This is a genomic window from Neobacillus pocheonensis, assembly GCF_050477905.1.
Taxonomy (GTDB): domain Bacteria; phylum Bacillota; class Bacilli; order Bacillales; family Cytobacillaceae; genus Neobacillus; species Neobacillus pocheonensis_A.
On the sequence record NZ_JBCNAD010000025.1, the window covers coordinates 1 to 57,196 of the forward strand.

Here is a 57,196-nt window from a genome sequence, read left to right on the forward strand (position 1 = left end):
TGCCTGGCACACCAAAAAAAGCGATACCTCGAATCGAAGTATCGCAGCTCATCTATTCTATTATACTAAAAACGCTCCTAGCGCTACCATTGCTTTTTTTAACGCTTGCTCGTAGGCTTTATCCTTACCAATAACGGCACGAAAATCTTTTACATCACGAACCGTCGATCGTCCTTCTATCTCGTAGCCATTATTAAAAATTAGAAGGCAGATGGTAGATTTATCGCTCATCCGATAAAACTTTTTCTCCACAATCATTTCTTCCAATTTCGTACGTTTATCGTCCTTAATCGAATGGGTTCGGGAATACGGGATTACGATATGATCATAAATGTGGTGATTCTTACAGGTTACAAAAAGAATGTTTTCTCCCTTATGTTCTACGTGATTAATCTCGCCACATTTGGGACAAATACTATCAATGAACATCATTTTCGCTCTCCCTTGTAATAATTTTTTAACTGCTGTGTTCTTGTATATATTTCAATCTCATAAAAAAAATACCTTCCCATATGGGAAGGTACGTAAAATTTAATCTCTTTTTAATGTTTTCTCATTTAGATTTTAAAATAATAATAACGAAATTCCTCATCGAGCTTGAATCCTTGTTTTTCCCAAAATTCCCACGCCTTTTGATTGCTATGTTCGACAGAAAGCTCTATTGCTTTTGACATGGTTAACGATGTAAATTCCTTCACTTTTTCAAAAAGCTGCTTTCCAACTCCTTGGTTGCGATGGGCTTCAGATATGAAAAAATCATTTAGTAACCAGACCCGCTGTAGTGATAACGAAGAAAAAACGGGATAAAGCTGCGCAAACCCTATTACCTCTCCTTGATGCTCTGCAATAAAAATCATCGACTCTAAATGCTCAAATTTTCCAAAAAGGAATTTTTCGACCTCTATAGGATTGCGTTTCTGCTTAAAATATTCACGATAAGAATCAAAAATTGGAACGATTCTTTTTAAGTCCTGAATCGTGGCTTGTTTAATAATTAGGTTGTCATTCATTGATTTATCCTCATTTCACTACCAACCATTATTGTTTTCAACCCGGTTTCCCCCTGAATCTCTTTTTTATATTATTCTCTTATTAACAGGCGCTTCCCTTCAGAAAATAAAATCTAGCCAGGTGACTAGATTTTTTTGGATACGTCTTCTCTTATCGATTCAATGATTTGATTTGATAAATTTGCCGGCAGCGATGTTCCATCCTTGAAAACCCAGGCATTAACGACATCAAGATCTTCTTTTTTAAAAGTAATGCTATAAACCTGGTTTTCATATGTAAATTCAGCAGTTACAAATTCTTCATTATAAAAATCATCATCAATAATCATGCTGGTTATTTCATATGGCTTCACGGTTAATCTCCTTTTTTCTTTTTATGAATATAGAGTTAACGTAATAAATTTGTTTATTCACTCTTAGTTCATTCTGCGTTAACAAAATAAGCCATTAAGATTAAATCATGATAAGTCCGCTTATCTATTTTGATTGCTTTAGATTTGCGCCCCTCTTCCACAAATTTTCAATTGTAGGGTATTTGTTGCCCACTCGATTAGTACATTTACAAAATCTTTATTCTTACCTATATAGTATCATCTCCTTACATAAGCAAACCCTTTTAGATTAATAATAAAAGCAAAAAGAGGGTAATTATTGTGAAAAAAGTTGTCATTTGTTTATTGATATTCTTGAGTCTTTCCTCAGTAAATGGGTACCCGCTCACTTTTACCAATTCTGTATACGCCCAGCATAAACCGATTCCTCCATATGCCAAGTGGGGACTTATGGCAATGGAGAAAACCCATGAAAAGTATCCTAACGCTAATATCATCGATTATCTCCATATTGGCAGAGTAACTGGCCCAACAACCTCCACAGAAAAATTCAAATTATGGTTAAAAGATAACAAAAAAGAATTCGGCGTTTTCATAGATATTGAATTTAACAATCAAACACAGAAGGTCAATAAGATTACGTTTAGGGAAACAACGAGGTAAAAACCATGCTTAATAAATTCTCTTTAAAAACAAATCAACGAGACCAAATGATTGAGGTTACGCAGGTAATTCAGGATTATATTTCCAAGCTGAATATCCATGATGGGGCAGTCATTGTTTATTGTCCCCACACAACTGCCGGAATCACGATTAATGAAAATGCCGACCCTGACGTTAAGCAGGATATGATTCGCCGCTTCGATGAAGTGTATCCGTGGCATCATAAGCTGGATCGGCATATGGAAGGCAATACGGCTGCACATATGAAAGCTAGTACAGTCGGGGCGTCACAGTTTTGTCTAATCACTGAAGGCCGATTGCTCTTGGGAACATGGCAAGGGATTTACTTTTGCGAGTTTGATGGGCCGCGTACCAGGTCTTATGTGAAAGTTTTTTAAAAAACCTATTCCCCCAAAAAAATTTTAAAATAAGGTAGTTATTTCCTTATCTGTGTTATATAATAATATTAATTTAAATAGACTGTTATATAATAAAAAATCAAAAAAGGGGAATGGGATATGCACAAAACAGACTCAATTGCTCGTAGAATACTAGGTTGGAAATTAAATAGGTGGGATCGATGGTACGATTATGAAGAGGGTGTTTTCATTCATGAATCGGATTTCCAACCAGAGCATAATCTTGATCATGCCATGATCATCGTTAAAAGATTAGCGAAGTTTGGCTATAAATATACAACAAACGGTCCTTCAGAGGTCAGCTTTAATGACGTTCGGGCTACTGGCCATACTTTAGCACAAGCAATCACCAATGCTGCTTACTCCATCATTGAGAAACACTCAACAGTTGATAGCTCTAGATTATGGCCACAATTATGCTAAATAATATGAAATAAGGGGACTGCCGCGGCAGTCCCCTATTTAAATCCTCCAATTTATTCGTAATGCCCTTTAACCTCAGGAAGTGACTGATAGTGGGGATTATTTTTTAGAACCTCAAGAATGTTTAGAACCAGATTACTCATTTCGATTCCGTCCCTGCTCTTATCACATTCTGACCATTCAAAATGTCTTGTCGCATCATTGATCCATACATCCAACTCGTAGCTTACATATGGTCTCTTATTACATGTGTTTGAAAGCTTCTTCTTTTCTAGATAACTGGAAAGTATCATTGCTTTATAAATTTTGTTCATTTCCGGTTTTGAAAACTGAAAATCATTTACAGCAACCATTTCGCCATTTTGTAAATCCTTGACCAACTTTTGGACTTTTGTGTTGATTTCATTCTTCTTTCCAACTCCATACTTTAAATCAAAAGCAAAATAATCCTGTTGGTCGACATCATGTGAGATGGACAATAAGCTGCCGATTTCCGGACAAGCATCTAACAGATAATTTGTTTCTGTTTCCGATTCTTGCTTTTGAACACCTTTACACACATATGTCTTGATTTCACCAGCACCAAACTTATCCTTTGTTGTGTCATATTTGACTGTTATTTTGGAGCCATCATAGTCCAAATCCTGATATATCGGGTCCCCTTCAATGGTGTAACCCGTTACACGAATCTTATCCTTCTTGTTATTTTTAACATGATCAACAAATAGATCTATTCTTTCAATATTCTGCAGTTGTCCATGAATATTTACTACTTCATTGTTGGAAGGCTCTTCATTAATTCCAGGCTTTTCCTCAGAATCAGCCTTGTCTAATTGACAGCCTGAAATAAAAATAGCAATAAAAGCAAGCAAGATGGTATTCCTCAACAAAACGCATCACATCCATTTAATCTGTATTCTTAAAAAATAAATTCCTGGATGCTAGTGATCACTTCTCTGGCAGCGTTAATCGTGGCAGATGTATCGCCGGGTATTTCCAAACTATGGTCAGCCTTAGGAATAACCAACGTCCGCAAAATCTCATTATTTTTCAAAAGAGAAATCCGCTCCTCGATATAGTGATGATCGTGGTCCCCGATTACACAAAGAGACGGGAGCTTGGTTTCCAATATTGCATGATATACAGAATCCACTTTTAACAATGGAGTTAACCATATTCCAATCGCATTGGGAATAAAATTCTTCTGTGTCCATTCCATTGCCATCGGAATGGTCCCTATGGATTTACTCATCAAGATCCATTGGTCATAATGAGCATCCATTAGAACTTTCTCCACTACAGCCTTTACATCCTCATACATCCATTGTTCTTGGTCTGCTTCGCTTAGCTTCTTAAAGTGTTCATTTTTGGCAAAGTTATAATTGATATGAAGAACATCCACGTTAACATTTAAGCACATGCTGGTTGCGTAATAAAAGATCGGTCGCTCGGTTGAATACCCGAGGCCAGGGAGCATGATACAAATACTTTTACTTGGCTTTTCACTTCGGATCCACGTATAAGGGATTGTGGAGTTTTCGTTTCTAAATACTTGATCATTCAAAACGTGATACATATCAATCACCTCTTACTCATTCGGCCCAAAAACACGGCTTCGGATATCAGGTGCCTCTCCTTTTTCAACCCTTTTCTCCAGTGTGTCTCTCATACCTGGCGCTAGCAATTCACAATGAGCCAGTTCCCGCATTTCCGCAAAGTTTTGTTCCTTTCCATGAAGGATTTGGTTGCACTTTGAGATCGTCCATTGAGGATAAAGACGGTCCACTAAGGTAAAGGTTTGACCTTCCTCCACTACACCTTCTTGTAAAACGCGGAAATACCAGCCGGTTTTGCCTGTATTTTGCATGAGCAAGGCGAGGTTTTTTATTTTAAAACGGCGGGCCGGCTTCCAGCACGGCTGTCTTGGCTGCGATACTTGAACAACTGTCTCACCGATTTGAAAGGTGTCACCAATCGCAATACTTTCTTCATCTATATTTGCCATGGAAAAATTTTCACCCATGCCTCCGGGTATGATTTGCGTATAACCCAGCTCCCCTTGCCAATAGGTATAGTTATCCAATGAATAACCTAACACGGCCTTTTCTGGTCCGCCATGGTGCTCGAGGTCGCCTTGGCAATCGCCATTAATTTTAGTTTTTCCAACAAAGATAGGTCCTTGTACAGGTTCTTTAAAAATCGCACTTGTCCACTCCCGGTCCATTAGATCCGCTGCCTCTTTATTTCCGACTGTTTTCGGCAAACCCACAAAAATCGACTTTAATAGAATATCCATTTTTAGCTCCCCCTTAGATTTACTTTTTCAAAATGTTCAACCGTTGGAAAGGGATCGTAAAAATGGTGCAAAAGCTTTTTCCAATCCTGATATTCCTCTGATTGCCTGAATCCAACCGTATGATCGTCTAAAGTTTCCCACTTCACCAACAGCAAATATTTTCCGTCGACCTCGATACAGCGCTGTAATTCATGTGATAGATAGCCCTTCATAGATGAAATAATGCTAGAGGCTTTTCGAAAAGCATTCTCAAATTCTGGTTCCATTCCCTGTTTAACCTGCAGCATTGCCGCTTCTAAAATCATTGGCTCTCCCCCTGTATAAATGATAAATTTTGGTAATCACAGTCTATCATAATTTTAACCTTAACTGGAAACCAACAACTAGGTATATTCATGATTATTCTTGTTATAATGGTATATTCAAGGAGTGATTTTTTTGAAAATAATAAAATACCTTTTGATATTTGTATTGCTTATTGGTCTAGGCATCTCTGCATGGATCTATTACCCACAATATCAAATTCATAATATGAAAAAACACACCGTTGAAGCGAGCAAAAAAGATGCTGATATTTCGTATCTAAATTATTATCGGGACTTCAAGTCTTCACAAATCGATTTTCTTGCTCTCGGAGATTCTATCATTCGTGGTGTGGGTGCAGAGGAGAACCAAAATCTAGTCTATCAATTCTCAACTAAACTAGAAAATCAGACTCGAAAAAAAATTGTTTTTCAAAATGAAGGGATTAATGGCATCACAAGCGCTGAATTATTGACATATGTTCAAGAAGGCCGGTTTGATGAAGAAATCAAAAAGGCTAACATCGTAACGATTAATGTGGGCGGAAATGACGTTCTGCAAATGGCCAAAGGACAAAACTTCCAAAACGTATTCCAATCCTTTAATCAGCTGCAATCTTCTTTTTCGAAAAATTTGTCTGGCATTGCAGATAGGATTAAGCAATTAAATCCTAATGCAACCATCGTCTTTTTAGAGTTGTACAACCCTTTATCTCCAGAAAACGATATGTACTCATTGGCAGATAAATTACTGCCAAAATGGAATCTAAAAATTTATCAAGTCGCTGGTCATTATCAGTCATCCATTGTGATCGAAACGACGAAGGTCATCAATGGGAATCATCTGCAAAATTTATCAGCTGATGGTGTTCATCCAAACTCATCAGGCTATACAGCTATCTCAGAGCTTATGATTAATCAATTTAAGCATCAATATCGAAAAGAACCTGTTTAAATCGAGGGAGATTCCTTCGGTTTTTTATTTTCCTTACAAAAATACAACATTAATTCTTTATTTTGGTAGACCGTAAGTAGTAATCGAATAGTGCATAATGTTAATTTTACTCTCAAGTTATTTTGGGATGCGATATGTTCGTCTATTATGAAAATAACGGTTTTACTGGGAGTTGAGCGAATGGGGTAATTTCAAAATTAATCGAGTTGAGTGAAACACAAAGAGAAGTTCGGAATGAATATTGGAAGACAGAAGTGCTTTTTTCTTTTAATTGGTGGGTTCTTTTAATTCTTACTATTGTTCCTTGGTTGGTGTGGTGGAAAGTCGTTGATCGGAAACGAATCGTAGAAATCTTTTTTTATGGAAGTCTGGTTTCCATCCATTCTATTTTGTTAGATGACATTGGCTCCTATTTTCTGTTGTGGATATATAAATACCAATTAGTTCCCATCAATCCTCGTTTAAATCCAATTGATTTAACGATAATGCCCGTAACATACATGTTTGTCTATCAATATTTTAATAAATGGAAAACCTTTCTTGTCGCACAAATGATTTTAGCACTTGGAGCTACGTTTCTCGCAGAACCCCTTTTTATGTGGATGGATATCTATAAACCACTAAAGTGGAAATTATACTATTCAGTCCCAATTTATTTTGGCTTAGGTCTCTTAAATAAATGGTTTATGGGCAAGCTTTTGAAAAAACAATTTAATTACTAAATCTTCTTATACATCCGATTCTTACTTTATGAATTTGGGCATACATTGGTATTATATTGCATTCACCTGCTTTATTAAGGAAAAGATAAAAGGTGGGTTTCAACATGAAATGCAAAATACACCGGTGTAATTGTAGAAAGGTATGGTCGCTCCAAAATCGGAAGACAAAAACTACTGCTAATACCGTCCTTCTGAATGGGGAATGGTTTGCCGAATTAAAGCCCGAGAGAAAATGTAACCCTAAAGGATTTGTTGTTACAAACCAAAACCAAGATATTATTATTAATCCTAATCAGGAATTTATCGGACAATTTCAAAGGATTGCAAAACTAATTTATGACAAAGAAAAGGTAGATTTTAATATTTTAAAAGGGAAATATTTATATTTTGCAGAGGATGGCACTTGTTATATTCTGAAAAAATAAAAAACAAAAAACGGTTGCCGACTTAGCCTGCAACCGTAAACAGTCCTATCTTGGGCTGTTTTTTATTTACCTATAAATTCTTGGGTCCAGTAATTTCCTTGTGATACATACCCTACACCAATATAATTATAGTTCGGGTTGAGAATGTTTTTGCGGTGGCCTTCACTATTCATCCAAGCATTCACGACTTCTTCGGGAGTCCTCTGCCCCATCGCGATGTTTTCACCAGCATAATGGTAGGTTATCCCGTATTTTTTCATCATATCAAATGGCGAGCCATATGTCGGACTTGTATGGCTAAAGTAGCCGTTCGCTGACATGTCACGAGATTTTTCGTGGGCCATTTTGCTAAGATTTAAATCAACCTTAAGAGCAGATAAGCCATTTTTCGCACGCTCTTGATTAGTAAGATTGACTACCTTTTGTTCATAAGCACTTAAAGCACTAGTTGTTTGTGTTGTGGTTGGCTGTGTCGATGTTGACGGTTGTTGCTGCACAGGTCTTGTTGCCGCTGTCTGTGTTGGTTGCTGCGTTTGGACAGTTTGTGTTTGTGTTTGTGGAGCCTGGACCTGTTGTTGGCCTGCATTTGATGATAGATTAATTCCTAAGCTAGCAAGATATTTTTCGATGACGCTATTAATCTCATTCATAGTAGAGCCTTGGAAAACATAAACTGGCTCCTGTGCAGCAGGGGTATTGGATGCAGCATGCGCTTTATTGAGTACTGGATTGGCCAAAGCTAGTGCTGCCACTGCGGCCACTGTTAGAATTGCTTTTTTCTTAAACATGATAAAATCCTCCTGTTATGAAAAATTGCCGTTCACTTGCAGACTCATCATAACATGAGGTTTTTGTCATATTTGAGGGAGAATTTTACAGTTTATTTCTTAGTTCAATTTTAACTTTATTAGGTTCTCTTTTTCTATTAATTTTTTGAAATATTTCCATAAATTACAGCAAAAATAAGGGTTGACGACCTTTTAATTTAAGAGGATTTATGACAAACATTTCAGAAAAATGTCTATGCTTACAACGTGCCAATGTCGTTAAAACACTTAACGACCTTTTCTCCATTTGATGATATATTCTTTTTAAAAAAACGTTTACAAATCTATATATTGTGAATATTTTAAAGTGTATATACAAACTGTGGGATTTATATTATTATTTTCAATAATATTAATATTGAAAATATCTTAATATTAGTAACCCATTTTAAAGAATAGGCCTAAATTTAATGGCTAATTTTAAAAAACCATTCATTCATTTACTCTTCTAAAAAGGAGAATGAAAAAGCCTCTCTTTATTAATTAGGAGAGGTTTTTTATTTCAAGGAAATTATTCCAAATAATTAAAAGTATTACATTTTTAAAAAAATGGCTGTGTTAAACCTCAATGTTGATTTTTATAACTCGTTGATTGGAGCGTAAGGCGCGAAGACTCCTGCGGGAGTACGAGGCAGGGGAGACCCCTGAGGCGCCAAAGCGCCGAGGAGGCTCGCCGGCACGCCCGCGAACCGCTCGCGCCTGGAGCGGAAATCAACAGCCAAATTTAACATAGCCAAAAAAATATAGCAAAGGGGTTGAGGACGGTTGAAAACACTTGAAAAAAAGCGGTATTCTACAAAAGGTTTATGTACAGTAGAAGGATGCGATGAACCTATAAAAGCGCGACAGTTATGTAATAAGCATTATGTGAGAATGAGAAGAAGAGGGAAAACTGATACCATTAGGGTAGAAGCTTCCTCCATTGACCATTGTCTGGCCGTAAATTGTTCCAAACCTTACTTTGCCAATGGCTACTGTGAACATCATAACTACTTTTACAAAAAAATGGGCCACCCACATATGCCGAAAGAAATAAAATTATGTGGTGTTGAAAATTGTTTTAATTACCACTTTCTTAGAGGGCTTTGTGAAATTCACTACTACGAGTGGGTATCAAACTTAAAAAAATATTGCAAAACAGATCGATCCACACTTTTTAGTAAACACATTGGAATCAATACAAGTGTAAGTAGTCTTAAATGACTGACGTTAGATTAAAAGCGGATGTCCCAAAAGCTTAAGGACATCCAATTTTTAGTCCGTCCGGTTAATTAATTTATCCCGATCATGAGTTTGCGGTGGTTTCTCAAGCCATCTTTCTTTTATCATCATTTTTGCACCGTCTTCCGCATAACTGGCTAATTCAGCGATTAACCGAGCATAATTTATCCCAATGTCCTTTCTAACACTTCCACCAATGGCTGTCCCAAAATCAGCGATCGCAATGGCACTAAGTAAATTAGCATGAAAGAGCATCAATTTATCGGAAAATGGAGGTTCGATTGAACCCGTGATTAAGGCATCCCAAGTGGAAGGATAAGACGTATTACTGTCTTTTAAGATTTCGAAAAAGGTAGTAATCTGTTTTTTTCCTATATTAGAGCCCCGCTGAAAGAAATTCCTTATTTCTTGTGACTTTGCCACCTGGCTAAATCCTAATAAGATTGTTTGTCCAATATGACAAACCTCGATATTGGTTCCCAAATGGGCAATCTCAATGGCTAATAAGGGACGCTTCTTTCCAAAAATTTGACCTAGGAATTCATTGTCTTCAACGAATAAAACCTCATCAGGATAATCCATGTATGGAGATCTCACATAGATTCCATATTCTAGCGACAAATCGACCGCTAAATCATACATCATTTCCGTTTGGCTGTACCACAGCTTATATAATTCACGGATGTCCTTTCTTGAAGCAATTGCTTTTGCTAAGGAATAAGTACTTAAACCTGTTCTGCCCATATGCTCAAGATACCTGAGGTAAAATTCATCCGAAAATAATCTTGGAGCATTCTTATGTATATCGTTGGCTCCAAATCCTTGAGGAATCGCGATTTGTTCTTTTTGAAATAGGTCCGTAATTGTTTCAATATGATTCTCAGCAATTCCTAAAGAATAGTCGATAATTTCTTCCGTTTTTTTATCTTCTACGGTTTCTTTAAAATGAAGCAGCATACATTTGCCCATCGTATCTGCCACATAAGTATTCCATAAAGTCGCTAGTTCAGAAGATGTAAGACGTGTATGGCGACTAGTCTCCAATTATGACACCTCGCATTTTTATTTAATATTTCCTTAATCAGATATTTTAATTACCCCAACAAAAAAGAACACTCTCGCTTTTGAAAGTGTTCTTTTCTGCTGAAATTAAGCTACCTTTTCTTTTCGATATTCCTCAAGCTCATGGCCTTCCCATTTTGTAATGACAATGGCGGCCAAAGAGTTTCCAACAATATTGACACACGTACGTGCCATATCCAAGATCCTGTCAATTCCTGCAATAAACGCCAGACCTTCAACAGGTATTCCTACACTGCCCAAGGTAGCAAGAAGAACGACAAATGATACTCCCGGAACCCCGGCAATCCCTTTAGATGTCATCATCAGGACAAGAACTAACGTGATTTGGTGCCCAATACTAAGATGAATTCCATACATTTGAGCAATGAATAAAGCCGCAATCGCTTGGTAAAGGGTCGAACCATCTAGATTAAAGGAATACCCCGTTGGAATAACAAACGATGTAATCGACTTAGGGCAGCCGATTTTCTCCATTTTTTCCATTATCTTCGGAAGAACCGTTTCCGAACTTGCGGTCGTATATCCTAAAATTAATTCGTCTTTTAAATATCGGATTAAGTTGAAAATGTTATATCCTGCAATTTTCGCCGTTACTCCTAGTATGACTAAAATAAAGAAAATCATCGCTCCGTAAACAACAAGAACAAGTTTCCCCAGTGGTATTAATGAGGTAATTCCAAATTTCGATACCGTCACACCGATTAAGGCAAAGACACCCAACGGTGCTAATTTCATAATCTGGTTGGTGACAAAGAACATAGCATCGGCTGTTCCTCTAAAGAAATTAACAATCGGTATACCTTTCTCACCAATGGCTGCTACTCCTAATCCAAACATAACAGAAAAGAAAATGATGGCTAGCATATCCCCATTTGCTATTGCTTGAATGATATTGGTCGGTACAATATTGACAAATGTATCCGCCATCGAATGAGATTCTGTTTTTTCTGCCGTACTAACATAGGTGTTAATATCTGTTTTCGTTAAGTGCGAGCGGTCTACCCCAGCGCCAGGATGGAATACATTTGCGAAAAGCAAACCAACAATAATAGCGATTGTCGTGATGATTTCAAAGTAAAGCAAGGTTTTTCCACCAAGCTTCCCTAATGATTTCATATCACCAACACCCGCAACTCCAACAATCAAGCTGGAGATTACAATCGGAACAACGATCATTTTAATTAAGCGGATAAAAATATCGCCAATTGGCTGGAGGTAGCTTGCCACATGCGGATTTCCGTAAAAAACCGCCCCGACAATAATACCTAGGGCTAGGCCAATGAATATTTGCCAGGCTAAACTAATCTTCTTCAATAACATTTCCTCCCTTTTACAATGTAAAAAATATTGCTTTTTAACCAGCGAATTCTAATACACACTAGTTATTTTTTACTATTATTCAAATAACAATGTTGATATCAAATACTCATTCACCGAATATAAAAACCATATTTACCAATGATTACATTTAACTAATCACACGTTTGATTAGTTTTAGTTATTTTTTTAGAATAACAAGAAATCTAAAATTAGAAAAGAGAAATTATTCACAAGACTTTCGACAGCTCGTTACGATTCATAAAATTAGACAATCAAAAACAATCACATGATAATGGAGGAAAGTCAGGCACGAGATTTTTACGGAAGGTTTTAAATCGGACAACTGTCTGGTGAAACAGAAGAATTTGAAAGGAATTGAACCAATGAATTACAAAATTGTTGAGAGGGAAGGTTTTAAAGTCGTCGGAGTCAAGCGAGAGTTTTCCTGCGAAAATGGAGAGAATTTAATTGGTATCCCTAAAATGTGGGGAGATGTTCATGCTGATGGAACAAATGATTTATTAGTTAAGTTGAATAATGGGAAAATTAATGGAATGCTAGGTGTTTGTGTCGATAAACGTGGCGAGCAGCCAGAGTTAATGGATTACTGGATTGCTGCCGAGTATGTTGGCGATACACCTGAAGGATTATTGCAATTTGATATCCCAGCTTCAAAGTGGGGCGTATTTGAAGTGCACGGAGCGATGCAGAAAGCTTGGAAACAAATCTTCTCAGAATGGTTTCCATCCAGCCATTATAAACATGCAGGAACACCAGACTTGGAAGTCTATCCTGCCGGTGATCCTTGGAGTCCTGATTATTACTCTGAAATCTGGATACCGTTGAAATAATACTTGCGATGAGGCGGGGGGAGTCAATTCCCCCGCTTTTTGCATTATTTTTGACTTGATTTGATGTCTGCTATGCAAAATAGTTTAATTTCTTCGAAAAAAAGTGCTATTTTAGCCAATTTTCCAGCCGCTTCATCATTTATCTGCGATTGTTGCACATTTATCTGCGAATTTTACTCATTTATCTGCGAAAAATTTTATTTTATCTGCGAAAATGACCCTTTTATCTGCGAAACGAAAATATTGCCATGTTCCCAACTCTTTTCTCACCCAGCATCTGTGTTATAATATTCTCCGGCATAGGTTGAATATATAAATATCTACTTAATGCGGGTGGGAGAGGGCAACACGAAAGTGTGTGATTAAATTATGAAAGGGGTATTCAAACTTAAGCAAAACAAAACAAATTTGAAAAAGGAGGTTATAGCAGGGTTAACATCGTTTTTTTCCATCGTCTATATTATTGCCGTTAATGGAAACATTCTTAAGGATGCAGGAATTCCGCTTGAAGCTGGAATTATTGCAACCGTACTTTCATCGCTGATTGGTTGTTTATTAGTTGCGTTTATCGCCAATGCACCTTTAATTATCGTTCCTGGAATGGGCATTAATGCTTTATTCACCTACACAATTGTAGGTTCGATGGGGCTGAATTATATGGAAGCGTTAGGTGCAGTTATCGTATCTGGTATCCTCTTTGTGGTTGTGGCTTTTACTAAATTATCAGGTATTATCGCAAACGCGATTCCTTCTTCTTTAAAGGAATCGATTTCAGTGGGAATCGGCTTATTTATTGCCTTTATTGGCTTACAAAAAAGCGGTATTATTGTGGGCAACCCTACGAACTTTGTAGCTATGGGGAATTTATCTGCCCCTATTGTTCTGGCTTCGATCATTAATCTGATTATCACGTTATTTTTGTTTTTAAAGAAAGTACCGGGAAACTTTCTAATCAGTATTATTTTAGGGACAATTATTTCCTACTTTTTTGGAATCGTTCATTTTTCGGCAATGGATACCAGCTTTATTTCCTTTGACGACTATAAGAACGTCCTTTTAAGCGCAGACTTTGGAAAAATAGCCACGGTCCCGTTTTGGACAGCTGCCTTTTCATTGGTTTTGGTTCTCGTTTTTGAAAATATCGGCCTGCTTCATTCGCAAGTGAACGGAATGCTTGAAGCACCAGAAAAGAACGCGAGATCCTTAAAGGCTATTTCGTTGTCCACCATTGCTTGTGGATTATTAGGCACAAGTCCATCTGTTTCAACCGTTGAAACAGCAGCGGGTATCACGGCAGGCGGAAGAACAGGTTTAACCTCTGTTGTAACAGGATTACTCTTTTTATCATCACTTTTCTTTATGCCTTTTATCAAACTCGTACCAAGTTCGGCAATCGCACCGATCCTCATCATCATCGGGGGATTGATGCTGACCAATATCGTGAATATTGATTTTACAGACTTTACCGAAGCATTTCCGGCGTTTCTCGTGATCATCATGATACCGTTAACCTATAGTATTGTAGATGGAATTGCTTTCGGATTTATCGCTTACCCTTTGGTTAAGCTTTTTACAAACAAGCAAAAGCAGCTTTCTCTTTCGATTTATATTATTTCGATGCTGTTTTTAACGAATTTCCTGCTTCACACAGTTTGATAAGCACAAAAAGGAGCTATCGTTAGCTCCTTTTTGTTTTATTTATGTGATTGTATTGCAAAGTGCTGGCTTTCGGTTTCAAATGGATTCTCTTCAATTTTGAATCCAAGATCTTCAATCAGCTGATAATCCTCTTTTGCCGCTTGCCCATCCGTTGTGAGATAATCCCCTACAAAAATGGAGTTAGCGATGAATAATCCTAAGTTCTGCAAGGAGCGCAAATTGAATTCCCGTCCGCCGGAAATCCGTATCTCTTTTGTTGGATTCACAAACCGGAATAGTGCCAAGATTTTCAAACAGCGCATAGGCGTTAAATCATCCAGATTCTCAAGCTTCGTCCCTTTAATCGGGTGAAGGAAATTAACTGGAATAGAATCAGCATCAACCTCTTTTAGGGCAAACGCCATATCCACGATGTCATCATCCGTTTCACCCATGCCGCAAATCACGCCTGAACATGGTGAAATCCCTGCCTTTTTTAGGTTTTCAATCGTTTGAATCCGATCGTCATAATCGTGGGTAGTTGTAATATTGGCATGATGTTTTGCACTTGTATTAATGTTGTGGTTAAAGCGGTCGACACCTGCGGCTTTCAGCTTTACCGCCTGATCTTCAGTAACAAGCCCAAGGCAGGCGCAAATTTTTATTTGCTCCACCTCTTGCTTAATTTGCTCGACGGCTGTGATCACCGTATTGACTTCATTGTTGGTAGGCCTTCTTCCACTCATCACAATACAATATGTACCAATTTTATTCTTTTTCGCTTCTTTTGCCCCTGCTACAATCGTTTGTTTGCTAATTAGCGAATAGCGGTCTATCTCTGTCTCCGCCTTAATCGATTGGGAACAGTAGCCGCAGTCTTCTGGACAAAGCCCGCTTTTGGCATTAACAATCAAATTTAATTTCACTTTTTTTCCGTAAAAATGTCTGCGAATCTCATAGGCTGCCTGAACTAGTGTTAATACTTCATCATCGCTTGTCATTATTATTTCCTTCGCTTCCTCTTTGGTTACCGAATATCCCTCAATGGCTTTTCGTGCCAGTTTACCAAAGTCCACAATACTCACCTCTTTTTTATTTGTTAACCAATTTTTAATTTAAGTTTACATATAAAATTATAAAACATCCAATCTGCTATTCAAGTGTTTTTTTCATTAATTTGGTAAAATCATCATAAGGTTGTACTTCAGATATGTTAACTAAATAAAAAAGTAGTTGACATAAATTATTCCCCGCTCTTAAAATTATTTATATAAAAATAAAAAGTGGGGATGGATCATCATGAAGATTTTAGAAATAACAAACGTTGCATTGCTAGCTGCATTTATGGGCGTTTTAGGTTTTATTCCGCCAATTATGTTATCGTTTACACCGGTTCCGATTACGATTCAAACTTTGGGTGTACTTCTTGCCGGAGGTGTTTTAGGACCAAGGCTAGGCGCCTTGAGCATGACCGTTTTCTTATTGGTTGTTGCTGCTGGTGCACCATTACTGTCTGGTGGACGCGGAGGAATTGGCGTATTTGTCGGGCCAAGTGCAGGTTACCTTTTCTCATATCCTATAGCTGCTTTTTGTGTCGGCTACCTAATCCATAAGTTTAGCAAAGCAAAATTGCGAAATATATTGATTATCAATTTAACAGTTGGTATCTTCTTGCTTTACCTATTTGGAATCCCTGTATTGGCTTTTGTTCAAAATATTTCTTTAAAAGATGCGACCTTATCAAACTTAGCCTACATCCCAGGAGATATCTTAAAAGCAACCCTTGCTTCCTATATCGTTTTTAGGCTATTAAAATCTCCTGTCATAAAACGAAATCTGCATAAAAACGTTGAGACACTATAATGTGTCTTCTTTTTTTATACAAGTGGTTTTTGCAAAGTAGAGTGGCGAGCGCTATTCGCTGATTGGTGTGCGTTTTCCACTGATCGGCGCGCTTTATCCGCCGATTGGCGTACGCTATCCGCAGATGGTGCTCCTATCCGACATTAAGAAACGTTTATCCGACAGTAAAACATCCCACCCATTTACAAAACATGTTAGTATGAAAAAAAGAGGTGATATATATGGCGGCCATAACGGAAACATACTTAAAACATGCACAGTCATCCCCTGAAAAAATCGCCATTCAAATAAACGACCAAAAAATAAGCTACTATACCTGGCATGAAATGGTGTCGAAAACGGCAAACTGGCTTGAATCTCTTAATCTCAGATCACGAACAGTGGGCATATTACTGCCAAACGGTATACCCTTCCTGCAGCTTTTTGCAGGAGCTGCGACTGCAGGGTGGACTTCCGTTCTCTTTGATTCGAAATGGACAGAGGCAGAACTGCAAAAACGACTAACTATAGCTCAACCATCCGTCCTTATCACTACAGGTGAGCTTTTTCCAAAAGTCGATCATCTCACTGAGAATATTCTCATGTGGGAAGAGATCCTTTCGGAAATCAACGCAGCCGCTGCAATCAGGAACGTTGATGTAGATGGAAAGACACCTTTTTACATGGGATTCACTTCAGGGACAACAGGGAATCCGAAAGCCTTTATCCGTGCACATGATTCATGGGTCGCAAGCTTCGATTGCAGCCGAATTGATTTTCAACTCAATGAAACAGACCATGTTATCGTTCCAGGAGCACTCATCCACTCCCATTTTCTATACGGAGCCATTAGCACCTTATATTTAGGTGGTACCGTTTATCTTCTGGAGAAATTTTCTTCAAGAATGACCTTGTCATTACTGGAATCACAGCCTATCACAGCTATTTATGTAGTGCCAACCATGATTGCTGCCTTTTTAAAAGAAGAACGGCTTATCGAAAAAAATATTAAAATTATTTCCTCTGGTGCAAAATGGGAGGAAAATTCAAAGCAGCGCATCCGTCAGATGTTCCCTTGGCTTACCATATTCGAGTTTTACGGAGCAAGTGAGCTAAGCTTTGTAACTGTTTTAACTGATAAAGAAAACGACCAAAAACCTGGGTCTGTCGGCAGGCCATGTCATAATGTTGAAATCCAAATTCGGCGATCAAACATAAATCCTGTTAAACCAAATGAACCGGGGAAAATTTTTGTAAAAAGCAATATGCTTTTTATTGGCTATCTCCAGCCTGATGAGATAAATTGTCAAATCCGGTATATCCAAGACGACAATGGCTGGATTACCGTCGATGATATGGGGTATCTTGACGAAGACGGCTACCTCTACATCTCGGGCCGCGAAAAAAATATGATTTTATATGGAGCGATTAATATTTTTCCGGAAGAAATTGAAAAAGTAATTGGATTGCATCCTGGGGTCGAAGAAGTAGCGGTCATCGGCATCCATGACCCTTATTGGGGACAAGTGGTTGCGGCTGTCGTAAAAGGTTCAGCCACTACCATCGATTTAAAAAAATTATGCAAGCAGTATTTATCTTCCTATAAAATCCCGCGGAAATGGTTTTTCACAGAAGAAATGCCGCATACAACCAGCGGAAAAATTTCCCGCCCGCAAGTAATGGAATTAATCGAAAGCAAGGTGACGAACCATTAAGAGAGCAGTCATTGTCCGTGCCAAACGAACCCCGATTGGAAAAAAGAATGGCATTTTGCAAAGCTATCATCCTCAGGAATTATCAGCCCCATTATTAAGCCAGTTGGCGGTGGGACTAGAAGAAAATGTGGAAGACGTGATTTTAGGAAATGTAACCGGGCCGGGCGGAAACATTGGACGATTAGCCGCCCTAGAAGCAGGTTTGCCTCTTTCTATTCCTGGATTTATGCTCGATCGGCAATGCAGCGCTGGACTCGAGGCCATTCGTATCGCGAGTTATTTCATTCAAGGCGGGGCGGGAAAATGCTATATAGCCGGTGGGGTCGAGAGCTCCAGTACCTCCCCTTTTCAAAAGCGGGCTCGCTTTGCTCCTGACAGCATTGGTGATCCTGACATGCTTGAAGCAGCAGAAATGGTCGCTAAAGAATTCGAAATTACGAAAGAACGTCAGGATGAGTATGCGCTACTAAGCTATGAACGATGCTGGGCTGCATTTGATAGAGGAAATTTTGAAGACGAGATTGTCCCTATTGATAAATTGGATAAAGATGAAGAGTTTTTAAAAAAAAGAAACATGGAAGCCTTACTTAGGCGGGCAAAGCCACTTTTTCCAAATGAAAATGGTACTGTTACGGCGGCAAATAGCTGTGGAATAAATGACGGGGCCGCTGCTGTACTGGTAATGGAAGAGGAAACTGCTCTTTCTCGTGGCTTTAGGCCCGTTCTTCGCTTTATCGACAGCCAGGTTGCCGGCGTTCATCCCTTTTATCCTGGGGCAGCACCCATACCTGCTATTCAAGTCTTATTAAAAAGAAACGGGCTCACTGTTAAAGACATTGATTTGTTTGAAATCAATGAAGCCTTTGCTTCGAAAATCGTCGCCTGTGCCCAAGAACTCTCCATTCCCTATGAAAAACTTAACGTAAGCGGCGGCGCCCTCACCATCGGCCACCCATATGGAGCATCCGGTGCCATCTTGGTTACAAGACTATTTTATGAAGTTCAAAGAAGAAATAATGCAAAATATGTGCTCGCTGCCATCGGAAGCGGCGGCGGAATTGGCGTGGCTGTGTTATTTGAAGCTGTTTAACTATCGCGAAATGAAAGAAAATGATTACACAATACGTGCAGATTCAATTTGCCTGTCCAGCCAACTGATGTTGTCCGCCAAAAATTGTTCTCTGCCAAAGTCATCAAAAGGGCGATGGTGCATCGATGGGTATTCAATTTTCAACTTATTATCGGAAGCGACAGAGTCAAAGAATTGTTTCAACTTCTCAGGGGGAGTTATGACATCTTCAAGACCGAACTGAAGCAAAAAAGGCAATTGAAAAGAATCAGCTTCTTTTGATAAGCGTCCCACTGCATGCATTAAACCGCGTCCCAATCCAGGTGTTACTGTATCGTGGCGTAATTCATCAGAACTAAGTTTAGCAATCATTTCTGGATCCTTGGTTAATCTCCTAATATCGCCAGGTTTTTCAATACTGAAATCTGGCTTAATTTTACCCATAAAGGTAATTAGCAGCTTCTCTGATCTAGTTGCTTCGTAAGAAATGGCAGGCGCAATGGCACTAATCCCTGCAAGACCTTCACCATTGTCAAATGCATAATCCAGAGTAACCACTCCGCCAAGACTATGACCAACAATAAACAGCGGGAGTTCAGGAAACTCTGAAACAACCAGCTTTCGGAATTCGTGTAAATCTCCGCTATATTCTTCCCAAGTGCGAATAAAACCCCTTTTACCAGAACTTTTCCCATGACCACGCTGATCATAAGCATAAACGATATAATCATTCTCCACCAATGCTGTACTTAGATTCTCAAGTCCCCCACTATGGTCACCATGCCCATGTACTAAAATAACGGATGCCTTTGGAGTCGACTTCGGTTTAAACCTTCGATAATAAAGCTCTACACCATTTATCCCATCAAAATTCCCTTCCATTGTCATCAAGTAAATCTCCCCTTTATTTTTAAAAAATCCATGCATGTCCCTTTCAAATAAATAATTATTACATATGATGTACTACCTCGTCTTAAAGGAGGTGAATACATTATGTCTGACGGTCATCGTTCAAATTTTGCTTTAATCGTAGTGCTTTTCATCCTCTTAATTATTGTGGGTTCAGCATTCATGAGAGGGTACTAATCTAATAATAAGATTTGTACAAAAAGCAGGCGAGAAGCGTGGATTCCACGCTTCTTCTTTATTTGATGATGACTACTTTTTGAATAATAGGATGCAAAAGATAGCCAATCCACACTCCTAGCAGATTTAAAATGAAGTCATCAATATCCATACTGCCGCGTTTTGTGAGATATTGCGTTGTCTCAATCAACAGAATAGCAAGTATAGGAATAATAATCAGTCGGCCCCTTAATGGACGTTTGTTTAACAATAATGCCGCCACACCAAATGGAACAAATAACAATATATTCGCAGTGATATTGTAGAATGCAATTAAAAAATGAGCATTACCTGAAAGAAAGCCTATTATCGTTCTAAACGGAACCAAGTTTATTTGATTGTATTCTTGGTTCACTGGACGAAAGAATAACAATATTAAAAGGCCTAAACTATAAATAATCATAACAGTCTTGATGATAAATCCCGGTATTCGAAGTGTTGCTTTTCCAAAATAATAGATTAGAAAAAACACTAGCATTGTCACACAAACCCATATGACGGCTAACACAATAGGGTGAAGATAGGCTAGTAGTTTTAACCAAACTGGCCATAATACAAAAAAGAGAATCTGAGATAAGCCTACTGATAGCCAAAGACAGCGTTTTTCCATAATTATTTTCCATTCGAATAGTGATTAATTAATTGTTCCAATAATTGATCCAACGGGATAAAGCTGTAGCCTACGGAAAGTGCAAAGCCCGTATCCACTGACCATGAACCAGGCAAATTGTATGGTGATGGATTCCCATCCTTTTGTAGGTTCGCCGTTGTTTCAGTTTGGTCTTCGATTAATGTCACTAATTCTCTTAAACTAATGTCGTCGCTAGAACCTGGGTTTATACCTCCATGAAAATCAGATTTGGCTATACTTAATAAAAACTTAGCCGCTTCCTCTGAATCTATAAAACTATATCTCAAGTCAGGATTTTCAATGAACATGGCTTTCCCATCTTTCACATGATCCACATGGAATTTTAAACGATTGGTATAATCATCTTTCCCAATGATAATCGGAAAACGAACAGCCACGACAGGAACTTTGGAATTTTGAAACAGAATCGCTTCTGCAGCACGCTTCGCTTCCTGGTAACCTACATATCCAGGGTACTCACCCCGCTTTTTTAACAATGGTCTAAACTCTAATGGATTAAAGTTTTCTTCCAAATGGTTAATACCAAAGTCATAGACTGCCTGGCTAGAAGTAAATACGTATTTTTGAATTTTTCCTTCCAGAGCGTTCAATGCATCAAGAGCTTCTTGTGAAGAATAGCAGGTTTGATCAAAGACTACATCCCATCGCTTGCCCTGAAAGGCTTTATGTAAAGAATCGGCATCCTCACGGCTAATTTTCAATCTCGATACCTCATTACCAAATGAATCGGCGGTCAATCCCCGTGTTGCAATGGTCACATCGATCCCTTCATCCAATAACAATTGTACTAGCCTTTTTCCAACAAACTGAGTTCCACCGAGTATTAAGGCAGATTTCATTAAAATTCTCCTCCAACTTGTATTTTTTGTCTGTTCATCACTTCTCAGTGAAAAAAAGATTTATCAGCCTCTCTTAATTTTTCATCATTCTTTGGTAAATTCCTTCCTAAAAAAATAATAAGGGACATTACACTTGCGAATGTCCCAAATTCTCTTGATCTTTTCTCTCATTTAAAATGTCCTTAATAATTTCCATATGAAAGGCAGCCCATGCTTTCTCACGAAAATGAAGAATCACACTTGCAGCTACTGCAAACACATAAAGGCAACTAAAGAGCAGCCATAGCCAACTGCCATCATGAAAAAGAAATTCCGATAATTGCTTTGAAAATAAAAGCATTAACCATGGTACCGAGGAAACAATGATTGGTATGATTCCTGAACCGTTTTTTTCTTTCGTCATACGGTAATAAATTAGTTTTAATACACTGCTATCCAGTGTCTTGTATAGCTTTTGAATCTCTTCTATTTCACTAAGCTCTTTCATTTGTTTGACAGAATGCCCATGATCCATCGTTTTTTTCAAACGAAGAAAAACTTTATGAGCATCCCCTCTTAATGAAAACATATTAATTCCCTGCCTCAATCAACGAATTGTTCAGTGCCCCCATTATATTGCCCTGATAACATTTCAATTAAACTTTTCGTTATACCGTTGTGATTCCAGTCAAAATCGAGTATTGTTACTACATGGAAATAAAAGACATAAGAATTGTGGGGGTGTTAATCATGGGGAATCAGTCTCGATTGCCTGGTACTCCAGCGACTCATGCAAAGCCTATTATTGGAATGGCGATACTTTGCATGGGGCGGATATTCATTTAATAAATCGCCCAGGTAAGTTATATTTCTAATAATTGGCTTTGCACCTTATTTTCTCAAATTTTAAAAATAAGGGGCTGGCAAACCATGAAATATATAAATGCGATCAATATTTTACCTGAAAATCTCATTGCGGAAATTCAAAAGTATGTTCAAGGAGAAACTCTTTACATTCCCAAACCAGAAAAAGCCTATCGCAAATGGGGCAGCTGTTCTGGAGGAAGAAAGCTAATTGATGACCGAAATGCCTCGATTAAACGGGCATTTAAAAGTGGCAGCAGCATTGATCAATTAGCCGAAGAGCACTTCCTTTCTATAGAAACGATTAAGAAAATTGTTTACTCGCGTAATTAGCACTGATGTTTCAGTGCTTTTTTATGTATAGATTGAATCTAAATCATCTTTTACATATTAATCATGTTGGAAATTTTTTAAAATAGTCGTAGTGAGGTGAACTCTTATGATTGAAAAATTTATTAAAAATGAACAATATAATTTTATTAAAAATCAAGTGGCTTTGATAAAGGACAGCTATAAAAAGAATTCTGACCCTTCGGTCATTCGAGCAGTAAAGGAGCTCGCGAATGCTAAGATTTTCGAACTTTTTCCAAGTGTAACAGGAGAACAATCTGAAATGCTGGATCTCTCCAAAAAGAGAACGGATCATGAATTTGACCAATATCTTAAGGAATTAGCTCATTATCTGCTGCCCTTTCCTCAGCAGACCGAGCAGCAAATTAAAAAGATGTTTCCAAAAGCGAAGAAATTAAAGGTACCTGATCTATCGAGGGTCAATCATGAACAAGTAACTTACTTAAGCTGGACGAACATCAGTACTAACAAAAAGTATATTATATACGAGCTAAATGAGAAAATGGTCGGAATCGAATGTAAATACGCGTTGTTAAATAAGGACAATATTTGTTCGTTCTGTAATCGTTTTGGTAAGGTTGCATTTATTTCCACCATTACCAAAACAAAAAAAGCAAAAAATCCAGATTACTATAAAGCAATCGGAAACTACATCTGCTTTGATAGTTCTGAATGTAATGGAAAAATTACTAGCGTGGACTACTTGACTGTTTTTCTAAAAGATTCATTGGGTGAAACTTGCTAAGGCTATCAAAAATTTATAAAGTGGTCATTTTTAAGGATTGGAACGGTTTGATAGGCATTTAGGCGGCTACAATGGATGACATCGTCTGCAAAACCACGGCCGCGCAATTCCCGGCCACTTCCACATTCCCAAATCAACTCTTTTAATTTTGGTCTGGCATGTTGAAATGTACCTAGACAAATCTCTGCTTCCGATGACTTTTTACCCTCTAAATAATTTAGAATAGCACCGGCACCTAAATAATCTTCAATTGCCGGTCGAAGAGTGTCTTCGTTGTTTTTTACATCGTTCCATTGTTCACCGCAAGGGACAATTGTTATATTTGCTCTTGTTTGTTTTCTAAAGTGATTAACGGCAGAAGCAACAGCTGCCGCATTGAGTAAGGAACCGATCAATAATGCTGGAACCTTAGCAGCTACCCAAGTGCAAAACGCTCCATTTAGTGAAGATAAAACATACTTTTTTTTATTATATTGCTCGTTGAAAGAAACAGGAGAAAGAGATGGTTTGCCTAATCTAACAGCCTCGGCCCTTCCTAGCAAGTATTCGGCACCAATTTTTTCGGCATATTCTTTTCCATCTAGATTAGGTGGAAAGGGATATATGATTGCACCATTGCCTAATGCGGATATTACCGTTGATGAGAAGCTAAGTACATCTACGATGATGACTATATCTCCTCTTTCTGCTGCCTCCATCGCGCCACGTCTCCCCCATTCCACTCGACATTCATTTGGTGATTGATCAAACCACATAAAATCTTCCTTTCAATCTATTTAATAGATAATAATAAAACAATTCTTCCCTCGATGCATGAAAGAGTGATTCTTTTTTTTTAGAAAGGGGTTTGGGTTCATTATAAAGCCCTATGGGACAAAAAACGTTTAGGATTCCGGCTTTCTGTCCCATAGGAGGCTCTGCATAACCTTTGGGGACACTAACGAGAAATAAAGAAAGCAGAATGAAAATCTTATCATCCTGCTTTTAACGTATTAAAATATTGAAAAAAATGGAAGGACGATTATGGTTAAGGTAAGAAAAAAGACAGCGAAGGCACTCATTTTTTGTTTTTCCTTCCATAAGGATATGCCAAAACCAAACGTATACACCGCAATGATTAACAGAGCTATGATGATGACTGTATTCAACCGAATCGTCCACCTTACCGTTTATTTGAGGCTTTACCAAAATCAACAATTTCAATTTCTGGCTTTACCGAAATGTCTGCTTTAAGATACGATTTAGCCCAATTATATTTTTTAAAATCTTGAATCGTTCCAAAATATTTTCGGGCATATAAAGCTAATGGATATGGCACACCTTTTAATTTTAGCTGTGTTTTTTTAAACAGGTTCTCATTTACCGTCTTGATATGATTCACAAGATGTTTTTTAAGAATCATCTGGTTTTTTTTCTCCATGAAGTTGACCATTGATGGATTGGTCATAATTTCAATCTTTAGCGGTATGGTAATAAAAATCTTTGGTTTCGAACTCTTTAAGTCCATTTTCACCTTATTGTTTTCTGTTTTCATGATTCTCGCAGCAATTTGTTTCTCCTTGTCTGAAAAAGGGTCAGGAAAATCAACCAATATATCTTTGATGTTTGTTGTATCATCCAAAATATTAATCGTGCGCGTCTCCTGTCCAGTCAATTTGCCAATCATGACACCCCCCCTAAAAACCGCCGCCCCAATAAATTGTGTGTCATCCATTTCGCCAGCTACACCGACCTCGCCGGCTGTATACTCATCCTCTTGTTTCGCTTTAGGATGTTTTGCCTCTTCAGCTGATGTGTACATCGCCAAATAGAGGTCGGTCCCTCTATCAAATGTTGTAAAAAATCGAAAGAGAGTAGAATCAGGAATCAGTCCATTATCTACCCCATGATCAATCATATATTGAAAATACTTATGCGGCCTCGTTTCCATTTTCGGATGATTTTTTACAAAATAATCCTTAGCCATTTCTTTCGAAACAGCTAAATAACTATTTAGCCGAATTTCTTTATCTTTTGGGACATCAGAAATAGAAGTAATAAATTCTTTCGTTTTGGCCAATTGCTCGGAAACAACAATAATCTTTAATAAGTCATAACTAATACTACGAGAAATGATAGCATTAGCTGTTCCTTTCGCTGCAATAAAATCATTGGCTTCAAACGTAATGATTTCCCGCGGTTTTTCCGTTGAACCCCCGCCGCCCTGCATACTGCCTACTTCAGGATTGGCAAGCAGCATCGTAACAATGATTTTTCCTTTATGTTTGGATTTATCAAGACCAAGTCCAATCACATAGGCCTTGTCCTCTAATTCTTCTTGGTCCCAACAGCCCGTTAATAAGCTAATACTAGCTACTAGTAATAATACTTTACACAGTTTCCTTGTTTTTAGCATGTTTAAATTCTCCTTTTAACCATGCGGTCAGCCATAAAAGAATGGAAATGAACGTAAAGGATGGTCCCACTGCATGTGCAAGCATAGGCTTAAGTTCGAGACTAACATCAAATGGAGTTTCAGGAATACTTCCAAGTAACAAATAAAGCGCCGCAAGGGAGGGAATTAAGTATTCAAAGTCTTTAATTTTAAAGATTTGGCCGAACATGAGGGAATTTATGTACAAAAATGCTGTAAAACGAATAAAGGCTCCCAAAACCCAGATAACAAAAAAGATAATTTCAATATTTGGAAGGAAACTTCCTAGTGAAAGATAACGTATGGCTGTATGAAATGGGTAGCCGATTCCACTTAAGGATGTATCAAACATGCAGATGAAAACTAGAGCAGCACCTGAAAGTTGTATACAGACGTAAACATAGGCAAACCAAGTGCCTTTACGAAAATCTTTGTATGATTTAACGTAAGGAATTAACATAGTAAACAGAAAAAATTCAAGATAAATATACAGATTAAATACACTTTGCTTCAAAATCTCTAGTTTCCCTAAGCCCCAAATGGGAAACATTCCTTGAATATTGCCAGCTTGAAAACTTAAAAATAACGCAATAATCAAGAATAGTACTATATAGTAAACCAGCAGATAGGCAACCGATCCAACATGCAGAATACCTTTCATTGCCCCATATGCGCATACAAGCATTAATAATGCATAAATGAATATCGTAGGAGTGGTCGTGAAATAAAACGTCCTAATGATGTTTGCATGGATTCTTGTATCGATTGATAGAACCATTGAGCTGAGGACAAAGATAAACAGGCATAGAAAGAAACCAATATATTTTCCTAGTAATTTTTGAATGACGGAAAAAAGGTTTTGGCTTTGAAACAACATCATTGTTTTTAATAATAAAAATAGAGGGATAAAAAAGATTCCGGCTGTGATAATGGGAATCATCCATCCAGCACTTTGTACCATTTTGTATAGGGCGATAGGTAAATCTATGGTCGGTTTCATCCCGACCATTAAGATAGCGATTGATACAAATTCTCGTATTCCAAGTTTTCCAGGCTGCTGATTCATATCATTTTTATCCCTTTCTTTGTCTGACCATATCCTTTGGTTTTAAATATCCCGGACGAAACCTTTCTTTAAAGGGAACGTGTCGTATGATTAAATCCTTGGATGAAATGGTACGCGGCGTCATTGGCGCAAAATAAGGAGTCCCAAATGATTTTAAGGAGACTAAATAAAACAGGGAGGCCATAAAAAAAGCAGTGGCACCATAAATGCCGAAAAATCCTGCCGCAAAAATAAATAAGAAGCGAGCTAACCGTATCGCAAAATTCATGCTTATATCACTAATAATAAAAGAACTCAAGCCGGTTAGAGCGATGACAATGATGACAATTGGACTAATAATATTAGCCTGTACAGCAGCTTGACCAAGAATTAGAGCGCCGACAATCCCAATGGTTGGGCCAATGGGCGATGGAACTCGTAAGCCGGCTTCTCGGATTAGCTCGAAAGCCATTTCCATCATTAGGATTTCAATGATCGATGGAAATGGTACTCTTTCCCTTGTCCCCGCTATCGCCATTAATAAATCAGGCGGAATCATCCCTACATGATAATTGGTTATCGCGATATAAATAGCGGAGGTAAAAACAGCGACAAATAAAGCAAATATCCGCAAAATCCTAATAAAATTTCCATAAGGTGTCCGCAGGTAATGATCCTCCGGTGAATGAATCAAGGACCAAAAGGTTGCCGGCAGAATTAGGCAACTAGGTGAATTGGACATCAACAAAACAATGTACCCCTCTTCAAGGAAGGAAGCTGCCCGGTCTGGCCGTTCAGTATAAAGAATAGTTGGAAATAAAGATCTTGGCCGTTCTTCAAGATATTGTTCTAAAATACTTAAATCAAGGATCTGATCAGTATCGATTGAACTTAACCGATCTTGTATCATTTGAAGCAGTTCATCATTTACTAAGTCTTTTTCATAAACAAGAAACACATCGTTTTTTGACCGTTTTGAAATAATTTTCGTTTCAACAATCAGATTTTCATTTTTTATCTTTTTACGAAGTAAGGCAATATTATCGGCCACTTTTTCAACAAAAGACTCTTTTGCCCCTTTTACGATGACCTCATTATCAGTTTTTTCTATACCGCGGCCGCGCGTTTTCGTCGTTTCAAATACATAACATTGATGGTCGCCCTCTACAAAGAGCGCCGTAATCCCACCACATATTAATTCTGTAATCTCACCGATGTTTGAAGCCATTTTTTCGATGGGGTAAGAAACGAGATCTCGAATCTTTCCAGATGGTGCCTGATTTTCAATAAGTTTTTCTACGATGCTATCCTGAATATTTTTTATGTCTACCATGGTACTGATGAAAATGATAAAGGCACGACGATTCAACGAACGAATCGTAAACTCACGAATCTTAACATCCACATTTTTTGGAAAGCTAAAAATGTACTTAAATGTCGCCAAATTTTGATCATAATTGCTGCTTATATCTTGTTTCTTCATTTCAATATCTGAGGTATTTGATTGTTCATGAATTTGTGGTTCTTCATTTATATTTTTGAAAAGTGACTTGATAATCCTTTTTTTCATCAGAACCACCTCTATTTTTCAATAGTTTTCCAATTTTGGGAGTCATTATGTATGGTTCCGACCTTAAAAAATCTTCATCTAGATTTAATTAATGATTAACATGTCCTTCATATATTAGTAACATTCTTAGGTTATAGTACAAAGTAGCGGGGATAGCATGCGTGGCTATCATGGTATTTGGCGAAGGCGGAGCCGATACTTTAAGGGGTAATGAATTCGGTGTTGAAATTAAATAAAGTGAAGAGGAATTCAAACAATGATCTGAGGCTTTTTTTGCTGAAACTAAAAGGAAATTTTCGTTAGTTAAAAACCATTGAAACAAGGTGAAAATTTATACCGACTTGCAGCAGCAAATGGAGAGATGACCCACGATGAGGAGAAAAAACAGTATTACACATTAAAGTTAAAGCAATACGGTGAATTTGCAGATGATTCGTTCTCCCTTCTCTTTTATGATGTTTTCACGATTATGTCGCTCATTTCTGAGCAACAAGCTTATGAAGAAGCCTTATCTATCATTGATCAATATTTTTCCAACCCCAAATTAGCGGACGTTTTTGAAGTCTTGTTTCTTCTTGAAAAGGAAAAGCCTATTATGGTCTTAAACGCTTTGAGGAAGCCATTCTTTTCCTCGAAAAAGTAAAAATATCAGAATGGGCTATCATCCGTTTGATTTGTCGTTATTATACATTGCTGATGTGTTCAAAGCCCTTTGTTATCATGAACTAGGAAACAGCGACAACGCATTTCGTTTGTCCCAAGCAGCGGTCGAAAATTATATGCCGCTTCCTGCTTCTACATATAAGGATATCGCTAATAAAGCTTTGAAGATTATTCATGGAATTCGGTAAAAACAACATTTAATCAGGTCTAATTCAATTAGTTAGGCCTGATTTTTGTGTTTAGCTAATATTTTGAGTTCCCCATAGAGTCGTTTTTAGCATTAGCCTCTTTCAGAAAGGGGCCTTTTTTAATGTTTCATTTTTTTATCTGCGAAAGTTTTAGGTTTATCTGCGAAAAATTTGCTTTTATCTGCGAAACTTACCTGTTTATCTGCGGAAAGAGTACTTTTATCTGCGAAAGGCTTACTCAATCTTATGTTACACCCCAAAAAAGGTATATAATAACATGAAACTATTAGGCTGTATTTTTCGTTATATATAGTGAAATAATTTTAGATACGAAAGGAAACTATAGCGTTGAAGCTGAAACGATTAGGAAGTTTATTATTTTTAATTTTTCTCATGGTGGTAATAATCCTCTACTTTATTGATTCCAATCCTTTTACGGATAAAAAAATAAATAAATCTGTTCCTTTACCAACTGATCTACATCCAATTGTGAAAGAACGGAGCAATCAATTAATCCAACAAGCAGCTAAAAAAGGCATTGTCATGGTGATTACGGATGGTTTCAGAAGTGCGGACGATCAAGACCGACTGTATGAAAAAGGCCGCACGTCTGAGGGAGATATTGTAACCAATGCAAAAGGTGGGCAATCCTATCATAATTATGGTCTTGCCATTGATTTTGCACTTAAGACTGCTTCAGGAGATGTGGTCTGGGATAGGCAATATGATGGAAATAAAAACGGGAAAGCCGATTGGAACGAAGTTGTTGGCATGGCAAAAGCCCTCGGATTTGAATGGGGCGGTGATTGGACTCAATTTAAAGATTATCCCCATTTAGAAATGGATTTTGGCTTGTCCATTGCCGATTTGCAAAATGGCGAGAGACCAATAGCAAACTCATCGATGACAGCAGATGGCGAACAGTAACACTGTTCGCCATTTATAATGCTAAGCCATCTCCAAAGCAATCTCCATCATATTTGTAAACGCAACTTGTCTTTCTTCTGGTGTCGTTTGTTCATGTCGTATTATATGATCACTTACCGTTAAAATCGTTAGCGCATTCACTCCTGCATAGGCTGCATTCATGTAAAGACCGGCCGTCTCCATTTCTACACACAAAATTCCCATCTTACGCCATTTCTCCAACGCTGTTTCATCAGCATTATAAAAAATATCGCTCGAAAGGACATTTCCAACATGAACCGGAAACCCTTTTTGGTCGGCGGACCTTTTTGCTTTTTCCAATAAGGCAAACGAGGCAATATTGGAATAGTCTCCAGGAAGATTGTACTGATGAACATAGCGGGAGTCCGTAGAAGCCCCCATAGCAAAGACGATATCATATAAATTCATATGGTCCTGAATGGCACCGCACGTGCCAATACGAATCAAATTTTTCACACCAAAAACATGAATCAGCTCCCAAGAATAAAGACTCATGCTTGGCATACCCATACCTGTTCCCATTACGGATATTTTCTTTCCGTTAATCGTTCCTGTAAAACCTAACATATTACGGACAGAATTGAATTGAACCACGTCTTCTAAATAGGTGTCGGCAATAAATTTTGCTCTTAGTGGATCCCCAGGCAAAAGGATGGTTTCAGCAATCTCCACTCCATTTGGTTTGATATGCGGGGTTTCTTTATGATTATTTATACTCATGTTCTTATTCTCCTTTTAATGATCCTTACTTAGGAAGTATTTGCTTTGTTGGCATTTTCATTCCTCTTAAGAAAGTTGATTTTTGCGTTATGAAATTTTTATAATGGGAAGTAATGAACTTGAAGTGAGGGGATTCATATCAATATATTGTGGGATTTCGACGGGACTCTTTTTGACACCTATCCTGCTCTTGTCGAAGGATTTATTAAATTAAGCCAGCAAGACCTGGAAAAAAGTGAAGTCTTGAAATGGTTAAAAGTTGATTCCTTAACAGCTTTTAAACACTATGGAATTAGTTTAGAGCATAGAGAAGAATACCAAAAGTTGCATAACTATTATTCGAAAACTCATAGTGTTCCTTTTGAACACTTGGAGGATGTTTTATCTGCAGTTGATAACAACATTATTGTGACTCATCGTGATAAGGAATCAACCATCTATCTTCTAGAGAAATTCAATTTAATCAAATACTTTAAAGAAATTGTCTCTGTTGAGGAGCAAGGGTTCACAAGAAAACCTCATAGTTCTTCATATGAACATGTTCTTAAAAGTCATCATATTGATTTAGTAGTAGGTGATCGTGATTTAGATTTAATTCCAGCTAGACAATTAAAGATTAAAACTGTTGCCTTCCAAAACCGAAACATTGAAGCTGATTTCCATATCGACAACTATGCCGATTTTATACCTGAGGTCCTTAAACCGCTTCAAGGAATATAGTGAATATCCCCTTTTTAGAGGGGATTTTTTGTTTGTAGACAGTTCCGGCTTCTATTCGCCATTTTCCTCTATTTCTATTCAATATGTTATAATCAAAAAGGTTTGTTTTATCAGAGGGGAGTTCTGTTTGTGGAATTACTAAAGTCAAATACTCAAACGAAATCGACATATACATTTTTGCTCATTGTTGGGATTATACTTATAGCATTTAATTTGCGACCAGCGATTACATCGGTGGGTCCGCTAGTTGGTATGATTCAGGAGGATGTTGGACTTGCCCATTGGAGTGCAGGCTTATTAATGAGTTTGCCCTTACTTGTTTTTGCCACCATGTCTCCGATTGTTCCAAAACTAGCCAATCGTCTTTCCAATGAAATGACCCTACTAATTGGATTAATCTCTCTTTTAGTCGGCATAGTCATTCGTTCTATTCCAATGACGTTTTTCCTTTTCACTGGGACTCTTTTTGTTGGGGTTGGTATCGCGATTGGAAATGTTCTTTTGCCAGCCGTTGCAAAAGATAAATTCCCAGAAAAATTCGGATTAATGACAAGTGTTTATTCAACCTCAATGGGGTTGGTTGCTTCACTCGCATCAGGTCTTAGTGTTCCTTTAGCAGACGGTTTAAACCTGGGTTGGCAAGGAGCCCTAATTGTCTGGGGGATTCCGGCCTTTATCGCAATCTTGGCATGGGTCCTTCTTGTCAAATTTAATCAGGGGAATCAACATTCATTTAAAAAAGTTAGTTCTCATTCAAATCATATCTGGCGGTCGCCGCTTGCCTGGCAAATTGCTATTTTCATGGGGTTTCAATCGTTTTTATTTTATGTAACGATTTCTTGGTTGCCTGAAATCTTGCATAGCCATGGCATGAGTATGAGCACTGCTGGCTGGATGCTTTCCTTTTCTCAACTAGTGGGATTACCTGCTAGTTTCATCATTCCTGTCATGGCTGGACGTTTTCGTTCACAATCATGGATTGCCTTCATGCTAAACGTGTGCTCACTGCTTGGATATCTTGGATTACTGTGGGGCTCATCCTACTCCATTATTATCATAAGTATTATTTTAATAGGGATTGGATTAGGAGGAACTTTTCCATTAGCGCTAAGCTATATTGGGCTCCGCGCTCGGAATGCCAGCCAAGCTGCAGAGTTATCTGGCATGGCACAATCAACTGGATATATCCTTGCTGCAATAGGTCCGATGTTTATTGGATTTCTTTATGATAAGACTCATGTGTGGACCATTCCAATTATCACACTTATTTTGACTTCTGGAGTTGTGATGGTATTTGGGATGTTGTCGGGTCGCAATCGGTATGTATGATATTGGGTTGGCGAACAGTGCTTGGTACTGTTCGCCCTTTTTATGGAATGGGGTTTTTGTGGCTATCCTTTTTGGTTTCGCAGATAAATCATTGCGTTTCGCAGATAAAATGCAATTTTTCGCAGATAAATCGTTTAGTTTCGCAGATAAGACTCAATTTTCCGCAGATAAATTACTTTTGTATAACCTTTTTGAAAAAGAATAAGCATTTTATCGGCGTCTATTCAAGGTTAATCAACTGAAATTAAATTTTATTAGCTATAAACTTTTTCTTTTACCGGCAATTTAGATAAATTTGAGTGCCTCGTGTGCTGCCCCGCTTTGATTAGGTTTATTAATTCCAAAAATTAACTATAATGAATTTTGAATGCATTTTGAAACTTTATTGGATATTAATCGTATATGTATACATCCGGACAAGGTTTGTTTGGATTTTAAAAATATAAATAGAATGGAAGATATAAATTGGGTTCTAACATTTTACAAATTGGACAGTATGCTTTTGAGGTTTATTATTGGTTAATTTTAATATCGATTTTTGGTTCCTGGTTTCCTCAATTCCAATCATCAAAAGTGGGCACATGGATTACAAAACTAGTTGAACCTTATTTAAGCTTCTTTAGAAGGTTTATTCCTCCTTTAGGTCCTATTGATTTTTCGCCAATAATCGCTATTTTCGTCTTTAGATATATTAGGGGATTCGCAATAGAAGGTCTTCGTCAATCATTGAATGTCATCGGTATTTAATAATAATTAAGTAATGAGGCGAACAGTATCTGTCACTGTTCGCCTTTCTTACGTTTAAATTGAATTGGCAGAAACCCCGCCATCTTTAACAACAATATTCATAGGGATGTAAAGGTGGCTTTGCAGGAAAATTCCATTTTGGCCTAAATGCAGGATCTTTCCAATGCCAGGCACCTAACGCGGCAGCGCATGCATCAATGGAGTGGCTTTCTTCTTCTATTAAAATCGGTAGATCAACTAAGTTTTGCTTTCCCAGCAAGTTCCGAATAAAATTCCTCACTGAAAGATTTTGTTTGTAGTTCAATACATACTCAAAATCATTTTGAGAGAGTCTTGATCCAATAACGGCACCTGGATGCACTTCCACGATTGAAATAGGATAGGGAGTTTGCAGACTACCAATTTCTCTACTAAGCTTAATGCCTCTTAGAGTTAAGTAGACCATTCTATTCAATGTTGGCGGCATTATGGACCCCGGTTTCATTCCTAATCCCACAATAAACTTTCTTAGCTCACGGTCCCCTTCCCTATCCCCACCCCCATCTTCATAGGATAATGGGGCATCGATACCGAGGACGACCTCATCTATTTGACTTTGTTCTGATATCTCCTTAAGTATCTCATGATCACTAATATTGTTTTTCCATTTAAGAAATTTCAATTGATTCTCTTGCTTTTCAAACACACTAAGAACCGTATCCTTATGATTACTTGGGCCAGACAAATCAATACCGATCACTCTCATGATTGCACAACTCTTTCTTAAAAAAATTTATCTTTATTTTATCTCATTTCCCAATTTTCCATTGTTGAAAATACTTATTTTTAGGCTCTGTTAAACTAGTCTGTTGATTTCCGCTCCAGGTGCTCCGCTTTCCGCGGGCGTGCTGGGAAGTCTCCTCGTCGCTTGGCTCCTGCGGGGTCTCCCCTACCCCGTACTCCCGCAGGAGTCTTCGCACCTTCCGCTCCAATCAACGAGCTTAGAAAATCAACAATGTTCTTTAACTTAACTAATTTTTTATAAAAAGCATTTGAGAAATCCTGCAATTTATGTTTCGATTAAGACCTAGGGGGGATCAACATGAATGGAAAAATGAGACTCATCATCACCATGCTCATTTTTGGAAGCATCGGGGTATTTGTCAAAAAGATTGAGCTGGCTTCCAGCGAAATCGCGTTTTTAAGAGGGGTAATTGGGAGTCTATTTCTGGTTTTTGCAAGCATACTTATCAAACATAAGCCATCCTATAAGGCATTAAAACAAAACGCGATTCTGCTCCTTTTATCGGGAACAGCCATTGGCCTTAATTGGATTTTTCTATTCCAGTCTTATCGCTATACGACTATATCCAACGCTACAATTAGCTATTATTTTGCCCCAATCTTTGTGATGATTTTAGCACCTTGGGTTCTGAAGGAAAAGCTGACGAGCAAAAAGGTTATATGCATCATAATGGCCATGATTGGTCTATTTTTAATCGTTAACCCAGGGTCTGGAAATTCAAGTGGTTCGGAGAATAATCTAGTAGGTATTTTATATGGTCTTTTAGCGGCAGCCTTTTATGCGAGTATCGTCTTAATGAACAAATTCATCAAGGATTTATCAGGTTTTGAAACCACATTAGTACAATTAATGGCAGGCGCATTGGTTCTGTTTCCTTACGTATTATGGCAAAGTCATCTTAACTTTTCAGGGATTAATTCAACATCGATTATGTTTATTTTGATTGTTGGTATCATACATACAGGGCTGGCCTATTTTTTATATTTTACTTCGCTTCAAGAGCTAAAAGGACAAACGATTGCAGTTCTAAGCTATATCGATCCGATTTCCGCTGTCCTGATTGCAGCGATTTTCTTACATGAAAGCATGTCGTTAATTCAAATGCTTGGCGGCATCCTTGTACTCGGAGCGACTTTTTTAAGTGAGTTAAAAATGGTGAAAAAGGGCAGGACTTCTACTACTACATAATTGTAGTAGACTTCCTACCCTTTTGTTCAAAGGACACAATAATAATGAGGAGGACAAAATGTTTCTTTCCTTTCCAATTTTAGCGGCTCTTTTAGGTATGCTTATTGCCCAATTCGTAAAAATCCCCATTCACTTTTTAGCTTCAGGAGAATTAAAATGGAACCTGATGTTTAGTACTGGTGGAATGCCAAGTTCCCATACTGCTACCATTATTTCTTTAACTACAGCCATTGGATTAACTTCAGGGCTGTATTCAAATGAGTTTGCCATTTGTGTAATCGTTTCTCTAATTGTCATGCATGATGCTACGGGCGTTCGAAGGCATGCAGGATACCATGCTGAAGTTTTAAATACATTGTTAGTTGATTTCAATCTCCTAATCGAAACCTTAAAAAATCCGAATTTAAAGAAAACAGTATCAAGAGAAAAGCTAAAAGAATTATTGGGACATCAACCAGCAGAAGTTTTTTTTGGAGCCATAACAGGAATTATAGTTGGTGTTCTAACATATCAGTTCTATCCGTTTTAATCCACGGTTAGCAGCGAACCGATTCGGTCATCAGCAAGAGATTCCTCCACCTAATGACTATTATAAAAATGGAAAACTGCCAGCTTAGGCAGTTTTCCTATTTCTGTTTAGAAATCGTAATTATCAATATTATCCTTAGTAAAGATGACACGTTCAGGCAGTAAGATGATTCCGCTGCGATCATCTGTATAATCATAGCCTTGGATTGTATTAGGCTCAATTTTCACATGACCTATATTTGGTACATCAAACTCATCGCCAACCTTAAGGTCTTTTCCTTCAACTGTCATTAAGTAGGCAACATAAGCAGCTAAAGCCCCCTGCTTCTTGACATCCCAAAGACCAAACTGCTTAACAGTGCCCCTTTTAACAAAGTCTCTCATGACGTTTGGAGTGGAGAAACCAGTAATGGCAATCTTACCTGCTACTCCAAGGTTTTCTGCTGCTTGAGCCATAGCTGGTAATGCTGTCGCATCCGGACAAATGACAGCATCGATGTCTGGGTATGTCTTAATAATGTTTTGACCAACTGTTAACGATTTCTGAGCATCGTTTTCTCCAAATTGAGTAGTGACAATTTCCCAGCCTGGATGTTCAGCTTTAATTTTTGCTTTAGCAGCTTCAACCCATTGGTTTTGGTCAGTAACGGTTGGGCTTGAGTAGAAGAATGCAACTTTCGCTTTATCACCTATTTGGCTAGCTGTCATATCAATAAGCAAACCACCAAGTTGATCAGGAGTACCTTGGTTAATGTAGAAAGAACGGTGTTTTGGATTAACATCTGAGTCCCAAGTAAGAATTTTCACACCGCGCTTTTTCGCACGGTCTAATGCTTGGTTTAAACCGTCTACAGATGTTGAAGAGACCATTAAAGCTTTATAGCCTTGGTTGACAAAGTTGTTAATATATTTTACCTGCCCAGCAACGGAAGCTTCGCTTGGCCCATCATACGTTAGATCAACACCAAGTTCCTTCGCCATTTCTTTAGCGCCTTCCCCGCCAGAAGTGAAAAAGCCAACACCAGTGAGTTTTGGGATAAAAGCTAGCTTCACATCTTTTTTACTTACTTTTCCGCCTCCCGAAGTCTTTTCCCCGCCGTCACTACATGCTGCAAGTAGTAAAAGTGCTGATAGAGCAACCATCAAAAGCTTTAATAATCCAGATTTTCCCATTAATCTACACTCCTTTTTATGGTCCTTTAGAAACCACTTTTTTTTGATTTAACCTTTTAATGAATAATTGGAGATTGCTCCAATTGGTTAACCGGAGTAAAACTGCAACGATTAATAAAAATCCAATTACAACGCTAGTTTCTTGACTAGTCATACTCATCATTTGTAAACCATATTGCATCATACCAATCACAATACTTGCAATTCCTGTTCCAATAACAGTACCCTTTCCGCCGGTAATACTAGTTCCCCCTAAAACAACTGCAGTAATAACTGGTAAAACTGCCTCGGTACCGAGGTCTGATCTTGCAGAACTGAAGTAGGATGTTAAGATCACTCCACTAATACCACCTCCTATACCGGCTATGATATACGACCAAATTAAGATGGACTTTGTACGAATTCCGCTGTACCTGGCTGACTTAATATTGATGCCAATGAGAAAAACCTGTCTGCCAAAGCGAGTTAGGTTTAGTATCACAGCAAACAGGATCATAAAGACGATTAAGAACAAAATAGGGTTAGGCAGCCCAAAGGTTTCACCATTTGCCAGCTGTACGAACGAATCAGGAAAACCGCTGATGCCTTCATACCCAGATGCCTCGTTTCCACCTGATATCACTAAGGCAATTCCTGAGAAAAGAAACATACTCCCTAAAGTAACAACCAATGGCTGCACATTACTATTAGCCACAATCACACCATTGATTGCACCAGCACAAGCACTTATGACTAATGCAATGAAGGCAGCGAGCCAAACATTTACCCCATTCATCCAAAGGACTCCAATCGAGATTGAGGTCAATCCAATCGTCGAGCCGATGGACACATCAATTCCACCAGTAATAATGACGTATGTCATCGGTATAGCGGCTAGTCCGATATAAACATAATCATTCATACTAAAAATGAGATTAGTAAAATTTAAGAAGTCCGGATTCATCACACCAAAGAAGATCAGTTCAAGGAGTAAGAAAATAACGAGTGCACTTTCCCACTTAAAGAGTAGCTTGATCCGTTTTGTCATCGTTGTGGATCCCTCCTTTTCCTACATCTGACTGCTGTTTTCTCCTTTTGTTTCTATTAAACTGACTCTTTACTAAATAGCTTTGGAATCTGGAGTCACTGATGACGATGAGCAGTAATAAGAATCCAGAAATGGCATTATTCCAGTAGGCTGGGATTCTCAAGTAAATTAAAGAACTATTAATGGCTGTTAAGAAAATTGCACCGAGACCAGCACCAAATACCGTTCCCAATCCCCCGTTTAGGCTCACACCACCTAAAACAGCCGCCGCAATGACCTGCAGTTCTATGCCGCTCCCTGTTTGATTTGGGACGAAGCCGATATTCATAACAAAAATCATTCCAGCGATGGAGGCTGATAATCCCGACAACACAAAGGCTAATACTCTAATCTTTGAAACAGGAATCCCTATAAGGCGTGCACCATCAGCATTATCCCCAACAGCATAGAAATAACGACCCAGTTTTGTCAGCTTTAGAACTAGAAAAGAGACCATTAGTATAATAAGTCCAATCCAAATTGGCAGTGGAAGACCAATGAAATCAGTACCTGAAAGCCTTTTGAAGTAGTTAGGAATATCCTCAATCCACTTTCCATCTGTTAAGATAATCATGAAACCTCTTAATATTCCTAATGTCCCTAATGTCATAATGATGGCAGGTATTTTCAGAAATGCCACTCCGATACCATTGACTAAACCTGCCAGTATTCCAACGATGAGAACGACAAAGGCTGCCGCCCATCCTGAAACTCCATTGGTTAATAACAACCCGCAAACAGCTGCCGAGAATCCCATGGTGGACCCGACCGATACATCTATTTCTGCTGTTAAAAGGACAAATGATTGACCAACAGCCAAAATTAATAAGATAATGCTGCTGCTTACAAGAAGAACCAGACTGTTACCTGTTACGAACTTACTATTAATCGAACCTACAATTCCGATGAACGCAATTATGAGAACAATAATCGAGACTTCCCTTACTTTTAATATCCTTGATACGTTATTCATAGCGCCTTCAACTCCTTTTTAATCCCAAATGCAGCTGAAGTTATGGAGTCGACAGTTAAGTGTTCTTTTGCAATGGAAGAAGTCATCCTTCCTTCATGCATAACGAGGACATGATCACTCAACTGAACGATTTCTTCTGTATCGGATGAAATTAAGATGACTGCTAATCCCTTTTCTTTCAGATCTTCAATCATTTTATAAATATCCCTGCGTGCGTCGGCATCGATGCCCCGAGTCGGTTCATCTAAAATAATCACTTTTGGCCCTGTTTCAAGATACTTTGAAAGGACAATCTTCTGCTGATTCCCACCAGAAAGATTGCCTATCAACTGATTAGGTCCTGTTGTGACCACCTTGAGGCGGTCAATAGCTTTCGAGGAGATTTCTTTTTCTTTTTTAAATGGGAGGAATAAGTGCTGAAATCGATGCAGGATAGTGGATGTGATGTTCATTTTTAAAGAGGCAATGGAGAAAATACCGTGTTGATGCCGATCCTCAGGGACATAAACCAGCCCCCGATTTATCCGTTCTCGAAGGGTGAGACCCTTCATACTCTCGCGATGTAGGAGAACCTCACCCGAGTCCCATGGCTCCAAACCAAAGATGGAGGAAGCAAGCTCGGTACGGCCGGCACCGACGACCCCTGCAATCCCTAAGATTTCACCAGGATAAAGGTCGAAGGTCACATGGTGAAAGCGATGACCGGATAAGTCTTTAACAGAAAGAACAGGATTGCCTGACCTACTAGGGGAAGAGTCAGAGCCCTTTACTACTTTTGTAACGATATTTCCACTAGAATCTTCTTCTACTTTTCTATTAAAGGTTTTATGACTTTGTTCAGGCATTAATCCTTCTAACAACTTCTCATAGGTGAAATCACATGCAGCATCCTTGGCTGATATCACCCCATCCCTTAACAAAGCGACAGTATCAGCAAGCTGAAATATTTCGGTAAGCCGGTGGGTAATATAGAAGACTCCTAACCCATCATTCTTCAGCTTTTTTAAAGTAGAAAAAAGGGAATTGATTTCACTAAATGTTAGGGTCGATGTTGGTTCATCTAATATAAGAATCTTGGCATTCCTTATTAACCCTCTCAGTAACTCTACAAGCTGTTGTTCAGCAATAGATAAGCTAAATCCCTTACGGCTGATATCCAAATTCCAGCCTAAAACGGCAAGATAGTGGGTAATTCTCTTTTCACACTCTTCCTTATTCTCGTTAAAAGCGATCGTAACGTTTTCCCGAACGGTCATATTCGGAAAGATAAGTGGTTCCTGAGGGACTAAGTAGATTCCATGTTTATGTGCATCTGCAGGTTGATGGAAGGAAACTGCTTTCCCATTAACCACAATCTCACCCTCGTCAGGCCGATATAACCCTGTAATGATTTTCATTAATGTAGATTTACCAGCACCGTTTCCGCCAACAATCGCAAAAACCTCTCCTTGATTAAGCGTTAAATCAACGCCCTTTAACACGGGGTTTCCTGCAAATTGTTTATAAATTTGCCGAATGTGAATCAGCTGGCCATGCATGTGGCTCACCCGCTTTACAAGTTTATAATCTATTAAACATAAACATTTTTTAATAGACTTAACTTTTGTTTAAAATTTAAAAAAATTACAATTTTAGGTAAAGCGCTTACAAGCAAAATATTAAATGACAATTCACCTGCAGTCAATATGTTTAAGTTAAATTTTCTAAATATTTTGAAGTTATTGACTTTTTATTTTATGGGTCCTATACTCGGTATTAGAGTTGAACATTTGTTAATCTAATGATTATTTGTTGAAAGGTTGAGTGCTTTGTCAAACCATGATGTATTTACCGAGAATCTCCTAGTTAAAGTCGCTTGGTATTATTACAAGGATAATCTAACCCAAACTGAAATCTCAGACCTGCTAAATTTATCAAGGAATAAAGTTGTTCGTTTACTTGACCGAGCACGTGCCGAAAATATTGTCTCCTTTCATATCAAAGGACATGGGGTAAATTGTTTAGAAATTGAGCACAAACTAATCGATGCATTCAAAATTCCTCGTACTTTCGTCATCCCTACACCTAAAAACGAACTTAGCCGGTCCCTATCAAAAGCAGCAGCACAATATATCGAGAATAATATCAGGGATAATGAGCTATTAGGATTCGGTTGGGGCGAGGCTGCTTCACGAACGATTGAATCACTTACGATTGATCCCTCCATGGCTGTCTCAATGGTCACTCTTACAGGCGGAGTTAATTATTATTTCCATAAACGTGATTATTCGTTAGAAGGTGGTCTGGACAAATTTAAGGGCGGCATACATGTCATTCCTGCTCCCTTCCTAGCATCTACAGAAGAAATGGCAAAAAACATGCTAACTGAGCCATCCGTTAAAAACATTCTTGATTTAGCTAGCCTTTCGAACCATGTTGTCGTGGGAATTGGCGGCTTATCCTCGACTTCAACCATTATTAAAGAAGAAAAGATGACCCTTAATGAATTAATTTACATCAAAAATCAAAATGCCGTGGGCGATATTTTAGGGCAATTTTTCGATGCCGAGGGGCATATTCTTGAATTACCGCACCATAATCGATTAATCGGCACCCAACTCAGCACGTTGAAAAAACTTAACAATGTCATTGGTGTTGCTGGTGGTCCTGATAAAGTCGATGCCATTTTCGGTGCATTGAAAGGAGGGTATATCGACACTCTTATTACTGATGAAGAAACTGCTAGAGCACTAATAAAAAAGGAGGTTTCTTTGAATGGAATACATCCTAGTCCTTGATGCTGGGACTGGCAGTGTCCGCGCTGTGCTATTTGACAAAGCCGGCCGGCAGACAGCTGTTTCCCAGGTGGAATGGACACATATTGAAGATCCACGCTACCCCGGTTCGATGGATTTCGACGTTATAAAGAATTGGGAAATCATTCAGACATGTATTTCACAAGTGCTCAGCCAGTCCGGTGTGGACGCTAATGACATTAAGGCCATAAGTGCAACTAGTATGCGTGAGGGTTTTGTCCTTTATGATGAGAATGGCAGTGAAATCTGGGCTTGCGCCAATGTGGATGCCCGTGCAGTTGATGAGGCCAAGGAGCTAAAAAACAGCGACCCCCAACTTGAAAAAAGACTGTATAATTTAAGCGGCCAAACCTTTGCGCTAGGTGCCCTCCCCCGCCTCCTTTGGCTCAAAAACAACCAGCCTCACGTCTATGAAAAAATCGCCTACTTAACTATGATCAACGATTGGATCCTCTATAAACTTACCAATAAACTTCAAGTCGACCCTTCTAATGGCTGTACCACAGGAATTTTCGATCTAAAAAATCGTTCATGGACTCCGGCAATTGCTGAGGCCTGTGAGCTGAAGGCCAATATCTTTCCACCCGTTAACGAAGCAGGTGAATTACTAGGAACCATTCCCGAGTCTATTGCCTCATTTACAGGTCTTGCAAAAGGCACCCCTGTTTTCAGCGGCGGCGGCGACGCCCAGCTGGCTTCGGTGGGTGTTGGCGCCATTAAAGATTCCCAAACCTTCATTTGCGGAGGGAGCTTTTGGCAGCAGGAAATTAACATAAAGGATTTGAAAGTGGACTCACAGAATCGTATTCGTGTTAATTGCCACGCTGTCCCCGATTTGTGGCAAATAGAAACCATTGCCTTCTTCCCAGGCCTTGTCATGCGATGGTTTAGAGATGCCTTTTGTGAAATGGAAAAACTGGAAGCAAAGCAAACAGGACGGGACGCCTATGAGATTCTTGAAGAAAAGGCAAAAGATGTCCCTGTCGGTTCGAATGGTATTATTCCTATTTTCTCAGATGTCATGAATTATATCTCTTGGAGACATGCCGCACCATCCTTCCTCAATCTTAGTCTAGATCCCAACAAAACTGGTAAGAAAGAAATCTTTAAATCGATACAAGAAAATGCTGCTCTAGTTACCTATGGCAATTTAAAAATGGTCGAGGAAGTCACAGGACAGTTCCCTAAAGAAGCCATCTTTGCCGGCGGCGCCTCAAAAGGAAAGCTTTGGAGCCAAACCTTGGCAGATGTCCTCGGGATTCCTGTAAAAGTTCCTGCTGAAAAGGAGGCTGCAGCCCTTGGCACAGCCATTATGGCAGGTCTTGGCGCCGGCTTATACCCCAGCATAGATTCGGCTATTAACGACATCGTGAAATGGGAAAGAATCCACACCCCGAATCTAGAAAACCATGAAACTTATAAAACCATTTATGAAAACTGGCGAGCAGTTTACACCGAACAGCTTAAGTTAGCTGATTCAGGCATAACCAATCATATGTGGATTGCTCCTGGATTAACGGTTTAATGGAAAGGGGGTGAAACAAATGTTTCACACTAGCGAAGAAAATAATGAATATCGTTACGTTACCCACGGCCCAAAATACTTAACAAAAGGACCCAATGTTGATATTGGAGTAGTTCTTTTAAAACCCGGAGATGACCACGATAACCACTATCATACGACCTGTGAAGAAATCTTTTATATCCTCGAAGGTGAAATTGATATTTATATAAATGGTGAACCTGTCCATGTAAAACCAGGTGATATGCTTCAGGTAAGACCTATGGAAGCACATTATTTAAAAAATACGAATACCGTCGATTTTAAAGCGGTATTTATTAAGTCGCCTCATATTAGTGAAAGGGATTCCGTCACCGTTGAAAATCCAAAAATGAAGGAGTGAATGGTTCAATGAATTGGGGATTTAAAAACAGAATGAATCAAATTTTACCAAATGGAAAGGCCGTCATGCTTGCTATTGATCATGGCTATTTCCTTGGGCCCATTCACGGTCTGGAGAAGCCCGGTGAAACAGTCAAAAACCTGCTTCCACATACAGACTCTTTATTTGTCACACGTGGTACACTTGATGCCTGTATTCCGACAGATGTAAATAAGCCTGTGCTTTTACGAGTATCCGGAGGTCCCAGCGTTCTAAATGATCTTTCAAATGAACATATCGTCACTCCGGTAAAAGAAGCCATTAGACATAATGTAGTTGGTGTGGGTGTATCCATTTTTGTTGGTTCTGAGAACGAAACTCAAACAGTAACGAACTTAGCCAATGTGGTAACAGAATCACATGAATATGGAATCCCGGTTCTGGCCATTACAGCTGTCGGTAAGGAACTAGAAAAACGTGATACTAGATTCCTTAGCCTTGCTTCTCGTATTGCAGCAGAAATGGGTGCAGATATTGTGAAAACCTATTACTGTGAAGATTTTGAAAAAGTAACAAGCACTTGCCCAGTACCAATTGTGATTGCGGGCGGTCCTAAATTAGAAACCATTAAAGACGCTCTTGAACTAACTTATAATGCTATGAATCAAGGCGCTGCCGGCGTCGATATGGGACGTAATATTTGGCAGTCGGAATACCCAGAAGCCATGATTCGTGCCATCAACGGTATCGTTCACAAAGGTCTAGATGTGAAAGAAGCACTGGATTTGTATTCACAGCTTACACAGGGCAAGGTATTTTAGAGAAGAACTCTTCATTACTACTTTAAAATCTAGAATTAATATTAAGAAAAAGGGTCGGCCTTCCACTACTTAATTGTAGTAGAAGACCGACCCTTTGTTTAGAACGAACTAAAGTAGGGGGAAGTTCTGAAATTCTTTATACCTGAACTATTTGTTTTCTATATTCCTATTCGTCCAATCTATGAATAAGACACGATAAAACCGACAAACCTATCTGTGATATTCGTTACGAGGAGAGGACTTATGGAAAATGTGTTTGATTATGAAGATATCCAATTAATCCCGGCAAAAAGTGTTGTTAATAGCCGCTCTGAGTGTGATACCTCCGTATCCTTTGGCGGGCATACTTTTAAACTGCCTGTAGTACCTGCAAATATGCAGACCATTATAGATGAAAAGATAGCTATCTACTTAGCGGAAAATCGGTATTTCTATATTATGCATCGTTTTGAACCAGAGAAGAGACTCTCTTTTATTAAAGATATGAAATCTCGTGGTTTATTTGCCTCTATTAGTGTTGGCGTTAAAGAGGATGAGTATCGATTTATCCAGCAAATAGCAGATGAACAGCTTTCACCTGAATTCATTACGATCGATATCGCCCATGGCCATTCCAATGCGGTGATTAAGATGATTCAGCATATTAAACAACACCTCCCTAATAGTTTTGTGATCGCAGGGAATGTCGGGACTCCAGAAGCAGTAAGAGAATTGGAGCATGCAGGTGCCGACGCTACTAAAGTAGGAATTGGGCCAGGAAAAGTATGCATTACAAAAATTAAGACCGGATTTGGTACTGGCGGATGGCAGTTAGCTGCTTTGAAATGGTGTGCAAAGGCAGCAAGCAAGCCGATTATCGCGGATGGCGGTATTCGTACGCATGGCGATATTGCTAAATCGATTCGATTTGGCGCATCAATGGTCATGATTGGTTCCCTATTTGCCGGACATGAAGAATCGCCTGGAGAAACGATCGAGGACGAGAAAGATGGAAAACTTTATAAAGAGTACTTTGGTTCAGCCTCGGAATATCAAAAAGGCGAAAGGAAAAATGTAGAAGGCAAGAGAATTTTAGTCGAGCATAAAGGGTTCTTAGCAGATACACTGAAAGAAATGGAACAAGACCTTCAATCCTCGATTTCTTATGCAGGAGGAAACAGGTTAGAAGCGATCCGTTATGTGGATTATGTTATCGTGAAGAATTCGATATTTAATGGAGATAAGATTTATTAATGGTTATGAAAAATTATTTTATTTTTACAAGCCTGAGGAAAACTTAACTGCTCCTCAAGCTTTTTTTATGGAAAAATTTTCTTTACTTTACCATTATTTCATCCTATATTTTAACTAATATAAATTAGAATTATCCAATCATCCCGCCACCCTGATTCATATCTTCCTTATTCATGCCCTTTCTGACATCATGTCTGCACTATCTTTCTACTTTTTCACAATGAATTAACAAGACTTATTGATCTACGTTAATTATCCTTTTCTTTAAAAATATCAAAGGAGTGAAAATATGACTAAATCCATTTCAAGGCTAGCGAAATATACTTCCATTTTTGCTGGAATCCTTCTTATCTGTGCTCACGCATTAAATGTAGGTTCTGGAGAATTTGGATCGATTATTGGCCATCTACTAGTATTCATTGCTCATTTGCTGCTCGTATTTGCTTTTTTCGGACTATATTTCTATCAAGGGGAGAAAAATGGAATCTTAGGATTATTGGCCATGCTTCTCGGAAACATTGGTAATATCATTGTCACAGCGATTGTCTATGTAGAAATTGCTCAGGCTTATCTGAAAAAAGCCCTCCCTGTCAACAATGTACCTGTTAACGAACCCATTTCCATGTTTGGACCTCTTTTGTTTGTTTTAGGCATGATTCTTTTAGGGATTAGCATTATTCGCGGAAAGGTACTGCCAGCCTCTTCAGGCTATCTGCTGTTAATAGGTACAATAGTGTTTGCAGCCGCAAGCGTAATGGGTCAATACCAGGCTGCAGTTGAGGTTATTGGCGCCATTCTTACAGGGGCGGGATTGATTTTAGGCGGAATAAAAATAAGATACTAAGCTCTTCTTTAGAAAATCCGAATCGAATCAAAATGAGCTTAAGACCAGGTCCTAAGCTCATTCAAAACATTGTTTTAACAAATCCTCAATTTGTGCGATTGTAATTCCATCGACTGCCTGTGCTTCCAAACTTTCATACCTTTCAAGTGCTTCAGCTAGTAAATCTCTCTCATCTTCCTTCATATCAACACCCACTTTAACTATTTCATCATAGTGATGATTCCTATTCTTCTCTTTCCATTAACAATTTATTTAAATTCATTTTCAAATTTATTTAACGGCCTTCCAAATTGTCCATCTATCTTTTTCAACGATGTTGGTCTCCCTTTTAATGGCCTCATCGATATGATTCAATAATAGTTTTAACTCGTTGTTATCTAATTCATGTAAAATACTTCTTCCCGTTCTTTCACTCAAATCTTGAAGTAATTGATCCCTCGTTTCATACAATTTTCTTGTTTCCCATAAGGTAATCTCCTGAATATCTTTAAATCCTGCTGCCCTTAGGCCTTCGACAACGGTCTGACTATCGTGTCTGCGCTTCGTCTCTTTTTCCATTAATCTTGGAAAAACTTCAAAGAAATATCCTCTAATATGGGTATCGCTTCCCTCTATTAAACAATCAGCAGGAGTACGATCTTGAACAATATAGAATCCGTCCTCCTTAAGGATTCTATATGCTTCATCGAAACAGGCAGGTAAATCCTCAAAATGATGAATCAATGCCCTTTCCAGCAACAAATCAGCACTATTGGTCGCTAAACCAGATTCAAACGCACTTCCATGCTTAAATGAAATATTTTTATATTCTTTACAGTTTTCTCTGGCGCCTTCAAGAATCGGCTCGGAAAAATCGACACCCGTTACCATCGAAACACCCATGTCTGAAAGTGCCTTCGAATAAATTCCTCCGCCACAGCCTATATCCACTGCTTTAGAAATATTCTCAATTGGTACAAGGTCTTTTATGGCATTAATCCATGAATGATTAGCCGTTCTGGTTGTGTATGTAACGCGATTTTCTTGACTATGAAAATCAATTCCCACTCTACATCCCCCACCTCGAGTTTATCCTAAACAGTTAAATTTTACCACGAGGCAGGAATTTAAAACAATTAATATTAGTAGTAGCTCCGAAACTCTTGTTATTGAAAGTTGTTTGTGTGTTCTGCCATTTTCAGCTTATCGACTATTTCTTGATTTACTGGTATGCCCAACTCACTATACGAATAAAGTACTGCTCCTAAAACGGGAGAAAGTTGTGGGGCTTGAAATGAAAAGGTATGATTAGATTTTATTCTGTCTAGTTTATCCATTAAAAGCTTTGTCATGAATGGATCTTTTATGACCCCTCCAATAAGAGCTAGTGGAACTTCGATTGAAGGAAACCTAGAGGCAACCAAGTTGATCCCTATTACTAGTGAGTCAATTACTTTCTCACAAGCACGATAGGCTATTTTACTTCCTTTAGATGCGGCCGATGTAACAAATGCTGCCATTCCACTTAACTGCTGAATAGCCTTTACCCGATTTTCAGAGAAACCTTTTGATGCTAATATTCGAAATTCTTCAATGTCGCTAGTTCCCCAGTAGCTTAGGACGGACTGAATAAAACCTTGTTCTTCCACTGGATGTTTTTGTGTGATGATTTCATAAATTACTGAGTATGATAAATATCTTGCTGCGGCCGCTGAATCATGATGAAAATCATAATTTCTTATTATGGAACCTGCATCTGTTTTTCCAAGAACAATCGAACCTGTCCCAGCAATGGCTAAAATGCCTTGTCCGCCAACAAAAGCACCAAATTGAGCCACATGGGCATCATTTAATACTACTTTCACGCATTCCAGTCCCAGGATATTCAAAAACTCATTAGCCCATTTTCTATCTTCGGGTCTATTTAATCCGGCAAATCCACCAACAATACATTCTACTGACGACACCTTTGTGTTAGCTTGATGTAAAACCTCTCTAATCGCAGCTTTCACATTTTCATCTGGATGTTGATTTTTCCCTGGGTGGGAACCTGGATACTTTGAGAAGGCTAGAATTTTTCCTTTTACATCCGCCGCTGCTACTCTTGTATAGGTGCCTCCCCCGTCAATTCCTAATACAATATGTTGACTCAAGTGATCTCTCCTTTATGACTATTTTTTCACCTTTTGGAAATAGCGATAATGATACACAAAGGACAAAAAATCCACTAATAATAAAAACGTGTAAATTACAAGCCACCACAAATTTTTATCCAACCATGAAAGCCATAATTCCTGTCCTGCCACTTTTGTTCCTTTTTTAAACATACTTAGGTCATGACCAAATCCCAAAAGGATAGAAAGAATACTAAGTCCACCAAACATTATGATAATGGCAATATAGTTACTCTTAATTTTATTATTCGCCTCTTTATCATTCTTGAATAAAAACGAAAAGAGGCCCAAAGTCCAAGAAATCACCCGATTTCGACTAGATTCTGTTTCAGGATGATCCGAATCCCTATCCTTTGGCTTTCTAAGAAATGTTTCCCACTCTAATGAACGTTCTGAAATATTTGCACTACGTATAAACTCATTATGTATTTTATCCTCTATACTTTTAATATATTGACCTGCACGGGACATTCTCCGAACTTCCCCATTCCAAATCAAAATAATTAAATTACACATAAAGGGAATAAACAAAACAAAAATGCTTTCGACGATTTTCTCTTTTCCCCAAAGATTTGCACTAAAAGCAATTAACACCCCTATTGCTGTTAACCCATAGTTGATAATGGATTGCTGGTGCTTTAAAGCATCACTTGATTCATTTCTTAATGAATTATATTCTTCCATAACAATATCAAACCACTTTAATTGAAATTCCCTTTGCTTATCGTCTCTATCCTCCATTTACAAATCACCCTTAAACCGTTTCAACAACTCATTTAATGTAATTTCCTCTGTACTCATCACATGCCAATCTGCCTGCCCCATCTCTTTTTCCATCCCAACACCTACCGAAAACATTTTTGTTGCTTTAATAGCTCGCAATCCGGCTTCGCCATCTTCTATAGCGGCACAATTCTCATAGGGGATTCTAAAAGAGTCTGCTGCCTTCAAGAATATTTCAGGATCAGGTTTCCCCTTTTTTAACGATGAGGGATCTACAATCGTATCAAAATAGTGAAGCAGCCCCATTTGTTTTAATACTGTTTCCCCATTGGTACTTGAAGATGCTAATCCTATTCTTATGTTATTGTCTTTTAAATTTATAATTAATTGCTTCATGCCTGGTAAAATGAATTTTTCATCGAGGTCCTGAAGCAATTGTTGATAATGGATATTTTTATTATTAGCCAGTTCTTTTTTTTCTTCGTCACTTAAAAATTTTCCTGACTGTTTGACCATTGCATCAATAATTTCCATGCGTCCAATCCCTTTAAATTTCTCATTATCTTTTCTTGAAAATGAGAGAGAAAGTTGCTCGGCCACCTTTTTATTCGCAATATAATAAAGCTCAAATGTATCTGCAATAACGCCATCTAAATCAAAAATAACTGCCTCTAGTTTTCTTTTCAAATCTGCAGTCTCCTCTTAACTTTTTAGATTCAAACATTATAAACTATTATACCATCATACAAAGCTTTCGAGTCAGCGACTAGGCACTTAAGGTTTGAAGTTAATACAAAAAAACTGCCATATGGCAGTCCCTCTGTCTTCATCCATTTAGTTTTTTCTATCGATTAATCTTTTCTTTACCATTCTATGATTGAAATTTTTCCAATCTATTAAATGCCTGTTCCCAATCATCTATGCTATGCGTATGGTTTGTTCCTTCATAATCGGTAGTATCATTTAATGGTTTCCTTTTTAATGAAACTTTACCGCCCATCTAATATTTTTTACTAATCCAAGAAACAAGCGGGAAGATGGGAAGAAATCCGATGAAGCTAATTATATATCCTAACCATTTTTTCTTGCCAAACTTGCGAAGGTACCATCCAACTATTAAAGCTGCTAGAGTTAGCGCAACAAGTAAAATACTGAACAAAGCTAGGTAATATTCATTAATGCCCAACTTTGCGCTCAATGGTGAAACAATAGATTCTATAGTGTCTAATGGGTAATGATGTTCTTGATCTTTCAGATTAACTAGATTTGTTTTCAGTTCAGTTTCAGAGTTTTGAATGAAATGTTGGGCTTGTTGGATTTTGTACTGAGCAAAGTTTTGTGTTTGACTAGGAACTGCAGTTTGATTGTTACGAACAACCCCGCCCAGCAAAAGGCGATAATCCATAAGTGTTCCATTTACTAATGATCCCTTTCTTTGATGGAGGCTATGTTCATAATATCTAATGTTTAAACTCGTTTACTTGTAGAATACAAAAGCACCTATCTAAGTTTGAGAGACAGGTGCTTTAGCAAGGAATTATTCAGAATTAAACAGAATTTGAAAAAGAATGTTAAAGTATTCGTGTTTGAATATCATTTAACTAGGTTTCTTACTTCTTAGGAGCTGAGTAGCTCTTTGGCTGTTCTAGACCTCGCTGCTCCATGACTGCACGCAGTCTGTCCGGGTAGTCGGTGATGATCCCGTCAACGCCGTCATCCATAAGCTTTTCCATGGTCGGCTCGTCATCGATTGTCCACGGTATCACCTTCATTCCATTCTTGTGCGCTTCCTCTACCATGTCCTTCGTTACGTATGGCTGATAGTCCGCATCGGTGACTTTACCATTCTGCGGGAAACCGTGTACCGGTGAGATGGCGTCGGCACCAAAAGAGTGAGCTGCCGCCACTAGGTCTCCTCCGAAGTCGTCGATATCAATGCCCCCCAACCAAGGAGATGCACCAACTTGACCAGGCTGCAGGAACTGCGGGCCGTTGGTCAGTGCGACGAGGGGCAAGCGCGGCTCGACCTCGTGCATGCGCATGAGCGATCCCCAATCGAAGCTTTGAATTGACACCCGATTGATCATTCCGGCTTCGCGAACCTCGCGGGCAACAATCTGTACGAATTCTTCACGTGGAGCAGTCTGCTCTGGTGCACCGGCCTCTACCTTCGTCTCAATGTTCATCCACACCTTGTTCGCGTGATAACGCTTAACGAGGTCGAAAATCTCGCTTAACATTGGCATCCTCGCTCCGGGGCTCAAGTTCTGGCCTGGGAATTGCGACAGCTTTAGCGATCCGCAGTCCAGTGTACGCACTTGGGCCAGTGTGAGGTCCTTGATATACTTGCCGACATAGGGATATTCAGTGTCGCCAGGGAATGCTGGGCCTGTATCCTGGCACTTGGCACCCGAGATTTTACGGTCATGTGTGATTACGGCTTGATGATCCTTAGTGATTTGCACGTCCATCTCAAGTGTGCTCACACCGACTTCGAGAGCGCGAGAAAACGATGCAATTGTGGACTCACTTGTAAGGCCGATTCCACCACGGTGCGCCTCTAGATCGAACCCTTTCGGACCGAAGCTCTTTGAAATTTCAGACCAGGACTTATTCTCAGCAGCCGAAGCCGATTGTGCTGATAATTGGCCTGCACCTGTACACACCATAAGAGCTGCCATCGTTGCTAGTACAAACTTTTTCTTTTTCAAATGCTCATCCCCTTATAAAATCTATTACTCTATTAGTATAGTAGGATAATGTAAATCCTTGATGGTGCATTTGAAAAGATTTAGTAAAGAAAACTAAGAAAATTGTCACAGTCCTATTGACTTAAATAGTTATATGAATCTAGCAATCAAGCTTTTAGCAGGAAGCAAAATCCCCTTTTCAAAAAAGTATAGGACAAACTTATGTATTTTTTTGATTGAATCCTTTTTCCATCTTTGACGTGTTAAAATTTTCGAATATCTGTTTAAAAAAGAAGATCCAGTCTATCAAGATAAGAGACTGGACCTTCAATAGATTACAAAAATAGTCTGGACACTAACACGCGGGGTACTGTGGGTAGCGAACCGATAAAAATCTATTAAACTCTAAACTTACCCATTCCCGCTTATATTTCGTTATGGTAGTTTCAAAGCTACATTATAGTCATCGTATCCACCATAGTACTGCCAAATTTCTGCCTTTTCGTTTGTTCCAGGAAAATTGCCCCAACTTGGATTACTTGTTGTCAAATCTGTTGGGATTTCACTCGGGTAATAAGCAACCCAATAAGCCCCCGGTGTACTTGGTGAAAAGTTCCCCATCGTGCGTTCCCAGTTCCCTTTAGACGAATAGGTACCAGGTTTTACACCTTGTCCATATTGATTTAGATAATTAACAAATGCTTTATAAATGGTTTGATTATTTGCATAGTCATAGTCATTCATACCGGTTGAAGCCGATTCCACATCAATAAAGATAACAGGTCTAACTTTCGAACCATATACACTCTTCATAGTTTCGTAGGTTTGTAGTGCTAATTTTGCCTGCTGCGCTCCCCAATCACTTGCAGAGGTGCCCGCTGGCGCCTTTTGTATTCCGGATAAAAACCAATAACCATAAACATAGCTAGCAGTCTGTGCTCTAGCACTACTGAAATAAATTCCACTGCCCGTGTTTGCGTCAAATTGTACAGTATTCCCATAACCTAACTTCCCTAGGTAAAAATCTTCCCCTTTAGGATTCGCTGATGAAGCAGAATCCGATCCGAATAAATAAGCCACTGTAGCATCAGTTTCAGTCGATTCTGACGATTGAGTTTTGGAAAAAATCGCCGAATTTGTGGAAGCATGAATTCTTGCTGTTGCACTAGCATGTACACTTGCCTGCGATTTTACAATTCTGCCTTCTTTCTTTTGTTGAATCTCAACTTTTACTTCTGCTTTAGGCTGAGCAGGAACCTCCGGGTTTACAGTGAGTGCAGTAGTTACATTTTCGCTGGCATGTATATTTTGAGACCTGTTTGCTTGAACAGCTTTTACAGGTTCCAATTTTGTTTTATTTTGGGAACTGTTTGCTTGAACAGTTTTAACAGGTTCCACTTTTGCTTTATCAAGTCCAGCCGCTGCAGTAAAATGGCCGCCAGTCATTAGTCCAAAAGACAATACTGTAGTTACTACGATAGATTTTACAAGTTTTTTTGTGTTCATTCCAATTTTGCTCCTTTAATTATCGTTACATGTGGCTAAATTAGCAGTAAACGTTAAGAAAAAAGGAGCTGCTTTTGGCGGTGGTGATGGCGGCGCATTGATCCATTGATGACAGTACTTAGCCTGGCGGGAAGTATAGCTCTGGCCAAGGTTCAAAGCAAAATATTCATCCCAGTCAAACCAATTTACAATAAAGCTTGTCGTGCCTGCCCCCGGGCCTGGAACATCATTTGATTGCCCTCCAGAGGATTGCGTTCTTTGCAGAGGGTTATTCAAAAACTCAATGTTCACAGGAATCTTCCAATTGTTAGATGGAGCCTTGTTTTCTTCATCTATTAACGGTTTCTGCACCAAGGTCAGAGGACTACTCGTCTTTATTGATACTGAGGAGTCAGTATCTTTTGTAAAAGTTTTTGACTTAGCATTCAAACCTGTTGGCTGGCTGTTGGTTTCCCCATCATATTTAGTTCGGTTTGAGGAGAGTGACTTAGGGACCTCCGGAAGCTTGTTCGTGACAGCATTTGGAATTGCTGATCCTGTTTGTCCTGTATCTTTCACCTTTGCAGCCGGTTCTGCAGATTGACCAGCCTTTACATTCGTATCTAAGGAAGGTGCTGCCTTTTCAATACCCCTATTCACCTTGTCTGGTGACTTTGGAACAGGCTTTGTTTGGGGTCGAGGGGTTCCAGGATTCGTCACTGGTTTTTGAACCACTCTACTTTGACTTTTATGTACGTTTTCAGGTGTAACGGACACTGTTTTTTCCGAAGCCATTGGACTTTCTCTTTCCTCTAAAACGAGAGTTTGTGCTGCAGAGTTATGAGGTTCCGGTTGACCGGCCACTCCGTTTTTCTCTGCAAATGCATTATTTGGCATGAAAGCAGCAGCCCCTAAAAATACACCCATTAGAATAAAATGCCGAATGTGCATGATTTCACCCCCTTTCAAAAGGTAGGATCATAACTTCCATGGACAACATTCGACATTGTTTTTGAATTTTTGTCGGTTTTTCTTCCTACTAATAAAGAAAGAGTTCTTTTAACCTAAGCTGAATCTTTAATGGATGAGTCAAATCTCCTTAAACAAGAGGGCTTTACACATATACGACTGAGGATTTCGAAACTATTTTGATCAAGGTGATGCCAAACAAATAGATTAATAGAATTTGAAGTAAGTAGTTTTTTATATGTACATGGACATCTTTAGAGTCATCAAAAAATAAACACCTCAATTAAATGAGTTGTTTTCGATAGGTAACCTAACTAGGATGAAGAATTCACTCGTTTTAGAATCTAAATTGCATTAATTTTACAAAATGTAAAAAACAGGCTTCCTACCAAGGACGAATGGGTAGCTGGTCCCTTTCCAATTGAGAAGGGTTCATATAAAATACCAGTCCTTTTTTTCACATGTAGGAGATTTCTACCTATCATTTATGATGTGAAAGTCTATTAAAACTAGTTCTATCAAAATGGCAAATACTCTTTTAGAAATGTGTTATTTTATCAGCTAGTTTGTCTCATTCGAAAAAGCTCTTCTATGAATAATATAAATGAGGTAAAAATAAAATTTTTACTAAAAAAATATCATTTTATAAGGGAGAATTTTATTTGGAAGAAAAAGATCATTTAATGAATATGGGCTTACTGGGATCCAGCTCCCTCAACGCTTCTGCTCAGGACAGTGGCGGTAGACTGGACTATCTCTATATCAGTGGCGGCAGTGATGATTCTGTGAAGCGTTTCGATGCAGAAACCGGACAGTTCCGCGACACCTTTGTCACATCAAAAAGCGGAGGTTTGAAAGGTCCTCGAGGAATTCTCTTCAGCCGTGAAGGCCATCTCCTTGTCTCGAACCAGAACGTTAACCTGGACCAGAACGGCAACGTGTTAAAGTACAAGGGACAGAACGGGGCATTTCAAAGTGAGTTCGTCCGTTCAGATAGAGAAGGCGCCTCATTCGCGCCGCGCGGCATGGTTCTCTCGGACCAGAACGTCCTCTATGTGGCGGACTTTTTGGATCCGAACGACAAACCGGGAGAATTACGGATGTATGATGGCAGCACGGGGAATTTTCTAGGCAATCTCGACCATTCTAGCTTCAGCGGGCAGTTTTATCCCCGCGGTGTCGTCTTCGGCCCTGACAGTATGCTATATGTATCAGTCCGCAACATTCCATCGCATTCCGGTGGCTATGTCGTGCGATTTGACCCGGTGACAGGCTTCCTCGAAGAGTTTGTTAAAAGTAACGAGTTCAACAATCTTCACCGTCCTGAAGGCTTGGTCTTCGGTCCGGACGGAAACCTCTACCTCACAAGTTTCCGCCTGAACAAGAATGATACTGACAAAATTTTGATCTTCGATGGGAATACTGGCGAGTTTCTCGACCAAATTGACCTCTACACTGTCGGCGGGCCACGCGCCTTTGCACAGGCAATCCTGTTCGGACCGGATGGAAAGCTGTTTGTCCCCATTACTGGTGACGGACCTGATACAGGTTCAGTGCGGCGCTACGATGTTCAGACCAAGACATTCGATGTGATCGTGCCTCCCGCTTCAGCAGGCGGACCATTAGGGCAGCCGTGGTTTCTGACATTTGGCAAAACAAATCCTTCAACGCTGGCTTACCAGGGATAGAAAAACGAAAAACACGGACAAGTCTTGATAATTGAATTCGAATTGGCGCAAATTTGTGATAGGAAAGGAGATGATTTTATTGGGTTTAAGAAGTCAAAATATTTGTGATTATATTGTCATTGATGTTTATCTCGGAGGAGACCTATGGAGTGGATGATTCAAGAGGATATTAAATTTTACACAATAGAT

64 protein-coding genes and 1 pseudogene are annotated in these 57,196 nt (G+C 38.7%); 30 read left to right on the plus strand and 35 right to left on the minus strand.

The genetic code is table 11. The annotated features are described in order from the left end of the window. Nucleotides 1-60: 60 nt before the first annotated feature. From ABES02_RS14750 to ABES02_RS14760, 3 genes are all read right to left on the minus strand, one after another. Nucleotides 61-432, minus strand: a complete 372-nt coding sequence (locus ABES02_RS14750; RefSeq protein WP_430136150.1) for a Gp49 family protein — start codon at nt 430-432, stop codon at nt 61-63. 125 nt (nt 433-557) lie between these two features. Then, nucleotides 558-1,010 carry an N-acetyltransferase family protein gene (locus ABES02_RS14755; protein WP_430136152.1) on the minus strand — a complete coding sequence of 151 codons (453 nt, stop codon included), beginning with the start codon at nt 1,008-1,010 and terminating at the stop codon, nt 558-560. A 125-nt stretch (nt 1,011-1,135) separates the two neighbouring features. Next, nucleotides 1,136-1,363 carry a hypothetical protein gene (locus ABES02_RS14760; protein ID WP_430136155.1) on the minus strand — a complete coding sequence of 76 codons (228 nt, stop codon included), beginning with the start codon at nt 1,361-1,363 and terminating at the stop codon, nt 1,136-1,138. A gap of 300 nt (nt 1,364-1,663) precedes the next feature. Between ABES02_RS14760 and ABES02_RS14765 the strand changes: the two genes are divergently transcribed. From ABES02_RS14765 to ABES02_RS14775, 3 genes are all read left to right on the plus strand, one after another. Continuing rightward, entirely contained in the window at nt 1,664-2,005 is a 342-nt protein-coding gene (locus ABES02_RS14765) for a DUF3889 domain-containing protein (RefSeq protein WP_430136158.1), read from the plus strand. A 5-nt stretch (nt 2,006-2,010) separates the two neighbouring features. Further along, nucleotides 2,011-2,403 (plus strand): secondary thiamine-phosphate synthase enzyme YjbQ, encoded by a 393-nt coding sequence (locus tag ABES02_RS14770; RefSeq protein ID WP_430136161.1) that lies wholly within the window; start codon nt 2,011-2,013, stop codon nt 2,401-2,403. A gap of 120 nt (nt 2,404-2,523) precedes the next feature. After that, nucleotides 2,524-2,847 carry a BC1872 family protein gene (locus ABES02_RS14775; protein WP_430136164.1) on the plus strand — a complete coding sequence of 108 codons (324 nt, stop codon included), beginning with the start codon at nt 2,524-2,526 and terminating at the stop codon, nt 2,845-2,847. A 53-nt stretch (nt 2,848-2,900) separates the two neighbouring features. On the opposite strand, the gene ABES02_RS14780 is transcribed toward ABES02_RS14775, so the two are convergent. From ABES02_RS14780 to ABES02_RS14795, 4 genes are read right to left on the minus strand one after another with little or no spacing between them, the layout of a single operon-like run. After that, complete coding sequence (locus ABES02_RS14780) at nt 2,901-3,737, minus strand: DUF4362 domain-containing protein (RefSeq protein ID WP_430136167.1); 837 nt, start codon at nt 3,735-3,737, stop codon at nt 2,901-2,903. Between the two features lie 29 nt (nt 3,738-3,766). Then, on the minus strand, nt 3,767-4,423 hold the full coding sequence (locus ABES02_RS14785) for an alpha/beta family hydrolase (RefSeq protein WP_430136170.1): 657 nt from the start codon (nt 4,421-4,423) through the stop codon (nt 3,767-3,769). A gap of 12 nt (nt 4,424-4,435) precedes the next feature. Next, nucleotides 4,436-5,143: an MOSC domain-containing protein gene (locus ABES02_RS14790; RefSeq protein ID WP_430136174.1), complete on the minus strand. Its 708-nt coding sequence runs from the start codon at nt 5,141-5,143 to the stop codon at nt 4,436-4,438. A gap of 2 nt (nt 5,144-5,145) precedes the next feature. Then, a complete protein-coding gene (locus ABES02_RS14795; RefSeq protein WP_430136176.1) occupies nt 5,146-5,448 on the minus strand; it encodes an antibiotic biosynthesis monooxygenase family protein in 303 nt (100 codons plus the stop codon). A gap of 133 nt (nt 5,449-5,581) precedes the next feature. Between ABES02_RS14795 and ABES02_RS14800 the strand changes: the two genes are divergently transcribed. From ABES02_RS14800 to ABES02_RS14810, 3 genes are all read left to right on the plus strand, one after another. After that, nucleotides 5,582-6,400: a GDSL-type esterase/lipase family protein gene (locus tag ABES02_RS14800; RefSeq protein WP_430136179.1), complete on the plus strand. Its 819-nt coding sequence runs from the start codon at nt 5,582-5,584 to the stop codon at nt 6,398-6,400. Nucleotides 6,401-6,654: 254 nt separating this feature from the next. After that, complete coding sequence (locus ABES02_RS14805; RefSeq protein WP_430136182.1) at nt 6,655-7,122, plus strand: CBO0543 family protein; 468 nt, start codon at nt 6,655-6,657, stop codon at nt 7,120-7,122. A 104-nt stretch (nt 7,123-7,226) separates the two neighbouring features. Then, nucleotides 7,227-7,547 (plus strand): hypothetical protein, encoded by a 321-nt coding sequence (locus ABES02_RS14810; protein WP_430136185.1) that lies wholly within the window; start codon nt 7,227-7,229, stop codon nt 7,545-7,547. Nucleotides 7,548-7,609: 62 nt separating this feature from the next. Here ABES02_RS14810 and ABES02_RS14815 read toward each other — a convergent pair whose 3' ends face one another. Next, nucleotides 7,610-8,335 (minus strand): CAP domain-containing protein, encoded by a 726-nt coding sequence (locus tag ABES02_RS14815; protein WP_430136187.1) that lies wholly within the window; start codon nt 8,333-8,335, stop codon nt 7,610-7,612. Between the two features lie 804 nt (nt 8,336-9,139). Between ABES02_RS14815 and ABES02_RS14820 the strand changes: the two genes are divergently transcribed. Continuing rightward, the gene (locus ABES02_RS14820) at nt 9,140-9,577 is read left to right on the plus strand and encodes a hypothetical protein (RefSeq protein WP_430136189.1); all 438 of its coding nucleotides are present in this window, start codon (nt 9,140-9,142) and stop codon (nt 9,575-9,577) included. A gap of 51 nt (nt 9,578-9,628) precedes the next feature. Here ABES02_RS14820 and ABES02_RS14825 read toward each other — a convergent pair whose 3' ends face one another. Both ABES02_RS14825 and ABES02_RS14830 read right to left on the minus strand, forming a co-directional pair. Then, a complete protein-coding gene (locus tag ABES02_RS14825) occupies nt 9,629-10,639 on the minus strand; it encodes a DUF3231 family protein (protein ID WP_430136192.1) in 1,011 nt (336 codons plus the stop codon). A 105-nt stretch (nt 10,640-10,744) separates the two neighbouring features. Continuing rightward, nucleotides 10,745-11,992 carry a cation:dicarboxylate symporter family transporter gene (locus ABES02_RS14830; RefSeq protein ID WP_430136195.1) on the minus strand — a complete coding sequence of 416 codons (1,248 nt, stop codon included), beginning with the start codon at nt 11,990-11,992 and terminating at the stop codon, nt 10,745-10,747. A 389-nt stretch (nt 11,993-12,381) separates the two neighbouring features. On the opposite strand from ABES02_RS14830, the gene ABES02_RS14835 reads away from it, so the two are divergent. After that, nucleotides 12,382-12,849: a GyrI-like domain-containing protein gene (locus ABES02_RS14835; RefSeq protein ID WP_430136198.1), complete on the plus strand. Its 468-nt coding sequence runs from the start codon at nt 12,382-12,384 to the stop codon at nt 12,847-12,849. 369 nt (nt 12,850-13,218) lie between these two features. After that, nucleotides 13,219-14,505 (plus strand): NCS2 family permease, encoded by a 1,287-nt coding sequence (locus ABES02_RS14840; protein ID WP_430136202.1) that lies wholly within the window; start codon nt 13,219-13,221, stop codon nt 14,503-14,505. 38 nt (nt 14,506-14,543) lie between these two features. Here the strand turns inward: ABES02_RS14840 and bioB are convergent, their stop codons facing one another. After that, entirely contained in the window at nt 14,544-15,563 is a 1,020-nt protein-coding gene (gene bioB / locus ABES02_RS14845; RefSeq protein WP_430136205.1) for a biotin synthase BioB, read from the minus strand. Nucleotides 15,564-15,786: 223 nt separating this feature from the next. On the opposite strand from bioB, the gene ABES02_RS14850 reads away from it, so the two are divergent. From ABES02_RS14850 to ABES02_RS14860, 3 genes are all read left to right on the plus strand, one after another. Continuing rightward, nucleotides 15,787-16,350, plus strand: a complete 564-nt coding sequence (locus ABES02_RS14850; protein WP_430136208.1) for a biotin transporter BioY — start codon at nt 15,787-15,789, stop codon at nt 16,348-16,350. Nucleotides 16,351-16,571: 221 nt separating this feature from the next. Then, nucleotides 16,572-18,044, plus strand: a complete 1,473-nt coding sequence (locus ABES02_RS14855; RefSeq protein WP_430136211.1) for an AMP-binding protein — start codon at nt 16,572-16,574, stop codon at nt 18,042-18,044. Beyond that, nucleotides 18,040-19,134, plus strand: coding sequence for an acetyl-CoA C-acyltransferase (locus ABES02_RS14860; protein WP_430136338.1), 1,095 nt, complete (start codon nt 18,040-18,042; stop codon nt 19,132-19,134). Before ABES02_RS14855 ends, ABES02_RS14860 begins: the two co-directional genes overlap by 5 nt. Before the next feature lie 24 nt (nt 19,135-19,158). Here ABES02_RS14860 and ABES02_RS14865 read toward each other — a convergent pair whose 3' ends face one another. Next, nucleotides 19,159-20,001 carry a lysophospholipase gene (locus tag ABES02_RS14865; protein WP_430136341.1) on the minus strand — a complete coding sequence of 281 codons (843 nt, stop codon included), beginning with the start codon at nt 19,999-20,001 and terminating at the stop codon, nt 19,159-19,161. 105 nt (nt 20,002-20,106) lie between these two features. On the opposite strand from ABES02_RS14865, the gene ABES02_RS14870 reads away from it, so the two are divergent. Continuing rightward, complete coding sequence (locus ABES02_RS14870) at nt 20,107-20,199, plus strand: YjcZ family sporulation protein (protein ID WP_430136214.1); 93 nt, start codon at nt 20,107-20,109, stop codon at nt 20,197-20,199. Nucleotides 20,200-20,257: 58 nt separating this feature from the next. Here ABES02_RS14870 and ABES02_RS14875 read toward each other — a convergent pair whose 3' ends face one another. The 3 genes from ABES02_RS14875 to ABES02_RS14885 all read right to left on the minus strand — a co-directional run bounded on the left by ABES02_RS14875 (nt 20,258) and on the right by ABES02_RS14885 (nt 22,297). After that, complete coding sequence (locus ABES02_RS14875) at nt 20,258-20,848, minus strand: VanZ family protein (protein WP_430136217.1); 591 nt, start codon at nt 20,846-20,848, stop codon at nt 20,258-20,260. Between the two features lie 2 nt (nt 20,849-20,850). Then, entirely contained in the window at nt 20,851-21,729 is an 879-nt protein-coding gene (locus tag ABES02_RS14880; RefSeq protein ID WP_430136220.1) for an NAD-dependent epimerase/dehydratase family protein, read from the minus strand. 127 nt (nt 21,730-21,856) lie between these two features. Next, on the minus strand, nt 21,857-22,297 hold the full coding sequence (locus tag ABES02_RS14885) for a hypothetical protein (RefSeq protein WP_430136223.1): 441 nt from the start codon (nt 22,295-22,297) through the stop codon (nt 21,857-21,859). Nucleotides 22,298-22,638: 341 nt separating this feature from the next. On the opposite strand from ABES02_RS14885, the gene ABES02_RS14890 reads away from it, so the two are divergent. Both ABES02_RS14890 and ABES02_RS14895 read left to right on the plus strand, forming a co-directional pair. Beyond that, a complete protein-coding gene (locus tag ABES02_RS14890) occupies nt 22,639-22,905 on the plus strand; it encodes a CD3324 family protein (protein ID WP_430136226.1) in 267 nt (88 codons plus the stop codon). 106 nt (nt 22,906-23,011) lie between these two features. Continuing rightward, complete coding sequence (locus ABES02_RS14895; protein WP_430136229.1) at nt 23,012-23,668, plus strand: FusB/FusC family EF-G-binding protein; 657 nt, start codon at nt 23,012-23,014, stop codon at nt 23,666-23,668. A 5-nt stretch (nt 23,669-23,673) separates the two neighbouring features. Here ABES02_RS14895 and ABES02_RS14900 read toward each other — a convergent pair whose 3' ends face one another. From ABES02_RS14900 to ABES02_RS14920, 5 genes are all read right to left on the minus strand, one after another. Next, nucleotides 23,674-24,423: a 2-phosphosulfolactate phosphatase gene (locus ABES02_RS14900; RefSeq protein ID WP_430136232.1), complete on the minus strand. Its 750-nt coding sequence runs from the start codon at nt 24,421-24,423 to the stop codon at nt 23,674-23,676. A 237-nt stretch (nt 24,424-24,660) separates the two neighbouring features. Further along, nucleotides 24,661-24,816 carry a hypothetical protein gene (locus ABES02_RS14905; protein ID WP_430136235.1) on the minus strand — a complete coding sequence of 52 codons (156 nt, stop codon included), beginning with the start codon at nt 24,814-24,816 and terminating at the stop codon, nt 24,661-24,663. Between the two features lie 14 nt (nt 24,817-24,830). After that, on the minus strand, nt 24,831-26,063 hold the full coding sequence (locus ABES02_RS14910) for a Ger(x)C family spore germination protein (RefSeq protein ID WP_430136238.1): 1,233 nt from the start codon (nt 26,061-26,063) through the stop codon (nt 24,831-24,833). Beyond that, nucleotides 26,038-27,147, minus strand: coding sequence for a GerAB/ArcD/ProY family transporter (locus ABES02_RS14915; protein ID WP_430136241.1), 1,110 nt, complete (start codon nt 27,145-27,147; stop codon nt 26,038-26,040). Before ABES02_RS14915 ends, ABES02_RS14910 begins: the two co-directional genes overlap by 26 nt. Before the next feature lie 7 nt (nt 27,148-27,154). Next, nucleotides 27,155-28,696, minus strand: coding sequence for a spore germination protein (locus ABES02_RS14920; RefSeq protein ID WP_430136244.1), 1,542 nt, complete (start codon nt 28,694-28,696; stop codon nt 27,155-27,157). Nucleotides 28,697-29,009: 313 nt separating this feature from the next. Between ABES02_RS14920 and ABES02_RS14925 the strand changes: the two genes are divergently transcribed. Both ABES02_RS14925 and ABES02_RS14930 read left to right on the plus strand, forming a co-directional pair. Continuing rightward, the gene (locus ABES02_RS14925; protein WP_430136247.1) at nt 29,010-29,339 is read left to right on the plus strand and encodes a hypothetical protein; all 330 of its coding nucleotides are present in this window, start codon (nt 29,010-29,012) and stop codon (nt 29,337-29,339) included. A 556-nt stretch (nt 29,340-29,895) separates the two neighbouring features. Then, complete coding sequence (locus ABES02_RS14930; protein ID WP_430136250.1) at nt 29,896-30,474, plus strand: M15 family metallopeptidase; 579 nt, start codon at nt 29,896-29,898, stop codon at nt 30,472-30,474. A gap of 21 nt (nt 30,475-30,495) precedes the next feature. On the opposite strand, the gene deoD is transcribed toward ABES02_RS14930, so the two are convergent. Beyond that, a complete protein-coding gene (deoD, locus tag ABES02_RS14935) occupies nt 30,496-31,215 on the minus strand; it encodes a purine-nucleoside phosphorylase (protein ID WP_430136253.1) in 720 nt (239 codons plus the stop codon). Between the two features lie 147 nt (nt 31,216-31,362). Between deoD and ABES02_RS14940 the strand changes: the two genes are divergently transcribed. From ABES02_RS14940 to ABES02_RS14955, 4 genes are all read left to right on the plus strand, one after another. After that, a complete protein-coding gene (locus ABES02_RS14940) occupies nt 31,363-31,935 on the plus strand; it encodes an HAD-IA family hydrolase (protein WP_430136256.1) in 573 nt (190 codons plus the stop codon). Between the two features lie 129 nt (nt 31,936-32,064). Then, nucleotides 32,065-33,264 carry a CynX/NimT family MFS transporter gene (locus ABES02_RS14945; RefSeq protein ID WP_430136260.1) on the plus strand — a complete coding sequence of 400 codons (1,200 nt, stop codon included), beginning with the start codon at nt 32,065-32,067 and terminating at the stop codon, nt 33,262-33,264. Beyond that, complete coding sequence (locus tag ABES02_RS14950) at nt 33,257-33,469, plus strand: hypothetical protein (protein ID WP_430136263.1); 213 nt, start codon at nt 33,257-33,259, stop codon at nt 33,467-33,469. The genes ABES02_RS14945 and ABES02_RS14950 overlap by 8 nt, the downstream gene beginning before the upstream one ends. A 260-nt stretch (nt 33,470-33,729) precedes the next feature. Continuing rightward, on the plus strand, nt 33,730-34,011 hold the full coding sequence (locus ABES02_RS14955; RefSeq protein WP_430136265.1) for a YggT family protein: 282 nt from the start codon (nt 33,730-33,732) through the stop codon (nt 34,009-34,011). A gap of 85 nt (nt 34,012-34,096) precedes the next feature. Here ABES02_RS14955 and ABES02_RS14960 read toward each other — a convergent pair whose 3' ends face one another. Further along, nucleotides 34,097-34,756 (minus strand): DUF429 domain-containing protein, encoded by a 660-nt coding sequence (locus ABES02_RS14960; RefSeq protein WP_430136268.1) that lies wholly within the window; start codon nt 34,754-34,756, stop codon nt 34,097-34,099. A gap of 336 nt (nt 34,757-35,092) precedes the next feature. Between ABES02_RS14960 and ABES02_RS14965 the strand changes: the two genes are divergently transcribed. Further along, the gene (locus ABES02_RS14965) at nt 35,093-35,983 is read left to right on the plus strand and encodes a DMT family transporter (protein WP_430136271.1); all 891 of its coding nucleotides are present in this window, start codon (nt 35,093-35,095) and stop codon (nt 35,981-35,983) included. Nucleotides 35,984-36,041: 58 nt separating this feature from the next. Next, on the plus strand, nt 36,042-36,512 hold the full coding sequence (locus tag ABES02_RS14970) for a divergent PAP2 family protein (protein ID WP_430136274.1): 471 nt from the start codon (nt 36,042-36,044) through the stop codon (nt 36,510-36,512). A 107-nt stretch (nt 36,513-36,619) separates the two neighbouring features. Here ABES02_RS14970 and lsrB read toward each other — a convergent pair whose 3' ends face one another. From lsrB to ABES02_RS14990, 4 genes and pseudogenes are all read right to left on the minus strand, one after another. Continuing rightward, the gene (lsrB, locus tag ABES02_RS14975; protein WP_430136344.1) at nt 36,620-37,654 is read right to left on the minus strand and encodes an autoinducer 2 ABC transporter substrate-binding protein LsrB; all 1,035 of its coding nucleotides are present in this window, start codon (nt 37,652-37,654) and stop codon (nt 36,620-36,622) included. A 46-nt stretch (nt 37,655-37,700) separates the two neighbouring features. After that, complete coding sequence (locus tag ABES02_RS14980; RefSeq protein ID WP_430136347.1) at nt 37,701-38,699, minus strand: ABC transporter permease; 999 nt, start codon at nt 38,697-38,699, stop codon at nt 37,701-37,703. Between the two features lie 67 nt (nt 38,700-38,766). After that, a pseudogene (locus tag ABES02_RS14985) lies at nt 38,767-39,723 on the minus strand (ABC transporter permease subunit); the annotation flags it as partial. Further along, nucleotides 39,720-41,261: a sugar ABC transporter ATP-binding protein gene (locus ABES02_RS14990; protein WP_430136277.1), complete on the minus strand. Its 1,542-nt coding sequence runs from the start codon at nt 41,259-41,261 to the stop codon at nt 39,720-39,722. The gene ABES02_RS14990 and the pseudogene ABES02_RS14985, both read right to left, overlap by 4 nt. A 270-nt stretch (nt 41,262-41,531) precedes the next feature. Here ABES02_RS14990 and ABES02_RS14995 point away from each other — a divergent pair, with 270 nt between their 5' ends. The 6 genes from ABES02_RS14995 (at nt 41,532) to ABES02_RS15020 (ending at nt 47,299) form a co-directional block, all read left to right on the plus strand. After that, nucleotides 41,532-42,500 carry a sugar-binding transcriptional regulator gene (locus tag ABES02_RS14995; protein ID WP_430136281.1) on the plus strand — a complete coding sequence of 323 codons (969 nt, stop codon included), beginning with the start codon at nt 41,532-41,534 and terminating at the stop codon, nt 42,498-42,500. Further along, on the plus strand, nt 42,478-44,043 hold the full coding sequence (gene lsrK / locus ABES02_RS15000; RefSeq protein ID WP_430136284.1) for an autoinducer-2 kinase: 1,566 nt from the start codon (nt 42,478-42,480) through the stop codon (nt 44,041-44,043). The genes ABES02_RS14995 and lsrK overlap by 23 nt, the downstream gene beginning before the upstream one ends. Before the next feature lie 19 nt (nt 44,044-44,062). Then, on the plus strand, nt 44,063-44,422 hold the full coding sequence (locus ABES02_RS15005; RefSeq protein ID WP_430136287.1) for a cupin domain-containing protein: 360 nt from the start codon (nt 44,063-44,065) through the stop codon (nt 44,420-44,422). Nucleotides 44,423-44,430: 8 nt separating this feature from the next. Continuing rightward, nucleotides 44,431-45,222, plus strand: coding sequence for a 3-hydroxy-5-phosphonooxypentane-2,4-dione thiolase (lsrF, locus tag ABES02_RS15010; protein ID WP_430136290.1), 792 nt, complete (start codon nt 44,431-44,433; stop codon nt 45,220-45,222). 243 nt (nt 45,223-45,465) lie between these two features. After that, entirely contained in the window at nt 45,466-46,455 is a 990-nt protein-coding gene (gene guaC / locus ABES02_RS15015; protein WP_430136293.1) for a GMP reductase, read from the plus strand. A 289-nt stretch (nt 46,456-46,744) separates the two neighbouring features. Next, nucleotides 46,745-47,299, plus strand: coding sequence for a hypothetical protein (locus ABES02_RS15020; RefSeq protein ID WP_430136296.1), 555 nt, complete (start codon nt 46,745-46,747; stop codon nt 47,297-47,299). Nucleotides 47,300-47,356: 57 nt separating this feature from the next. Here the strand turns inward: ABES02_RS15020 and ABES02_RS15025 are convergent, their stop codons facing one another. From ABES02_RS15025 to ABES02_RS15065, 9 genes are all read right to left on the minus strand, one after another. Then, nucleotides 47,357-47,482 carry a hypothetical protein gene (locus tag ABES02_RS15025; RefSeq protein WP_430136299.1) on the minus strand — a complete coding sequence of 42 codons (126 nt, stop codon included), beginning with the start codon at nt 47,480-47,482 and terminating at the stop codon, nt 47,357-47,359. A gap of 87 nt (nt 47,483-47,569) precedes the next feature. Then, nucleotides 47,570-48,346 (minus strand): class I SAM-dependent methyltransferase, encoded by a 777-nt coding sequence (locus tag ABES02_RS15030; protein ID WP_430136302.1) that lies wholly within the window; start codon nt 48,344-48,346, stop codon nt 47,570-47,572. Nucleotides 48,347-48,444: 98 nt separating this feature from the next. Further along, entirely contained in the window at nt 48,445-49,431 is a 987-nt protein-coding gene (locus tag ABES02_RS15035; RefSeq protein ID WP_430136305.1) for a BadF/BadG/BcrA/BcrD ATPase family protein, read from the minus strand. An 18-nt stretch (nt 49,432-49,449) separates the two neighbouring features. After that, nucleotides 49,450-50,193, minus strand: coding sequence for a hypothetical protein (locus ABES02_RS15040; protein ID WP_430136308.1), 744 nt, complete (start codon nt 50,191-50,193; stop codon nt 49,450-49,452). After that, complete coding sequence (gene pgmB, locus ABES02_RS15045; RefSeq protein ID WP_430136311.1) at nt 50,194-50,862, minus strand: beta-phosphoglucomutase; 669 nt, start codon at nt 50,860-50,862, stop codon at nt 50,194-50,196. Between the two features lie 313 nt (nt 50,863-51,175). Beyond that, nucleotides 51,176-51,580 (minus strand): hypothetical protein, encoded by a 405-nt coding sequence (locus ABES02_RS15050; protein ID WP_430136314.1) that lies wholly within the window; start codon nt 51,578-51,580, stop codon nt 51,176-51,178. A gap of 205 nt (nt 51,581-51,785) precedes the next feature. Continuing rightward, nucleotides 51,786-52,886, minus strand: coding sequence for a glycerophosphodiester phosphodiesterase (locus ABES02_RS15055; protein ID WP_430136317.1), 1,101 nt, complete (start codon nt 52,884-52,886; stop codon nt 51,786-51,788). Nucleotides 52,887-53,300: 414 nt separating this feature from the next. After that, nucleotides 53,301-54,371 carry a hypothetical protein gene (locus ABES02_RS15060; protein WP_430136320.1) on the minus strand — a complete coding sequence of 357 codons (1,071 nt, stop codon included), beginning with the start codon at nt 54,369-54,371 and terminating at the stop codon, nt 53,301-53,303. A 15-nt stretch (nt 54,372-54,386) separates the two neighbouring features. Next, nucleotides 54,387-55,301 carry a hypothetical protein gene (locus tag ABES02_RS15065; protein WP_430136323.1) on the minus strand — a complete coding sequence of 305 codons (915 nt, stop codon included), beginning with the start codon at nt 55,299-55,301 and terminating at the stop codon, nt 54,387-54,389. 680 nt (nt 55,302-55,981) lie between these two features. Between ABES02_RS15065 and ABES02_RS15070 the strand changes: the two genes are divergently transcribed. After that, nucleotides 55,982-57,007 carry a hypothetical protein gene (locus ABES02_RS15070; protein ID WP_430136326.1) on the plus strand — a complete coding sequence of 342 codons (1,026 nt, stop codon included), beginning with the start codon at nt 55,982-55,984 and terminating at the stop codon, nt 57,005-57,007. Nucleotides 57,008-57,196 lie beyond the last annotated feature (189 nt).

What these genes read in the sequence shown, in the direction of transcription:
- ABES02_RS14970 (WP_430136274.1), top strand. Translation starts at nt 36,042, where the DNA reads ATGTTTCTTTCCTTTCCAATTTTAGCGGCTCTTTTAGGTATGCTTATT.
- ABES02_RS14875 (WP_430136217.1), bottom strand. Translation starts at nt 20,848, where the DNA reads ATGGAAAAACGCTGTCTTTGGCTATCAGTAGGCTTATCTCAGATTCTC.
- ABES02_RS14870 (WP_430136214.1), top strand. Translation starts at nt 20,107, where the DNA reads ATGTCTGACGGTCATCGTTCAAATTTTGCTTTAATCGTAGTGCTTTTC.
- ABES02_RS15005 (WP_430136287.1), top strand. Translation starts at nt 44,063, where the DNA reads ATGTTTCACACTAGCGAAGAAAATAATGAATATCGTTACGTTACCCAC.
- lsrF (WP_430136290.1), top strand. Translation starts at nt 44,431, where the DNA reads ATGAATTGGGGATTTAAAAACAGAATGAATCAAATTTTACCAAATGGA.
- ABES02_RS15050 (WP_430136314.1), bottom strand. Translation starts at nt 51,580, where the DNA reads ATGGATTATCGCCTTTTGCTGGGCGGGGTTGTTCGTAACAATCAAACT.
- ABES02_RS14900 (WP_430136232.1), bottom strand. Translation starts at nt 24,423, where the DNA reads ATGTGGTTTGATCAATCACCAAATGAATGTCGAGTGGAATGGGGGAGA.
- ABES02_RS15020 (WP_430136296.1), top strand. Translation starts at nt 46,745, where the DNA reads ATGACTAAATCCATTTCAAGGCTAGCGAAATATACTTCCATTTTTGCT.
- ABES02_RS14920 (WP_430136244.1), bottom strand. Translation starts at nt 28,696, where the DNA reads ATGAAAAAAAGGATTATCAAGTCACTTTTCAAAAATATAAATGAAGAA.
- ABES02_RS14790 (WP_430136174.1), bottom strand. Translation starts at nt 5,143, where the DNA reads ATGGATATTCTATTAAAGTCGATTTTTGTGGGTTTGCCGAAAACAGTC.
- lsrK (WP_430136284.1), top strand. Translation starts at nt 42,478, where the DNA reads ATGGAATACATCCTAGTCCTTGATGCTGGGACTGGCAGTGTCCGCGCT.
- ABES02_RS15025 (WP_430136299.1), bottom strand. Translation starts at nt 47,482, where the DNA reads ATGAAGGAAGATGAGAGAGATTTACTAGCTGAAGCACTTGAAAGGTAT.
- ABES02_RS14960 (WP_430136268.1), bottom strand. Translation starts at nt 34,756, where the DNA reads ATGAGAGTGATCGGTATTGATTTGTCTGGCCCAAGTAATCATAAGGAT.
- ABES02_RS14965 (WP_430136271.1), top strand. Translation starts at nt 35,093, where the DNA reads ATGAATGGAAAAATGAGACTCATCATCACCATGCTCATTTTTGGAAGC.
- ABES02_RS14895 (WP_430136229.1), top strand. Translation starts at nt 23,012, where the DNA reads ATGATTGAAAAATTTATTAAAAATGAACAATATAATTTTATTAAAAAT.
- ABES02_RS14835 (WP_430136198.1), top strand. Translation starts at nt 12,382, where the DNA reads ATGAATTACAAAATTGTTGAGAGGGAAGGTTTTAAAGTCGTCGGAGTC.
- ABES02_RS15060 (WP_430136320.1), bottom strand. Translation starts at nt 54,371, where the DNA reads ATGAACACAAAAAAACTTGTAAAATCTATCGTAGTAACTACAGTATTG.
- ABES02_RS14795 (WP_430136176.1), bottom strand. Translation starts at nt 5,448, where the DNA reads ATGATTTTAGAAGCGGCAATGCTGCAGGTTAAACAGGGAATGGAACCA.
- ABES02_RS14785 (WP_430136170.1), bottom strand. Translation starts at nt 4,423, where the DNA reads ATGTATCACGTTTTGAATGATCAAGTATTTAGAAACGAAAACTCCACA.
- ABES02_RS14810 (WP_430136185.1), top strand. Translation starts at nt 7,227, where the DNA reads ATGAAATGCAAAATACACCGGTGTAATTGTAGAAAGGTATGGTCGCTC.
- ABES02_RS15065 (WP_430136323.1), bottom strand. Translation starts at nt 55,301, where the DNA reads ATGCACATTCGGCATTTTATTCTAATGGGTGTATTTTTAGGGGCTGCT.
- ABES02_RS14855 (WP_430136211.1), top strand. Translation starts at nt 16,572, where the DNA reads ATGGCGGCCATAACGGAAACATACTTAAAACATGCACAGTCATCCCCT.
- ABES02_RS14950 (WP_430136263.1), top strand. Translation starts at nt 33,257, where the DNA reads ATGTATGATATTGGGTTGGCGAACAGTGCTTGGTACTGTTCGCCCTTT.
- ABES02_RS14990 (WP_430136277.1), bottom strand. Translation starts at nt 41,261, where the DNA reads ATGCATGGCCAGCTGATTCACATTCGGCAAATTTATAAACAATTTGCA.
- deoD (WP_430136253.1), bottom strand. Translation starts at nt 31,215, where the DNA reads ATGAGTATAAATAATCATAAAGAAACCCCGCATATCAAACCAAATGGA.
- ABES02_RS14915 (WP_430136241.1), bottom strand. Translation starts at nt 27,147, where the DNA reads ATGAATCAGCAGCCTGGAAAACTTGGAATACGAGAATTTGTATCAATC.
- ABES02_RS14840 (WP_430136202.1), top strand. Translation starts at nt 13,219, where the DNA reads ATGAAAGGGGTATTCAAACTTAAGCAAAACAAAACAAATTTGAAAAAG.
- ABES02_RS15040 (WP_430136308.1), bottom strand. Translation starts at nt 50,193, where the DNA reads ATGGAGGATAGAGACGATAAGCAAAGGGAATTTCAATTAAAGTGGTTT.
- ABES02_RS14910 (WP_430136238.1), bottom strand. Translation starts at nt 26,063, where the DNA reads ATGCTAAAAACAAGGAAACTGTGTAAAGTATTATTACTAGTAGCTAGT.
- ABES02_RS14850 (WP_430136208.1), top strand. Translation starts at nt 15,787, where the DNA reads ATGAAGATTTTAGAAATAACAAACGTTGCATTGCTAGCTGCATTTATG.
- ABES02_RS14750 (WP_430136150.1), bottom strand. Translation starts at nt 432, where the DNA reads ATGATGTTCATTGATAGTATTTGTCCCAAATGTGGCGAGATTAATCAC.
- ABES02_RS14885 (WP_430136223.1), bottom strand. Translation starts at nt 22,297, where the DNA reads ATGTTTTCATTAAGAGGGGATGCTCATAAAGTTTTTCTTCGTTTGAAA.
- ABES02_RS14770 (WP_430136161.1), top strand. Translation starts at nt 2,011, where the DNA reads ATGCTTAATAAATTCTCTTTAAAAACAAATCAACGAGACCAAATGATT.
- ABES02_RS14880 (WP_430136220.1), bottom strand. Translation starts at nt 21,729, where the DNA reads ATGAAATCTGCCTTAATACTCGGTGGAACTCAGTTTGTTGGAAAAAGG.
- ABES02_RS14865 (WP_430136341.1), bottom strand. Translation starts at nt 20,001, where the DNA reads ATGACAATGGAAGGGAATTTTGATGGGATAAATGGTGTAGAGCTTTAT.
- ABES02_RS14755 (WP_430136152.1), bottom strand. Translation starts at nt 1,010, where the DNA reads ATGAATGACAACCTAATTATTAAACAAGCCACGATTCAGGACTTAAAA.
- ABES02_RS14890 (WP_430136226.1), top strand. Translation starts at nt 22,639, where the DNA reads ATGAAATATATAAATGCGATCAATATTTTACCTGAAAATCTCATTGCG.
- ABES02_RS14775 (WP_430136164.1), top strand. Translation starts at nt 2,524, where the DNA reads ATGCACAAAACAGACTCAATTGCTCGTAGAATACTAGGTTGGAAATTA.
- lsrB (WP_430136344.1), bottom strand. Translation starts at nt 37,654, where the DNA reads ATGGTTGCTCTATCAGCACTTTTACTACTTGCAGCATGTAGTGACGGC.
- guaC (WP_430136293.1), top strand. Translation starts at nt 45,466, where the DNA reads ATGGAAAATGTGTTTGATTATGAAGATATCCAATTAATCCCGGCAAAA.
- ABES02_RS14815 (WP_430136187.1), bottom strand. Translation starts at nt 8,335, where the DNA reads ATGTTTAAGAAAAAAGCAATTCTAACAGTGGCCGCAGTGGCAGCACTA.